We start from the raw sequence: 57,671 nt of genomic DNA, 5'->3' as shown, positions 1-57,671 counted from the left end.
CACCAGGCCGTCCCCGGCCTTCAGCACCCGGCCGTCGATCTCGATGTCGTCGGTGATCCAGCGCACCCCGGCGAAGTCCGTCACCGCGGTGATCCGCAGCAGCTCCTCGATCGCGACGGCGGCCGGCACCTCGCCGTCGCGCAGCGCCGCCAGCTGCTCCGGGTGCTCCAGCAGGGCCAGCACGCTGATCGGGATCATCGAGGAGGTGGTCTCCAGGCCCGCGATCAGCAGCACCATGGCCAGCTGCACCACCTCGTCGTGGCTCAGCTCGCCGCTCTCCACGTGGGCCACCAGCCGGCCCACCAGGTTCTCGTCGGGCTTGCGCTCCTGGGCCGTCACCAGCCGGTCCAGGTAGCGGACCAGCTCGGCGGCGGACGCCTCGGTGTGCGCCGGGTCCCGGCCCTGCATGACGCCGGCGGTGGCGGACTGGAAGAAGGCGTGGTCCTCGTACGGGATGCCCAGCAGCGCCGACATGACCAGGGACGGGATCGGCGCCGCGAAGTGCTCCACCAGGTCGGCGGGGGCGCCGATCTCCTCGATCCGGTCGATCAGCCCGTTGACGATCCGCTCGATGTCGGGGCGCAGCGCCCGGGCGTGCTTGAGGCTGAACTCGGGGTTGAGCAGCCGTCGGTGGTGGTGGTGGATCGGGGGGTCCTCGCCCACCAGGACCAGCTTGCGGGCGGCGGGCGCGCCCAGGTGCGGGGCCATGGTGGGGTAGGCGTCGTAGCTGCGGTCGGAGGACAGCCGCTCGTCGGCGAGGAGCCGGCGGGCCTCCTCGTAGCCGGTGATCAGCCACACCCGGCGGTCGTTCCACAGGGTGACCTGGCTGATCGGGCCCCGGTCGCTGATCTCCCGGTACACGTCCGGCGGCTGGTAGGGGCAGGTGCGGCGCACCGGGAACGACGGTGCTTCGGCGGAACTGGCGGACAACGCGGCCTCCCGGTCGGATGACCCGGAATCATTTCCGGGGGGAATTCCAGTTGCTCCGGCGCATGCTAGTTCCGTTCCCCGGGCGCGGGCCACGGCAGTTCCGGCGGAAATCCGTGGGAATTCAACGGTCGTTTGTCGCGGATTAAGCGGCGCATTCGCGGGGCGGCGGGGGCGGTTCAGCGGACGCGCCGAGCCGGTTTAGCTCCGTTGCCTAGCGTGATCGGAACGCCGTTCCCCGGCGTCCTCCCGTCCCCGTGCCGAAACGGAGTCGCAGCATGGCCTCGATCACCCTCCCCGGTCCGCTGGCCCCCGCCGCGGACGCCCTGCGGGGCTGGCTGCTCGCCAGACTTGCGGTGCCGCCGCTCGCCCCGAAGGGCCCGAACCCGCCGGTCGGCGACCCCGCCAACCTGCTCTACCTGACCGACCTCGCCGAGACCCTGGTCAGCTACGACTCCTCCAACTCCGACTTCAGCGGGGCCACCCCGACGCTGGAGGACATCGCCCACGTCCGCTACGAGCTGCGCGACCAGCAGGGCGCGCTGGTCGGGACGACCAACGGGTACGGGCGGATGCTGCGCAAGGGCCCCGAGGGCAACTTCCTGGGCTACTTCTCGGAGGAGATCCGGCTGCTCGACGGCAACGTCATCCGCACCGGCGGCGTCGTCGACGACGCCCGGCTGACCCTCGGCGAGCAGCAGACCATCAAGGCCGTCGCGGTGGCCGGCCCGCTGCGCGGGGCGGTCGGGTTCCGCCAGTTCCGTCCGGTCGAGACCCACAAGTCCTACGCCTCCGCGATCGTCCTCTACCGCAGCTGAGCACTCGTCAGCCCGAGTGCCTGACAGCTGAACACCCGACAGCCGAGCACCCCGACAGCCGAGAACCCCGACGCGCTGGGAGCAGACCGCAGATGGACCCCGCAGAGATCCGCCTCTTGGCGGCCGGCACCGCGTTGCCGGGCCCGCCCATCGACAACGCCGCCCTGGGCCGCCGCTTCGGCATGGACGCGCTCTGGGAGCAGTGGGTGGACGCCTTCATCGGCACCCGCACCCGCCACCTCGCCCTCGACCTGGAGAGCGGCGAGCAGCGCGACACCCTGGCCGACCTCGGCACCACCGCCGGGGAGCGCGCGCTCGCCGCGGCCGGCACCGACCCCGCCGACATCGACCTCGTGGTGCTCGGCACCGCCACCCCCGACACCCTGATGCCGGCCACCGTCAACGTCATCGCCGACCGGCTCGGCATCGACGACGTGGCCACCTACCAGCTCCAGTCCGGCTGCTCCGGCGCCGTCCAGGCCATCGACGTCGCCCGGCAGCTGCTCTCCACCGGCCGCCACCGCACCGCCCTGGTGCTCGGCGGCGACGTCATCGCCAAGCACTACGACCTGGACGCAGACCTGCGCGCCGTCCCCCCGGCCGAACTGGTCAACTACGTGCTCTTCGGCGACGCCGCCGGGGCCGCCGTGCTCAGCGCCGACCCGGCGGCCGGCCCGACCGCCGTCCGCGCCTCCTTCGTCCAACTGTCCGGCCGGGGAAGGGCCCCGGGCCAGGTGCTGGAGTGGTTCGGCCCCGTCGACCGGCACAGCGACCGGTCCTCGGCGCGGGAGGACTACAAGGCGATCGAGGAGACCGTCCCGCTGTTCGCCGAGCAGATCCTGCACCGGCTTCTCGCCGAAACCGGCTGGCAGGAGGGCGAGGTGACGCACCTGCTGCCGCCGCAGCTGTCCACCCGGATGACCGCCCGGATCGTCGAGCGGCTCGGGCTGGGCGGTGCCGAGGAGATCAGCTGCGTCGGCGAGACCGCCAACACCGGCAACGCCCTGGTCTTCTTCCAGCTCGAGCAGGTCCTGCCCAAGCTCGCCCCGGGCGACCGCGCCGCCGCCATCGCCGTCGAGTCCAGCAAGTGGATCAAGTCCGGGTTCGCCCTCGAACGGGTCTGAGCCCACCGGCCCCGCGCCGCCCCCGCCACCCTCCCCGAGCCATCGAAGGGCAGAGCACGCCATGTCGAACGACGAGAAGCTCCGCGACTACCTCAAGCGGGTCAGCGCCAGCCTCCAGGACACCCGCCTGCGACTGGAGGAGGCCGAGGCCAGGTACACGGAGCCGATCGCCGTCGTCGGCATGGCGTGCCGCTACCCGGGCGGGGTGCGCTCTCCGGAGGAGCTGTGGCGGCTGGTCGCCGAAGGCCGGGACGCGATAGCGGAGTTCCCCGCCGACCGGGGATGGGACCTGGACGCCCTGTACGACCCGGACCCGGACCGCACCGGCACCTCCTACACCCGCCACGGCGGCTTCCTCGCCGCAGCGGCCGGCTTCGACGCGGACTTCTTCGGCATCAGCCCCCGCGAGAGCGGCACCATCGACCCCCAGCAGCGGCTGCTGCTGGAGACCACCTGGGAGGCGCTGGAGAGCGCGGGCCTGGACCCGGCCGCGCTGCGCTCCACCCCGGTCGGCGTCTTCACCGGGATCATGTACAACGACTACGGCTCGCGGCTCAACCCGCTGCCCGCCGCCGTCGAAGGCCAGGTCGGCATCGGCAGCGCGCCCAGCGTCGCCTCCGGCCGGATCGCCTACACGTACGGCTTCGAGGGCCCGGCGGTGACGGTCGACACCGCCTGCTCCTCCTCCCTGGTCGCCCTGCACCTCGCCGCCCAGGCCCTGCGCTCGGGCGAGTGCACGCTGGCCCTCGCGGGCGGGGCCACGGTGATGGCCACCCCCAACACCTTCGTCGAGTTCAGCCGCCAGCGCGGGCTGTCGCCCGACGGCCGCTGCAAGGCGTTTTCCGCCGACGCCGACGGCACCGGCTGGGGCGAGGGGGTCGCCCTGCTGCTCCTCGAACGCCTCTCCGACGCCCGGGCCAACGGCCACCCGGTGCTCGCCGTGGTGCGCGGCTCCGCCGTCAACCAGGACGGCACCAGCAGCCAGCTCTCCGCCCCCCACGGTCCCTCGCAGGAGCGGGTGATCCGGGCGGCGCTGGCGGCGGCCGGGCTGGGCGCGGCGGACGTGGACGCGGTGGAGGCCCACGGCACGGGCACCCGGCTGGGCGACCCGATTGAGGCGCAGGCGCTGCTGGCGACGTACGGGCGGGAGCGTCCGGCGGGGCGGCCGTTGTGGCTGGGGTCGGTGAAGTCCAACATCGGGCACGCGCAGGCGGCGGCCGGGGTGGCGGGCGTGATCAAGATGGTGCAGGCGCTGCGGCACGGCGTGCTGCCGGCGACCCTGCACGTGGACGAGCCGACCGGGGAGGTGGACTGGGCCTCCGGCGGGGTGGAACTGCTGCGCGCGCCCGTCGAGTGGGCGGCGGGGGAACGGCCGCGCCGTGCGGGCGTGTCGGCCTTCGGGATCAGCGGGACGAACGCGCACGTGATCCTGGAGGAGGCCCCGGCCGGTGCGGCCCCCGTGCCGCTCCCGGCTGCCTCCGAGGCGGCCCCCGGTGCCGTGACGGAGCCGACCCCGGCGCGCTCGGAACTGCCCTCGGTGGCGGCCCCCGTGCTGCTCTCGGCGCGTTCCGAGGCGGCGCTCGCCGCCGCTGCCGGGCGGCTCGCGGACTGGCTGGAGGGTCCGGGGGCGCGGACGGCGCTGTCGGAGGTGGCGGCCTGGACGCTGACTCGCGGCGCCCGGCACCGGCTCGGGGCCGCCGTGGTCTCCCCGGACCGGGACGAACTGCTGGCCGGGCTACGGGCGTTGGCGGAGCAGACGGCTCACCCGGCGGTGGTGTCGGGTCGGCTGGCGGATTCGCCCGGTGGGGTGGTGCTGGTGTTCCCGGGGCAGGGGTCGCAGTGGGTGGGGATGGGAGGTGGAGCGGCTGATCGCCCGGTGGGACGGCGAGTTGGAGGTCGCCGCCGTCAACGGCCCGTCCTCGACGGTGGTTTCGGGCACCGCCGCATCGATCGCCGAACTCGTCGCCTGGGGCGAGGAACAGGACGTCCGGGTACGTCGCGTCCCGGTGGACTACGCCTCCCACTCCGCCCACGTCGAGGCCCTCCGCACCACGATCCGGGACGTGCTGGCCCACATCCGTCCCAAGCCCTCCGACATCCCGTTCTACTCGACCGTCACCGCTGCTCCGCTGGACACCGCCACCCTGGACGCCGAGTACTGGTTCCGTAACCTGCGCAGCCGCGTCCGCTTCGAGGAGACCGTCCGCGCGCTCGCCGCCGACGGCTTCACCACCTTCGTCGAGTCCAGCGCCCACCCCGTCCTCACCCTCGCCCTCCAGGACACCCTGGCCGACGCCCCCGACGTCCTCGTCACCGGCACCCTGCGCCGCAACCGCGAGGACGACCACCCCCTCCTCCAAGCCCTCACCGCCGTCGAACTCCACGGCCACCGCCTCACCTGGCCCGTCACCACCCCCACCACCCCACCCGGACTCCCCACCTACCCCTTCCAACACCGCCGCCACTGGCTCGACGCCCCCGCCCACACCGGCGGGCCGGACACCTCCGCGCACCCGCTGCTCGGCGCGACCGTCGAACGCGCCGACGACGGCGGGCTCGTCCTGACCGGCCGCCTGTCCCTGCGCAGCCATCCCTGGTCGGCCGAGCACACCGTCGCGGGGACCGTCCTGTTCCCGGGCACCGGATTCGCCGAACTCGCCCTGGCCACCGCCGAGTCCGCCGGGGCGTCCGGGGTGGAGGAACTCGTCCTGCTGGCGCCGCTGACCCTCGGCGAGGCGGTGCTCGACCTCCAGGTCCTCGTCACGGCCGCCGAGGAGGACGGCCGCCGCACCTTCGACGTCTACTCCCGCCCCGAGCACGGCGGCGCCGGGGACTGGACCCACCACGCGACCGGCACCCTGGCCGCGGGCCCCGCCGACCCGGCCGAACCCACGGACCCCGCCGACTGGCCCCCCGCCGAGGCCGTCCCGCTCGAACTCGCCATCGCCGCCCAGCGGTTCGCCGCCGCCGAGGTCGGCTACGGCCCGACCTACCAGGGCCTGCGCGCCGCCTGGCAGCACGGCGACACCGTCTACGCGACCGTCGAACTCCCCGAGCCCGCACACCCGGACGCCGCCCGCTACGGCCTCCACCCCGCGCTGCTCGACGCCGCCCTTCAGGCCGAGGTCGCGGCCGACGGGCCCGAACGCCCCGCCGCCCTGCGGCTGCCGTTCGCCTGGAACGGCCTCGCGTTGCACGCCGTCGGCGCCACCGTCCTGCGGGTGCGGCTGGACCGCCTGGACCAGGACACCCTGCGGGTCCGGGCCGTCGACCCCGAGGGCGCGCCCGTCCTCACCGTCGACGCCCTGGTGCTGCGCCCGGTGGACGCCGACCGGCTGACCGCCCCCGCCTCCCGGGGCCCGGCCCGCCCCACCCGCACCCCGGCCCGCCGGGCCGCCGGACGCACGGCGGGGGAGAGCGGCTCGGCCGAGCACCTCCGGGGCCTCTCCGCCGCGGACCTGGCGCGGCAGGTGCAGGAGCTGGTGCGCGCGGAGGTCGCCGCCGTCCTCGGTTACGCCACCCCCGCCGAGCTCGACCCCGACCGGGCCTTCCGCGACCTCGGCTTCGAGTCCCTCACCGCCGTCCAGCTGCGCGACCGGATCGCCGCCGCCACCGGTCTCAAGCTGCCGCCGACCCTGGTCTTCAACCACCCCAGCCCGCGCGCCCTCGCCGAGCACCTCGGCGACCTGCTGCGCCGGGGCGGCACCGCACAGGTTTCCGCGCCCGCGCCCGCCCGTCCCCGTGCCGCCGCCGACGAACCCCTGGCGATCATCGGGATGGCGTGCCGCTACCCGGGCGGGGTGGGCTCCCCGGAGGAGCTGTGGCGGCTGGTCGCCGAGGGCAGGGAGGCGATCTCCGGGTTCCCCGTCGACCGGGGCTGGGACCTGGAGGCGCTGTACGACCCGGACCCTGAGCGCACCGGCACCTCCTACACCCGCCACGGCGGCTTCCTCGCCGCAGCGGCCGACTTCGACCCGGCGTTCTTCGGCATCAACCTGCGTGAGGCCATCGCCATGGACCCGCAGCAGCGGCTGCTGCTGGAGGCGTCCTGGGAGGCGCTGGAGAGCGCGGGCCTGGACCCGGCCGCGCTGCGTTCCACCCCGGTCGGCGTCTTCACCGGCCTGATCTACACCGAGTACGGCGGCCGGGTGCGAGGCTCCGCCCCCGAGGCGGAGGGCTACCTCGGCACCGGCAGCGCGGGCAGCGTGGCCTCCGGCCGGATCGCCTACACGTACGGCTTCGAGGGCCCGGCGGTGACGGTCGACACCGCCTGCTCCTCCTCCCTGGTCGCCCTGCACCTCGCGGGGCAGGCCCTGCGCTCCGGCGAGTGCAGCCTCGCCCTGGTCGGCGGCGCCACCGTGATGTCCACCCCGGACACCCTGATCGAGTTCAGCCGACAGCGCGGACTCTCCCCGGACGGCCGCTGCCGCGCCTTCTCGGCCGACGCGGACGGCACCGGCTTCTCCGAGGGCGTCGGGCTGCTCCTGGTCGAACGGCTCTCCGACGCCCGGGCCAACGGCCACCCGGTGCTCGCGGTGGTGCGCGGTACGGCGGTCAACCAGGACGGCGCCTCGAACGGCCTGACCGCGCCGAACGGTCCCTCGCAGGAGCGGGTGATCCGGGCGGCGCTGGCGGCGGCCGGGCTCGGTGTGGCGGACGTGGACGCGGTGGAGGCCCACGGCACGGGCACCCGGCTGGGCGATCCGATCGAGGCGGAAGCCCTGCTGGCGACGTACGGCCAGGAGCGTTCGCCGGGGCGGCCGTTGTGGCTGGGGTCGGTGAAGTCCAACATCGGGCACGCGCAGGCGGCGGCCGGGGTGGCGGGCATCATCAAGATGGTGCAGGCGCTGCGGCACGGCGTGCTGCCGGCGACCCTGCACGCCGACGAGCCGACCGGCGCCGTCGACTGGGGGAGCGGTGCGGTGGAACTGCTGCGCGCGCCCGTCGAGTGGGCCCCGGGCGAGCGGCCGCGCCGTGCGGGCGTGTCGGCCTTCGGGATGAGCGGTACCAACGCGCACGTGATCCTGGAGGAGGCCCCGGCCGTCGCGGCTCCCGTGCCCCTCCCGGCGAGTTCGGAACTGCCCTCGGTGGCGGCCCCCGTGCTGCTCTCGGCGCGCTCCGAGGCGGCGCTCGCCGCCGCTGCCGGGCGGCTGGCGGACTGGCTGGAGGGTCCGGGCGCGCGGACGGCGCTGTCGGAGGTGGCGGCCTGGACGCTGACTCGCGGCGCCCGGCACGGGTTCGGCGCCGCCGTCACCTCGGGCGAGCGCGCCGAGGTGGTGGCCGCGCTGCGGGCCCTGAACGACCACCCGGCGGTGGTGTCGGGTCGGGCGGCGGGGTCGCCCGGTGGGGTGGTGCTGGTGTTCCCGGGGCAGGGGTCGCAGTGGGTGGGGATGGGGGTGGCGCTGGCGCAGTCGTCGCCGGTGTTCGCCTCCCTCCTCGCGGACGCCGGTCGGGCTCTGGAGCCGTACGTGGACTGGCAGTTGGAGGAAGCGCTGACCGATCCCGTAGGTGGAGCGGCTGATCGCCCGGTGGGACGGCGAGTTGGAGGTCGCCGCCGTCAACGGCCCGTCCTCGACGGTGGTTTCGGGCACCGCCGCATCGATCGGCGAACTCGTCGCCTGGGGCGAGGAGCAGGACGTCCGTGTGCGGCAGGTCCCGGTGGACTACGCCTCCCACTCCGCCCACGTCGAATCCCTCCACGCCTCCCTCCTCGACCAGTTGGGAGCCATCACGCCGAGGACGCCCGACATTCCCTTCTACTCGACTGTCACCGCTGCTCCGCTGGACACCGCCACCCTGGACGCCGAGTACTGGTTCCGCAACCTGCGCAGCCGCGTCCGCTTCGAGGAGACCGTCCGCGCGCTCGCCGCCGACGGCTTCACCACCCTCGTCGAGTCCAGCGCCCACCCCGTCCTCACCCTCGCCCTCCAGGACACCCTGGCCGACACGCCCGACGCCCCCGACACCCTCGTCACCGGCACCCTGCGCCGCAACCGCGAGGACGACCAACCCCTCCTCCAAGCCCTCGCCGCCGTCGAGCTCCACGGCCACCGCCTCACCTGGCCCGTCACCACCCCCACCACCCCACCCGGACTCCCCACCTACCCCTTCCAGCACCGCCACTACTGGCTCGACCCCGCCCCGGACGTCAGCGACCCCGGCCACCTGGGCCTGCACAGCGCTGATCACCCGCTGCTGGGCGCCACCACCGACCTGCCGGACGGCACCGCGCTCTACACCAGCCGCCTGTCGAGCGGCACTCATCCCTGGCTGCTCGACCACGCCGTCACCGGCGTCCCGCTGCTGCCCGCGACCGCCCTGGTCGAGCTCGCCCTGCACGCCGGCCATCGCGCCGCCGTCCCCGCCCTGGCCGAACTGACCCTGGAGGCACCGCTGTTGCTGGACGGCGATGCCGTCCACCTGCAGACCGCCGTCCAGCCGCCCGACGCCGACGGCGCCCGCGCTCTGGCCGTCCACTCCCGCCCGGCCGCCGCCGGACCGCAGGAGCCGTGGACCAGGCACGCCACCGCCCTGCTCCTCCCGTCCGGCCCGGAAACAGCCCCGGCGCCGGCCCCTGAGTCGGCCCCGGAGGACTGGCCCACGGCCTGGCCGCCGCCCGGCGCCGTGCCCGTGGAGCCGTCGGCCCTCTACCCGGACCTCGCCGAGCGCGGCTACGACTACGGCCCGGTCTTCCAGGGCGTCCAGGCCCTGTGGCGCGACGGCGACACCGTCTACGCGACCGTCGAACTCCCCGAGCCCGCACACCCGGACGCCGCCCGCTACGGCCTCCACCCCGCCCTGCTCGACGCCGCCCTCCACCCCCTCGCCGTCACCGCCACCGACGCCGCCGCCACCGAGCAGCCGACCGCCCTCCCCTTCGCCTGGACCGGCGTCACCCTCGCCGCCACGGCCGCCACCAGCCTGCGCGTACGCCTGACCCGCCACGGAGCCGACTCCGTCGCGCTGACCGCCACCGACCCGCTCGGCGGCCCGGTGGTCTCCGTCGAGCGCATCGCCCTGCGCCCGCTCGCCCCCGGCGCCCTCGCCACCGCCCGTCCGTCCGGGCGCCCCGAGGGCCAGTACCACCTCGACTGGGCCCCCGTCCCCCCGGCGGAGGCCGCCCCCGGAGCCTGGGCCGCACTGCCCGAGCACCGCCTCGACGCCGAACTTCCGGACCCGGCCGCCCTGTTCGCCACCGACCCGCCCGCCACCGCAGTCCTCCCGCTCACCCTCCCCGACCACCCGGACCCCGTCGCCGCCACCACCTCCCTGCTCGGCTTCCTCCAACGCTGGCTCGCCCAGGACCAGCTGGCCGACACCCGCCTCGCCGTCCTGACCCGCGACGCCCAGCACGCGGATGCTGCGGACCGCCCCGTCGAGCCCGTCGCCGCCGCCCTGTGGGGCCTGCTGCGCAGCGCCCAGACCGAGCACCCCGGCCGCTTCCGCCTGCTGGACACCGACGGCCACCCCGACTCCCGTACGGCCCTGGCCGCCGCCCTCGCCCTGGACGAACCCCAACTGGCCCTGCGCCGGGGCGCGGTGCTCGCCCCGGCCGTCGTGCCGCTGCCCGCCCGTCCGGAGCTCACCGCGCCCGAGGACGGCCCCTGGCGGCTCACCCCCACCGGCGACACCCTGGACGCGCTGGCCCTGCTCCCCGCCCCGGACGCCGACCGCCCCCTCGCCCCCGGCGAGGTGCGGATCGCCGTGCGGGCCGCCGGGCTGAACTTCCGGGACGTGCTGATCACCCTCGGCGTCTACCCCGACCGCGCCCTTCTCGGCACCGAGGCGGCCGGGGTGGTCACCGAGGTCGGGGCGGAGGTGACGGACCTCCGGCCCGGTGACCGGGTCACGGGCCTGGTGTCCGGGGGCATCGGCCCGGTGGCCGTCACCGACCACCGGTTGCTGGCCCGCATCCCGGCCGGCTGGAGCTTCGCCCAGGCCGCCGCCGTCCCCGCCGCCTACCTGACCGCGCACTACGCCCTGGTCGACCTGGCCGGGCTCCGCGCGGGCGAACGGCTGCTGGTGCACTCGGCGGCCGGCGGGGTCGGCATCGCCGCCGTCCAGCTCGCCACCCACCTGGGCGCCGAGGTGTACGGGACGGCCGGGCCCGGCAAGTGGGACACCCTGGCCGCGCTCGGCGTCGACCCGGCCCGCACCGCCTCCTCCCGCACCCTCGACTTCGAGGGGCGCTTCCTGGCCGCCACCGGCGGCGCCGGGGTGGACGTCGTGCTGAACTCCTTCACCGGGGACTTCGTCGACGCCTCCCTACGGCTGCTGCCGCGCGGCGGCCGCTTCGTCGAGATGGGCAAGGCCGACCTGCGCGACCCCGAGCGGATCGCCGACCTGCACCCGGGCGTGCGCTACCGCTCCTTCGACCTGCTGGAGGCCGGTCCGCAGCGGATCGGCGAGCTGCTGGCCGACCTGCTGGAGCTGTTCGAGCGCGGGGCGCTGACCCTGCCGCCGATCACCGCCTGGCCGGTGGCCCGGGCGGGGGAGGCGCTGCGCCACCTCGGGCAGGCCCGGCACACCGGCAAGGTCGTGGTGACCGTCCCCGCGCCGATCGACCCGGCGGGCACCGTCCTGGTCACCGGGGGCACCGGCACCCTGGGCGCGCTGACCGCCCGGCACCTGGTGGCCGAGCACGGCGTCCGGCACCTGCTGCTGGCGGGCCGGCGCGGCCCCGAGGCCGAGGGCGCCGCCGAGCTGGCCGCCGAACTCGCCGGCCTGGGCGCCGAGGTGACGCTCGCCGCCGTGGACGTCGCCGACCGGGCCGCGCTGGCCGCCCTGCTCGACGCCGTCCCCGCCGAGCACCCGCTGACCCTGGTGGTGCACGCCGCGGGCGCCCTGGCCGACGGCGTCCTCGAGGCCCTGGACCGTACGGCCCTGGAGGCCGTGCTCGCCCCCAAAGCCCTGGCCGCCCGCCACCTGGACGAGCTGACCCGGCACGCGGACCTCGCCGACCTGGTGCTGTACTCCTCCGTCTCCGGCGTGCTCGGCGGGGGCGGACAGGCCAACTACGCCGCGGCCAACGCCTACCTGGACGCCCTCGCCCAGCGCCGCGCCGCCGAGGGCCTGCCCGCGACCTCCCTCGCCTGGGGCCTGTGGCAGCGGGCCAGCGGGCTGACCGGGGCGCTCACCGACGGGGACCGGGCCCGGCTGGCCCGCGGCGGCCTGGTGCCGCTGACCGACCGGGAGGGTCTGGCCCTGCTGGACACGGCCCGCGCGAGCGGCAGGGCGGCCCTCGTCACCACCCGCTTCGACCTGAGGGCGGGCCAGGAGGCCGGAACGGTACCCCCGCTGCTGCGCACCCTGCTGCGTACGTTGTCGGGCTCCCGGCCGGGCACCCCCGCCCGGCGCAGCGCCGCCGGCGCGCCCGCCCCCGGGGGCCCGGCCCCGCTGTTGGAGCGTCTGGCCGCCCTCGACCCGGACGGACGGGCCGAAGCCCTGCTCCAGCTGGTGCGGGCCCAGGCGGCCGCCGTCCTCGGCCACGGCACGGCCGACACCGTGGCCGCCGACCAGGCGTTCAAGGAGATCGGCTTCGACTCGCTCACCGCCGTCGAACTGCGCAACCGCCTCGGCGCGGCCACGGGCCTGCGGCTGCCCCCGACCACGGTGTTCGACCACCCGACCCCGTCGGCGCTGGCCGCCCACCTGCACCGGGAGCTGGCCCCCGGGGACGAGGCCGCACCGGACCCGCTGCTGCGCGAACTCGACCGGCTGGAGGCCCTGCTGCCCGCCCTGGGCGCCGCCGAGGGCGTCCGGGGAGCGGTCGGACGGCGGCTGCGCGAGCTGCTCTGGCGCCTGGACGACGGCCCGGACGGCACCGGCGGGAGGGGCACCGGAACGGGCACCGGGGAGGGTGCCGACCGCCTCACCGACCACCTCGCCGAGGACCTCGCGGCGGCCAGCGACGAGGAACTGTTCGCCGCGCTCGACGACGAACTCAACCATCCCGGAACGGAGGTCTGAGATGCCCGGGACGACAGAACCGACCGCAGCACCCGTCGGCACCACCGAGGAGCGGCTGCGCGACTACCTGCGCCGCGCGACCGCCGACCTGCGCCAGGCCAGGCGCCGCATCGAGGTCCTGGAGGAGAGGGCGCACGAGCCGGTCGCGATCGTCGGCATGGCCTGCCGCCTGCCCGGCGGCGTACGCGCCCCCGAGGACCTGTGGCGGCTGCTCGCCGAGGGCCGGGACGCCGTCGGCGACTTCCCCGCCGACCGCGGCTGGGACCTCGACACCCTGTTCGACGAGGACCCGGCCACCCCCGGCACCTCCTACGCCCGCCAGGGCGGATTCCTGGACGGCGCGGGCGAGTTCGACGCCGCCTTCTTCGGCCTGGGCCCGCGCGAGGCGCTCGCCATGGACCCGCAGCAGCGGCTGCTGCTGGAGGCCGCCTGGCGCACCTTCGAGTCCGCCGCCCTCGACCCGGCCGCCCTGCGCGGCAGCCGCACCGGCGTGTACGTCGGCATGATCGGCCAGGACTACGCCCCGCGCCCCCACGAGGTGGCCGGCGAGCTCGACGGCCACTTCATGACCGGCAACGCCGGCTCCGTCGCCTCGGGCCGGCTCGCCTACCACTTCGGCCTGCTCGGCCCGGCCCTGACCGTCGACACCGCCTGCTCCTCCTCCCTGGTCGCCATGCACCTGGCCGCCCGCTCCCTGCGCTCGCGCGAGAGCGACCTTGCCCTGGCCGGAGGCGCCTGCGTGCTCGCCCACCCGAGGGTGTTCCTGGAGTTCAGCCGCCAGCGCGGGCTGGCCCCGGACGGGCGCTGCAAGGCGTTCGCGGCCGGCGCCGACGGCACGGGCCTCGCCGAGGGCGTCGGACTGCTGCTGCTGGAGCGCCTCTCCGACGCCCGCGCCAACGGCCACCGGGTGCTCGCCGTGCTGCGCGGCTCGGCCGTCAACCAGGACGGCCCCAGCAACGGCCTCACCGCCCCCAGCGGCCCGGCCCAGGAGGCGGTGATCCGGGAGGCGCTGGACGACGCCCGGCTCACCCCCGACCAGGTCGACGCCGTCGAGGCGCACGGCACCGGCACCACCCTCGGCGACCCGATCGAGGCCCGCGCCCTGCTCGCCGTGTACGGCCGGGGCGAGCGCGAACGCCCGCTGCGGCTGGGCTCGTTGAAGTCCAACATCGGCCACACCCAGGCCGCCGCCGGGGTGGCCGGGGTGATCAAGCTGATCCTGTCCCTGCGGCACGAGACCCTGCCCGCGAGCCTGCACCTGGACGCGCCCACCCCGCACGTGGACTGGTCCTCGGGCGCGGTCGAGCTGCTCACCGAGGCCGCGCCCTGGCCGCGCGGGGAGCGCCCGCGCCGGGCCGCCGTCTCCTCCTTCGGGATCAGCGGCACCAACGCCCACCTGGTCCTGGAGGAGGCCCCCGACTCGCCGCCCGCCGAACCCGGCGCCGCCCCCGCCGAACCCGGCGCCGCCCCCGCCGACCGGCCCTGGCTGCTCACCGCCCGCACCCCCGAGGCGCTGCGCGAACACGCGCTGGCACTGGCCGCACACGCCGAGGCCGGGGCCGCCGACAGCGCGCAGGAGACCGCCCACTGGCTCGGCCACGGCCGCGCCCGGTTCCCGCACCGGGCCGCCGTGCTGACCGACCGTCCGCGGGAGATCGCCGCCGCCCTGCGCGCCCTGGCGGCGGGCCGCGCCCACCCCGCCCTGGTGCGCGGCCCCGCGGCGGTCACCGCCCCCGCCCGGGCCGCCTGGACCTTCTCCGGCCAGGGCTCCCAGCACCCCGGCATGGGCCGCGAACTCCACGCCGAGCACCAGGAGTTCGCCAAAGCCCTGGACGAGGTGTGCGACGCCCTCGACCCCCACCTCGAGCGCCCGCTGCGGGACGTGATGTTCGCCGAGCCCGGCACCGCCCACGCCGCCCTGCTGGACCGCACCCGCTACACCCAGCCGGCCCTGTTCGCCCACCAGAGCGCGCTGGCCCGGCTGCTCGGCACCCGGCTGCCCCCGCCCGTCGCGGTGCTCGGCCACTCGGTCGGCGAGGTCTCCGCCGCCCACCTGGCCGGGGTGTTCGACCTGGAATCGGCGGCCGCGCTGGTCGCCGCCCGGGCCCGGCTGATGGACGAACTGCCCGCCGGCGCGGGAGCGATGCTCTCTGTCCAGGCCCCCGAGGAGCGGCTCACCGAACTGCTCGCACCGTACGGGCAGGCGTTGGGCCTGGCCGCCGTGAACGGACCCGCCTCCACCGTGGTCTCCGGCGACGCCGCCGCCGTCGCCGAACTCGACCGCGAGCTCACCGGGCTCGGGCTGCGCACCCGCAGGCTGCGCGTCTCGCACGCCTTCCACTCCGCCCACCTGGACCCGGTGCTGGAGCGCTTCCACGCCGAGGCGCAGCGGATCACCTACCGCGCCCCGGGCCTGCCGGTGATCAGCAACCTCACCGGCGAGACCGCCGACCCTCAGCGGATCGCCGGCCCCCGGTACTGGACCGAGCAGATCCGCGCCACCGTCCGCTTCGCCCAGGGCGTGCGCACCCTGCGCGACCGGCACGGCGTCACCGCCTACCTGGAGCTCGGCCCGCACAGCACGCTCAGCGCGCTGACCGCCGCGATCCACCCGGAGGCCGTCCACCTGGCCGCGCAGCTGCGCGAGCGGCCCCAGCCGAGGGCGCTCGCGGCGGCGCTGGCCGGGGCCGAGGTGCACGGGCTCGCCGTCGCCCGGCCCGTCGGCCCGGCGCCCGCCGCCGACCCCGACACCGTGCCCGGCCACCCCTTCGCGACGACGGTCCACTGGCTGGCCACCCCCGGCCCCTCCGGCGCCGCCCCGGCCGGGACGCCCGCGCCGCCCGCTGCCGCCCCGTCGGCCACCGAGGACCCGGCCGTGGACCCGGCCGAGCTGCTGCGGCGATGGACGGACGCGCGGGCCCCGGAGCGCACCGCCCTGCTGCTGGCGCTGGTCCAGGAGCAGGCCGCCGCCGCCCTCGGCTACACCGACCCGGCGCGGATCGGCGCCGCGGAGCGCTTCCAGGACCTCGGCTTCTCCTCGTTCAGCGTCCTGGACCTGCGCAACCGGCTCGGTGCGGCGACGGGCCTCACCCTGTCGCCGATGGTCGCCTTCGACCACCCCGTCCCCGCCGAACTCGCCGCGCACCTGGACCAGTTGCTGGCCGAGTCCGTTCTGCCCACCTCTTGAACCCAGCCCGAAGGAGCGAACCCCGGTCATGCGCGTCGGAATCACCTACCTCAGCATCTCCCCCTCGGTGGACCGCCAGTCCGCCCGCCGCAAGTACCTGGACTTCGCCCGGCAGGTCGAATGGGCCAACGACAAGGGCTTCTCCGGCATCTGGATCACCGAGCACCACTTCTCCGGCTACAGCCTCAGCTCCTCGCCGCTGCTGCTGCTCGGCCAGGCCGCCGCGATCGCCCCCGACCTGAGGGTCGGCACCGGCATCCTGGTGCTGCCCCTGTGGGACCCGGTCCGCCTCGTCGCCGACGTCAACACCCTGGACCAGGTCTCGGGTGGGCGGCTGGACCTCGGCATCGGCCGCGGCTACCAGCCGCACGAGTTCCTGGGCTTCGGCCGCGACCTCGCCACCAGCCGGGCCGCCTTCGAGGAGTCCGCCGACCTGGTGCTGCGGCTGCTCACCGAGGACGCGGTCACCCACAAGGGCGAGTTCCACCGGATCGACGCCCCGGTGACCGTCCTGCCGCCCTCCCACCAGTCCCCGCACCCGCCGGTCTGGGCCGCCGCGATCTCGCCGGAGTCCACCCGCTTCGCCGTCCGCCGCGGCTTCCACCTGCTCGGCCTGGCCCTGTCGACCCCGGCCGAACTCGCCGCCCAGTGGCAGACGGTGAACACCCTGGCCGCCGAGGAGGGGGTCAGGGCCGAGGGCCTGGAGTACGCCGTCAACCGCTTCGTCCACCTCGGCACCGACCCGGCCGGGCGCCGGGCCGCCGCCCGCGAGGTCGCCCGCCAGATCCAGACCTCCCGGGCCCTGGCCGAGGGCGCCCACCCCGCTGGGGGCATGCCGCCCGTCCCCGCCGCCGTCGACCCGGCCGACGAGGAACTCGCCTACGAGCGCCTCCTGGCCGGCTCGCCCGAGCAGATCGTCGACCAGCTGGCCGAACTCGCCGCCGCCGGCGTCACCCGGGTCAACGCCGCCTTCGAGTACGGGCTGCTGCCCGCCGACACGGCCTTCGCCGCGCTGCGCACCTTCGCCGCCGAGGTGCTCCCGGCCCTGCGGGAGCTGCCCGTACCGCTCTGAGCCCGTACCGCTCTGAGCCCGTACGGCGAGGGGTGGGGCAGCTTCCCCCGCTTGCCCCACCCCTCGCCGCGTACGCCTACGCGCCCAGCCCCGCGAGCTCGGCCAGCCGGGTGTAGGACTCCCGTCGGTCCGCCGGGTCGTAGGTGTTCGCGACCACCATCACCTCGTCGGCGCCCGACTCCTCGGTGAAGGACTTCAGCTTCGCCGCCACCGTGTCCGGCCCGCCCACCACCTCCGCGCGCAGGTCGTTCAGCGGCGCGGCGCGCTGCACGGCCCGCTCGGCCGGGGTCGGCCGGTGGGCCAGGGCCTCCTCGACGGACAGCAGCGGCGCGGAGTTGCCCGCCGCGTGCTGGGCCAGCGCCAGCCGCCACGGGGTGGCCAGCTCCTCGGCGTGCCGGTCGTCCCGGCCCACGACCACGGTCAGCGTCAGGACCGCCCACGGCCGCGCGCCCTCGCGGGCCGGCCGGAACTGCTCCCGGTAGCGGCGCAGCGCCGCGAAGGCGTTGGCCGGGTCCTGGTACGCCGCCAGGTACGCGTAGCCCAGCCCCAGCCGGGCCGCGACGCCCGCCGAGGCGGGGCTGCCGCCGAGCAGGAACACCCCGGGCAGCGGCGCGTCCGTCGGCACGGCCCTGACCCCGGCGAGCTCGTGGCCCTGCGGCAGGGCGGCGTGCCCGCCGAAGGCCAGCAGCTGCGCCAGCTGGCCGTTGAACACCTCGGGGGCGAGCGAGGAGCGCTGGAGCAGCGCGGCGGTCGGCCCGTGCCCGGTGCCGCTGGAGCGGCCGATGCCGAGGTCGATCCGGCCGGGGTGCAGGGCCTCCAGCGTGCGGAACTGCTCGGCCACGTGCAGCGGCGAGTGGTTGGGCAGCAGCATCCCGCCGGCGCCGATCCGCAGCCGGGTGGTGCGGGCGGCCAGGTGGGCGATGACGATCTCGGGCGCCGAGATGCCCACCGCCGCCTCGGCGTGGTGCTCGGCCACCCAGTAGCGGCTGAAGCCCAACTCCTCGACGTGCAGTGCAAGTTGAACGGCCTCGGCGAGCAGTTCGGAGGTGCCGGTGCCGGCCCGTCGGGGGCCCTGGTCGAGGACGGAGAACGCGGTCATGCCTGTTTCCTCAGGTGTCGGCCCCCGATGGGAAGGGAGCGGGTGGATCGGGCCGGTGCGGCGGCGCTCACACGGCCGCCGGGGCCGGGTAGGGGTGCGGCAGGCCGTAGTGCTCGCGCAGGGTGGAGCCCCGGTACGAGGAGCGGTAGACGCCGCGCTGCTGCAGGATCGGCACCACCAGCTCGACGAAGGCGGGCAGTCCGTCGGCGAAGACGTCCGGCATCAGGGTGAAGCCGTCCGCGGCGCCGGAGACGAACCACTCCTCGGCCACGTCGGCGACGTGCTCGGGCGTGCCGATCGCCTCGATGTGCGCCCCGCGCCAGGGGGCGTGTCCGGCCAGCTCGTCCAGCCGCCGCAGCCGGGCCGCGGCCTCGCGGCGGCTGTCGGTGACGGTGGTCATCAGCCCGGGCAGGATCTTGACCGACCGGGGGTCGCGGCCGTGCCGCTCGGCCCTGGCCCGTACGTCGGCGGCGTAGGCGTGGGCGACGTCCGGGGTCTTGGCCCCGGAGAACACCACGTCGGCCGTGCGCCCGGCCAGTTCGCGCCCCGGCTCCGAGGCGCCCGCCTGCACCACCAGCGGGTGGCCCTGGGCCGAGGGCGGCAGCGGCAGCGGCCCTCGGACGCTGAAGTGCTCCCCGTGGTGGGATATCGGCCGCAGCCGCCCGGAGTCGGTGAACCGCCCGGTGCGCACGTCCGCGACCAGCGCCTCCGGCTCCCAGCTGCGCCACAGCGCCTTGACGATGTCGACGAACTCCTCGGCGCGCGCGTACCGGTCGGTGCGCGGAGCCAGCCCGCTGCCGCCGAAGTTGGCGGCGACCTGCGGGATGTAGGTGGTGACGGCGTTCCAGCCGGCCCGGCCGCCGCTGAGCACGTCCAGCGACTTGAAGCGGCGGGCGATGTTGTACGGCTCGTTGGAGGTGGTGGAGGCGGTGGCGATCAGGCCGATCCGGGAGGTGGCGGCGGCGATCGCGGTGAGGACGAGGGTCGGCTCGTGGTAGTACGCGCCGTGCGGGCTGGATTCGATGTCGGCGAAGATCCCGGGGGTGTCGGAGAGGAACACCGCGTCCATCAGCCCGCGTTCGGCGAGCTGCGCGGCGGCCACCCAGGTCTCCACCCGGGCGAAGCCGTACGGGTCGGAGCCGGGCTCCCGCCAGGCGGCGGGGTGCACTCCCATGGCGCCGCCGACCATGTGGAGGTTGAGGTGGAGCTCGCGTTCGGTGCTCGGTTCGGTGGTCACAGGGCCTTCCCGGGGTTCGGGCCGTCCAGCCGGGGGACGGCGTCCAGCAGTTGGCGGGTGTAGGGGTGGCGCGGCGCGGTCAGGACCTCGGCGACGTCCCCCGACTCGACGACGGCGCCGTCCTTCATCACCAGCACCTCGTCGGCGAGGTGGCGCACCACGCCGAGGTCGTGCGAGACGAAGACGTAGGCGACGCCGAGTTCGGCCCGCAGCTCGGCCAGCAGGTCGAGGACCTGGGCCTGGACGGAGACGTCCAGCGCCGCCACCGGCTCGTCGAGCACGACGATCCGCGGGCGCGGCGCCAGGGCCCGGGCGATCGCCACCCGCTGGCGCTGCCCGCCGGAGAGTTCGCGCGGACGGCGGTGCAGCAGCTCCGGGCCCAGCCCGACCTGCTCCATCAGCTCGGCGACCCGCCCGGCCCGCGCCGGCCGGGGGACCCCGGTGGCGGCCAGCGGCTCGGCGATGATCCGGGCGACGGGGTAGCGCGGGTCGAAGCTGCTGAGCGGGTCCTGGTGGACGACCTGGATGCGCCGGTGCAGGGCGCGCCGCGCGGCCCCGCGCAGGCCCTGCCAGGACCGCCCGTCCACCTCGACGCTCCCGGCGTCCGGCGCGGCCAGGCCCAGCAGCAGGCGCCCGACGGTGCTCTTGCCGGAGCCGGACTCGCCCACGACGCCGAGGGTGCGGCCCTCCCGCAGGGTCAGCGAGACGTCCCGGACGGCGGCCACCGGGGCGTGGCCGGGCACGGCGAAGGACTTGTGGAGCCCCTCGGCCCGCAGCACCACCCGCTCCCCGGTGCGCGGCCGGGGCAGCTCGGCGCCCGCCCGCGGCCCGGAGAGCCGGGTCCCGCGCGCCTGCGGCCGGGGCACGGCGGCGAGCAGCAGCCGGGTGTACGGGTGCTTCGGTTCGGCCAGCACCTCGGCGGTGGGGCCCTGTTCGACCACCTCGCCGTCCTTCATGACCAGCACCCGGTCGGCCACCCGCGCCACCACCGCCAGGTCGTGGCTGATCAGCAGCAGCGCCCGCCCGGCCCTGCGCCGCTCGGCGAGCAGCTCCAGGATCTGCGCCTGGACGGTGACGTCCAGGGCGGTGGTGGGCTCGTCGGCGATCAGGAGCGCCGGGTCGGCGGCGAGCGCGGAGGCGATCAGGGCCCGCTGGCGCAGGCCCCCGGACAGCTGGTGCGGGTACTGGCGGGCGCGCAGCTGCGGCTCCGGCACCCCCGCCTCGGAGAGCAGCCGCAGCACGTGGGCGGGCACCTCGGCGCGCGGCACGGTGCGGTGGGCGCGCAGCGCCTCGGCGATCTCCTCGCCGACCCGGCGCAGCGGGTCGAGGGAGACCAGCGCGTCCTGGAGGACGAAGCCGATCCGGCGCCCGCGCAGCGGCCGCCACCGGCGCTCCGTCAGCGCGCCCGCCTCGCGGCCGTCGATCAGGAACGCCTCGGCGGTGGTGCGCGCCCCGGGCCCGGCCAGTCCGACCAGGCTGCGCGCGGTGACGCTCTTTCCGGAGCCGGACTCGCCGACCAGGGCGACGCTCTCCCCGGCCCGGACGGTCAGCGACAGGCCGCGCACGGCGGTGACCGGCCCGCGCGGGCCGGGGAAGGCGACGGTGAGGCCCCGCACCTCGACCACCGGAGGGGCGGGCTCGGTGTGCGGGGCGGCGGGCTCGGAGCGGGTCTCGGTGCTCATCACGCCACCCGCCCCTCGGCCCGGTCCTGGAGCCACTGGCCGACGGCGGAGACAGCCAGCACCGTGAGGGTGATCGCCGCGCCCGGAAAGACCGCCGTCCACCAGGCGACCTCCACGTAGTCGCCGCTGCCGGCGAGCATCGCGCCCCACTCGGCGGTCGGCGGCTGCGGGCCCAGCCCGAGGAAGCTGAGCGCGGAGCCGGTGACGATCATGCCGCCCACGCCGACGGTGGCCAGCGCCAGCAGCGGCCCGACGGCGTTCGGCACGACGTGCCGCAGCACCACCTGGAAGCGGGACCAGCCGAGCACGGTGGCCGCCTCGACGTACCCGGTGCCGCGCACCCGCAGCACCTCGGCCCGCACCAGCCGGGCGTACCCGGGCAGGGTGACCAGGGCGAGCCCGGCCACCAGGTTCCCGGTGCCGGTGCCCAGCACCGCGACCACCAGCAGGACCAGCAGCACGCCGGGGATGGACATCAGGACGTCCAGCACCCGTCCGGCGACGCGGTCGACGGCCCGTCCGCCCTGGGCGGCCAGGACGCCGATGACGGTGCCGGCGGCCAGCGCCAGGGCCGAGGCGGACAGGCCGATCACCAGGGAGGGCCGGGCGCCGTGCACCACACGGGAGTAGACGTCGCGTCCGTTCTCGTCGGTGCCCATCCAGTGCGCGGACCCGGGCGGCAACAGGCTGTCGGCGGGGCTGGCCGCGTCCGGCCCCGTCCCGCTGAGCAGGCCCGGGGCGAGCGCGGCCAGCAGGAGGACGGCGCAGACCGCGAGCCCCAGGGCGGCTCCGGGCCGGATGCGGGGGATGACCACGGGCTCCTCCTCAGCTCTCTCGGGTGCGAAGCCGCGGGTCGACCAGCCGGTAGGACAGGTCGACGGCGGTGTTGACGACGGTGTAGACCAGCCCCGCCACCAGCACGATGCCGATCACCAGCGGAAGGTCCTTGTTGCGGACGGCGGTGACGGCCAGCGTGCCCAGCCCCTGCCGGGAGAAGACCGACTCGATCACCACCGCCCCGCCGATCAGCGAGCCGGTCAGCCAGCCGACCAGGGTGGCGACCGGCAGCAGGCCGTGCCGCAGCGCGTGCCGCAGCCGTACGGCCGCCTCGCCGACGCCGCGGGTGCGGGCCGTGGTGACGAAGGGTTCGTCCAGGGTCCGCTCCAGGCCGCGGCGCAGCACCCGGGTGATCACCGCGGCGGGCGCGGCGGCCAGCGCCAGGGCGGGCAGGACGAGCCCGTCCAGGCCCGGCGCGCCGAGTGCGGGGAACCAGCGCAGCCGGAAGGAGAACAGCGCGAGCAGCAGGGTGCCGAGCCAGAACGCGGGCACGGCGACGCCGAGCCCCTCCAGGACGGAGACCGGGGTGCGCACCCAGCGGGAGCGCCCGGCCGTGAGCAGGGCCGCCGGCACCGCCAGGGCCACGGTCACCAGCACGGTGGCGGCCAGCAGTTGGAGCGTCGGGCCGAGCTGCTGGCCGATGGCGGTGCTCACCGGCAGGTGCAGCACGTAGGAGTCGCCGAGGTCGCCGCGCAGCACGTGGCCGAGGAAGGTCAGGTACTGCAGCGGCAGCGGCTGGTCCAGGCCGTGCTCGCGGGTGATCTCGGCGCGCAGCTGGTCGCTGGTGCCCCGCAGGCCCGTGAGCAGGTCGACCGGGTCGCCCGAGGTGAGGTGCAGGGCGAGGAAGGCCACCGTCACCGCGCCCCAGAGGACGAGGACGGCGCCGCCGAGCCGGCGCAGGGCGGACCGCAGGGTGGAGCTCAGGGTGGATCTCAGGGTGGAGCCGATCGGGTCGCCGGTCACGGGGCGAGCCAGGCGTCGGCGAAGTTGGGGAAGCTCTGCTGCTCGAAGACGACGCCGTGCACCTTGACCGAGGTGCCCAGCACGTAGGCGTTGCTGAACACCGGCAGGATCGCCGCGTCGTCGGTGACCTTCTGCTGGACGGAGGCGTACAGGGTCTTCTGCCGCTGCACCTCGGTGGTGGCCAGCGCCTCGGCGAGCTGGGAGTCCACCTGGTCGTCGCGGTAGCGGGCGGCGTTGTTGTCGATCTTGGCCGTGGGGATGTGCGCACTGCCGAAGACCAGCCGCAGCGCGTCCGGGGAGGCGTTGTTGGCGCTGCTGTTGAGCAGGTCGTAGTCACCGGCGAGCACGCGCTTGACGTAGGTGCCGGTGTCCAGGTTCTGGTTGCGGATCTCGACGCCGAGGTCCTTGGCGGCGGCCTGGACCTGGGTGGCCAGGGCGGTGTACTGGCTGAAGTACTCGCCGATGTAGAGGAAGTCCAGGCTCAGCCGCTTGCCGCCCTTGGTGCGGTACCCCTCCGCGTCGCGCGTCGTCCAGCCGGCGTCGTCCAGCAGCTTCCCGGCGGCCGCGGCGTCGTACCTGTACTGGTCGGCGACGCCCGCGGCGTACTGCGGGGTGGAGGGGGAGAGCGGTCCGGTGGCGGCCGGGTAGACCCCGAAGTAGAGCTTCTGGACGATCAGGTGCCAGTCGATGCCGTTGCGCAGGGCCTTGCGCAGCCGGACGTCGGTGAGCGGGCCCTTCTCGGTGTTCGGGTTGAAGCTCCACGGGACGCCGGGGGAGACGGCGCTCTGCACGGTGAACTTGGCGTCGGCCTTGAGCTTGGCCACGTTGACCGGGGCGACGGCCGCGGCGGCGTCGGCCTGACCGCTGGTCAGGGCGCCCTGGCGGGAGGAGTTGTCCGGGACGATCCGGACGGCGAGCTTGTCCAGGTGGGCGGCGCCCCGGTTGGCGGAGCCCTCGGGGGCCCAGGCGTAGTCGGCGCGGCGCTGGTAGGTGATGCCCTGCTGCGGGGTGAAGCCCTCGGTGCTGGTGAAGGGGCCGGTGCCGACGACCTTGGAGCAGAGCGCCTTCGGGTCCCCGGCGAGGGTCGCGGGCGACTCGATGCCCAGGCTGGGGGAGGCCAGGCCCGTCAGGAAGGAGGAGGCGGGCGCGGCGAGGGTGACCTCCACGGTCTGCGGGTCGACCACCCGGGCGGAGCGGTAGTTCTCGATCAGCTGGGCGGCGCCGGCGGACTTGGTGGCGGGGGCGACCACGTGGTCCAGGTTGGCCCTGACCGCGGCCGCGTCGAAGGGCGTGCCGTCGCTGAAGGTGACGCCGCTGCGCAGGGTGAAGGTGTAGGTCTTCTGGTCCGCGGAGATCTTCCAGGACTTCGCCAGCCAGGGCTGGATGGCGCCGCCGTCGTCCTGCCAGACCAGCGAGTCCAGCGCGGCCCGGCTGAACAGGGCGTCGGCCTGGCCCTGGTGCGGGTCGAGGCAGGTCGGGCCGTAGGGGACGGCGAGGGTGAGGGTGCCGCCGTCCACGGGCTTGCCGCCCGCCGCGGCGTCGCCGCTCCCCGGCGTGGTCGCCGAACCGGCGCAGGCGGCGGTCAGCGGGAGCACGGTGAGGGCGGCGACGAGGCCGAGTCTGGAGCGGAACCCCGTGCTGCGGACGGGAGTTCGGCGGCGGCCGGGGTCGGTTGCGAGGGTGTCGGCCGTGAAAGTGTCAGCTGTCGAAGTGTCGGGGTGCGGTCGCATGGCGGGGCTTCTCTCCGAGACGCGCGGACGGCGGCAGGGCCGCCGGGGGACGGGTCGGGGTCGCCGCGAGGGCCGCCGCAGGGCCAGGAGGTCAGGAACCGCCCGGCCGCGCGGAGGCGCAACGCGGCCGGGTACAGAGCGCGCTGTCGGTACGGGAGAGGTCGATCGCCCGGCGCGTGGCGGCGAGCAGCGGGCGCATACCCGGCAGGCCACGCGTGGCGGACACTCCGTACTCCTAGGGCAGACCGGCTCGCAGGGGAACTGGCGAGAAACGACTCATAGTGACCTGGTTAGTTAATCAGACTGAACTGGGCTGTTCAACTATTTCGGAACCGGCCGGATGCAGCGCCCGGCGCAGTGCGTCCACCTGCGTGGCCAGCGAGTGCCGGCTGACACCGGCCCGCGGGTCCTTGATGTCGAAGCCGTGGTACGCGCCGGGGAACACGTGCAGCTCCAGCGGCACCCCGGCCTGGGCCAGTCGCAGGCCGAAGCCGATCACCTCGTCCCGGGCCAACTCCAGGTCCCCGACGCCCAGGTAGACCGGCGGCAGGCCCCCCAGGTGCTCGGCCCGGGCCGGGGCGGCGTACGGCGGCACCTCCGGGTGGCCGGGCCGCAGCGGGTGCAGGTAGGCGCCCCAACCGGCCAGCGAGGCCGGGCGGTTCCAGGTCCGGCGGTCCCGGATCAGCAGGCTGGAGGGCGTCGCGTGCCGGTCGTCCAGCACCGGGGCGTGCAGCAGCAGGAGCCGGGGCAGCTCCTCGCCCGCGTCGCGCAGCGCCAGGGTCAGCCCCGCGGCCACGGCGGCGCCCGAACTGCTGCCCGCCAGCGCCGGGTCGGCGCCGTCCGCGCCCAGCTCGGCGCCGCTCCGGCGCAGCCAGCGCAGCACGGTGCGGCAGTCCTGCTGGGCGGCGGGGTACGGGTGCTGCGGCGCCAGCCGGTAGCCGACCGAGACCACGACGGCGCCCGCGCCCTCGGCGTACAGGTCGCACAGCGGGTCGAACCATTCGAGCCGCTCGCCCGCGGTGAAGCCGCCGCCGTGCACGAACACCACGGCCGGGCGGGTCGGTCGGGTGCCGGGCGTGCCCGGCAGGTAGGCCCGTACCCGTACCGGCGGGGCGGCCGGGTCCTGAGGATCGCGGGCCACCAGGTCCCGGCGCTCGACGGCCGGGGCCGCGCCGTCCGGGCGCAGCGGGGCCATGCCGGGTACGGGCGTGACGTAGCCCGCCAACAGCTCCCGGTCGAGCCGGGGGGAGATGTCGTCCATGGGCGCGCGGCCTCCTCAAACTGAACTCGGTAGTTCAGATCAGTTCTACCAGTCGGCTGTGCGCTACTGTGAAGTTGTGAACGAACGTGAACTCCCGATGACGGGCCGTGGCCGGATCGACAAGCGCGCCGCCATCCTGGACGCCGCCGTCCGGCTGTTCACGCGCGAGGGCTACGCACAGGCGGGCATCGACGCCATCGCGGCCGCCGCCGGAGTGGCGAAGCCGACGCTCTACAACCACTTCGGGGACAAGGAGAACCTCTTCCGGGTGGTGATGCGCGACGGCGCCGAGCGCACCGCCAACCGCATCGTCGCCGCGCTCGTCAGCCTCCCCGACGACGGGGAGGACCTCGCGGGCGAACTCGAACGCGTCGCGCACCGCGTGGTCGAGTGCCAGCTGAGCGACGAGGGCTGGGCGCTGCAGCGGCTGCTCTACGCGGAGGCGTCCCGGCTGCCCGACCTCTACGACCAGGTCGTCTCGCGCGGCTCCCAACCGGTGCTCGACGTCCTCGCCGGCCGCCTCTCCAGCCTCGCCAACCGGGGCCACCTGGACCTCGACGACCCGTCCGTCGCCGCGTCCCAGTTCATCGCCCTCGTCTCCGGCAACCTGCCCGGCCTCTCCGCCCTCGGCACCCGCCCCGTCGCCCCCTCCGACCTCGACGCCGCCGTCCGCACCGGAGTGGACACCTTCCTCCGCGCCTTCGGCACCACCCGCCGCCGCCCCGGCCGCCGCGCCTGACGCCCGCCTCAGGCGCGGGCGGCGGCGACCAGGCGGGAGGGAGTGGTGCCGTACGCCTCGCGGTGGTCCTGGGCGAAGCGGCCGAGATGGGTGAAGCCCCAGCGTAGGGCGACGTCGGTGACGGTCTCGGTGCGCTCGCCGCGGGCGACGGCGAGGAGGTCGTGGTGGGCGTACTCCAGGCGGACGCGGCGCAGGTGGGCGAGGGGGGTGGTGCCCAGCTGGGTGCGGAAGCCGTTGCGCAGGGCGCGGACGCTGACGCGGGCGGCCTGGGCGATGTCCGCGACGGAGACCGGTTCGTGGGCGTGCTCGGCGCAGAAGGTGACGGCCCGGCGGATCGCCGCGGAGGAGAGCGGGGCGGCGTGCCGCAGGGTCCGCTCGACGGTGTGCGGCTGGGCGTCGAGGAGGCCGTGCAGCAGGGCCTGCTCGAGGTGCTCGCGCGCCAGCGGGGACCGGGCGAGGAGGCCGCCGCGGGCGGCGGTGCAGAAGGTGTGGACGGTGGCCGTCCAGGCCCGGATCGGGGCCGCCCTCGGGTCGAGGACGGGGGCGAAGCGGGCGGCCCGGTGGGGCGGGTCGCCGAGGCGGGTGGCCAGGGCCCGGTCGAGGGCGGTGCGGGAGACGGTCAGGATGCGGGTGTTGCTGTCGTGGCTCCACCGCATGGACAGGTGCTCGCCGGGGCTGACGATGCTGAGCGGCGAGGCCAGTTCCCGGCCGCCCACGATCACGGTGCCCGTCCCGGTCAGCGGCAGGTGCACGTTGTAGAAGTCGGGCAGTTCGCCGGGCACCACTTCGACGTCGACGCCGTACCCGAGTTCGTACACGGCCACCGGGCCCCGGCTGATGCGCAGGAAGCTGCCGGGACCGGAGCGCTCCCGGCCGGTGACGTGCAGCCGGTGCGGGGCGAACTCCGCGGTGACGGCCGCGTGCAGCCGCGCCATGTCGTGGCCGTGGAACAGCAGGGCCTCGCCGTCGGGCTCGGCTCCCGCGTGGTGGGTCGGCTGTTCGGTGGCCGTCGACATCGATCTCCCCCGGTGGACTCCCGCATGGGCCGTGGCCGACGGTAGCCGCGCACCCGGCGGCCGGTCTTGGACGGAATGAACCTCGGCCCGGAGCGGGTCAGGTGGCCACGCACCCGCAGGGCAGCCGTCCGGACAGGAACTCCGCGGGCGTGGTGTCCGCGAACTCCCGGAAGTCCCGGTGCAGATGGGACTGGTCGTAGTAGCCGTGCTCGACCGCCACCTCGTCCCAACGCACCGGGTGCCCCTCCAGGGCGCGCAGCAGCCGGCCGAAGCGGATCAGCCGCGCGACGGTCTTGGGCGAGCACCCGGTCTGCTGGCGGAACCGGCGCAGCAGGTACTGGCGGCTCCAGCCGACCTCCGCCGCGAGCCCCCCGACCGGGATCCGCCCGCCGGTGCTGACCAGCCGGTGCCAGGTGCGCGCGACCTCGGGCAGGGGCCTCGGCCCGTCGGCGGCCCGGGCAGCCACGTAGCGGCGGACGGCCTCCAGCCGCTCCGGCCCGGGCGGCGTCTCCCACATGGCGTCCAGCAGCCGCCCGGCCTCCCGCCCGTGCAGCGCGCCCAACTCGACGTCCTGACCGGCGAGTTCGCCGAGCGGCAGGCCCAGGACGGTGAAGGCGCTCAGCGGCGACAGCCGCACCAGGATCCACGGCGCGGCGCTGTCCAACTGCGGCGTGCGGAACGTCCGCCCCGTCCCCGACACCTGCGCCGCCGCCCACCCCGCACGGGCCTCGGTCGGCCCGAGCCGCCACGTCACCCCGGCGATGGCGGGCATCGACCACGGCCCGGGCGGCATCAGGTTCTCCGCACAGTCCCCGGCCAGCCCGCCCCCCAACGCCCGCCGCCCGGCCGGATACGGCAGGGCACCTTCCTCCGCGCTCTCCTCCGCACTTCGATCCGCGCTCCGCACAGGCGCCGGCATCGCAACCCCCCGTCCCCGCGCGCCTGGCGGGGGCGCGGCCGAAACTCGGCATGGTCCGTGCAAATCCCTGCCCGAATTTTACCCGCCGGGCCCGTTCCTTCCGGAGCTACCGGGAGAGGCCCGCCTCCGGGGTGTAGGTGAGGCCCAGGGGGCCGTTGAGGCAGCGGCCGGTCTCGGGGTCGAGGTGGGCGGCGCGGTGGTGGCGGAGGGTGGGCCAGGTGCCGGGGCGGGGGACGGCGTGGGGGGCGGAGAGCCAGGTCAGGGGGATGGAGAGGGTGTTGAGGAGGAAGTCCTGCTGCTGCCTTCGGCGTTGGGGGCCGTCCTCCGGGTGGTAGCGGGTGTCCACGGGCAGGAGGCCCGCGCGGTCGTAGGTGAGGGGGCCGCCGGGCTGCTGGTACAGGGCGATGAACTCGATGGAGGGGGTGCCGAGGCGTGAGAGCGCGGCGATGCCCGGGGCGCCGGTGTCGCGGGCGCCGCCGTGGGCCCTGCCCGAGGCGAGGTCGTACGCGGTGGCGGGGGTGCGGCCGCGTCGGCCGTAGGGGTGGAGGGGGCGGGCGGTGGCCTCGGCGTGTTCGTCGGCGAGTGCGGCGTGCCAGTCGGTGCGGGTGCGGGTGAGGAGGGCGCCGAGCGCGCCGGTGGGCGAGGTGGTGGTGGGGTCGTAGACCTCCTCGAGGAGGGCTGGGTGGTCGCGGGCGTCGAGGGTGAAGCGGCCGCTCCCGTCCGCCCGTTGGTGGAGGGCGTGCCAGGTGGCGGCCAGGGTGTACGGCGCGTAGACGGCGCCGTCGGGGTTTCCGTGGGCGGGGTTTCTGTGGGCGGGGTTTCCGTGCGAGGGGTCGACGGCGGGCAGTCCGGCGGCGTCGGGCTGCCAGAGCACGGTGAAGGCGGGCTCGGAGAACCACGGGGGGCGGGCGGTTCCGGGGTGCCGGTGGAGGCGTCCGTAGCGCTGGACGAGCAGGTCGACCGGGGCGAGGTCGGTGTGGAGCCGGTCGAAGTCGACGTCGAGGGACTGCTCGAGGACCTGGGTGGCGATGACCAGGAGGCGGCGGGGGCGCAGCGGGTTGGGCACGGCGGCGCCGGGGCCAAGGGCGTCGATCAGGCGTGTCTCGATCGGGAGGCGGTCGCGGCCCATCAGCCGGCCGTGGAGCAGGATGATCTCCTCCTTCCGCCATCCGTGTTGCGGTGCCAACTCCACGGCGGTGCGGTGCAGTTCGACGGACGAGGCGACCCGGTTGCGGACCACCGCGGTGATGCCGCCGCCCGCCGCCTCGCGCAGCAACTGGGCGGCGAGGCCCTTCGGCCCTGGCAGCGGCCGCAGGCGCACCTCGGTACCGGCCCGGCCCGCGGGGACCGCGGTACGGCGAACGGTTCCGTGCCGGTCGACGACGGTGACGGGCCCGGTCTCCCCGCTGTCCCGGACGGTGACCCGCTGCCCCGTGCACCACGCCTGGACGAGCGCCTCCCGGACGGGCACGGGCAGCGTCGCGGAGAGGACGACCACGGACGCGCCCGCGTCCGCGAGCCATTCGACGGCCGCGCCGAGCATCCGCTGCTGGAAGAGCTGGTAGGCGTGGGCCTCGTCGATGACGACCGCCTTCCCCGCGAGGCCGAGGAAGCGGAGCATCCAGTGGCGGTTGCGCTGCGGGACCAGGACGACCTGGTCCACCGTCCCGATCCCGAACGTCGAGACCAGGCCGAGGCAGCTTCGCAGGTACCAGGGGTGCAGGACGGCCTCGCCGGGCTCGCCGCTGTCGTGCGAGGCCGCGGCGACCGAGTCGGGCAGGGAGCGCAGGGCGTTGTGCTGCCGGGTGGTGGAGGCGTCGATCAGCCGGTGGACCAGGTCGGTGGCCTCGGCGGCGGCGTGGACGACCGCGAGGTTGGCGGCGCCGTCGGCCGAGCGCCTGACGAACCTCTCCAGCTCGCCCGCCGCCTGGTTGGTGGCGGCCCGCGTCGGCATGGCCATGAACAGGCCCTGGTGGCCGCAAGTCCGGGCGAGGTGGTGGGCGACGGCGAACGCCAGTTTGGTCTTCCCGGAGCCGGTGCCGGACTCGACGACGACCAGGGCCGGGCCGTCCAGGGGCAGCGCGGCGAGGGCGGCGCGCTGGAACGGGCGGGGGGTGGTGCCGGGGAACAGCTCGGGCCAACTCCTGGGCGCCGGGCGCCACTTGTCGAGGGCGAGGACGGTGATCGCCTCCCGGGCCTGACGCCGGGACTCGGCCCACCAGTCGGCCGTCGCCGTTCCGGGGTGCCGGTAGGTGAAGTGGTCCTCGCTGGAGGCGATCCAGTCGGCCAGGATGACGAGTCCGGTGAACATCGGCAGGACGGACGGCCGTTCGGGCCTGACGAGGTTCGGCAGGGCGGCGAGGTCCACGCCGATGAGCCCGGCCGCCTCCGCGGCGAGGCTCCGGTAGACGGGCTCCCACGCCTCGATCGGGGCGGCGCCCGAGGCCCGCTCGACGGTGTCCAGGTCGGGGATGTGCCCGTGGCGGCCGCCGAGCAGCAGCGCGACGGCGTGCAGGCCGGGGAACTCCTCCCCGCCCCCACCGCAGGGCCCGCACCCGCAGCCCAGGACCCGGGCCAGGTGCGCCGCCGTGATGTGCTCGTGCCGGGCGTCGACCTGCCCGTCGGGATGGGTGTCGCCGGGGAGCCGGGCGGCGGAGGCCCGGGCCCGCCAGGCGTCCAACTCGCGTGTCCTGAGCAACAGATCGTCGTTGCGGCCGGTGCCGAAGGTGCGGAGGAAGCAGCCGGAGCCCTTGCCCAGGTCGTGCAGACCCGCGAGCAGCATCACGACCCGGCGCGCGGTCTCCGCGTGGCCGCCCCCGAACGCCTCCGCGAGCCGCAGCCGCATCCCGGGCGTGAGGTACCGCTCCCACAGCTGCCCCACGCACGCGGCCGTGTCGAGGACGTGCGCCGTGAGCGGGTTCCACGCCGGACCGCCGTTGCCACGGGACCGGCGACTGCGGTCGGTCTTGGCCCAAATAGCGTGGTGGGTGGCAATATTGGAGATCTGACGGTCTGTCAAGTCCCTGCTCCCGGAGCTGCTAGGGTCGTGCCGCGACGACGGCCCCGACGGAGCCTGGGAGATCGACGGCTTCGTGCGTGCGCCGGTTCGCGGCCGCGCCGTGACCTCGCGGAAGGGAGGGGCGGACATGCGATTCGATCCACGCCGCCAAGCATGTATCCCGGTACTGACAATCGACGGTCAGCGGGCGGCCGGCGGTGAGCGGGCAACCGACGGCGAGCGGGCGACCGACGGAGGGCCGGACCGGACGGGCCTCGCCAAGGTCTCCGCCGTCCGCGCGCTGCGCGACGCCGACCGGATCGCCGCCGTGCACGGGCGGACCCCGGGGGAGACCGTCGCGGTGATCGAATGGCTGCTCGGCGTGCTCTACGCCGCCGACTGCCACCCGGAGACGTCCGGCGAGTGGCTGGCCCGGGTGGAGGAACGCGAACCGCTCACCCGCGCCGCGGACTGGCTCGCCGAACACGACGGCGTGTGGGACCTGTTCGACCCCGAGCGCCCGCTGGGCCAGAACGCCGCCCTGCGCAGGCACCTGGACGCCTTCGGCGCCGGGCCGGCCCAACTGGTGATCGAACAGGCCGGCGACTACAACCAGCACTTCGACCACCGTCACCTCCACCACGCCGAACCCCTCCCGGCCGACGCCGCCTGGCGCGCCCTGCTCACGCAGCACACCTTCGGCCAGGGCCGCCGCGCCCGTATCCAGGCCAAGGAGATGGGCCTGCCCGCGCCGTTCACCAACCTCTCCACCTGCCGTCTGGGTTCGCGCATCCGGGTCCTCGCTCTCGGCCCCACCCTCGGCGACACCCTGCGGCTCAACCTCGCCCCCTGGGACGGGGAACCGGGCACGCTCAACCTGACCTGGGGAGACCGCGAGCGCCGACCGTTCCGCCGTACCGGCGCCCACGAGACCCGCAGGCCCGACGGCCCCGCCGACCTCCACACCGTCCTCGGCCGCTCGATCGCCCTGCGCCCGGCGGCCATGCCGGACGGCGCACCGGGAGTCGACCGGGTCCTCGTCGGTCCGGGGGAGACGCTCGCCGAACTCCCCGACGTCCACCGCCAGGACGAGGTCCTGGTCATCCGCGCCGGAAAGCCGGTGACGCTCAAGCCCCAGGCGTCCCGGGAGCTGTGGCGCGAGTCGCACGCGCTGTACGCCGCCATCGCCGAACGCGTCAAGGGCAACGACCTGTACGGGCGCCTCGCCCTGCTGCGCCGCGACCGTCCGGAGCTGTGGGCGGTCGGCCTGCTGGCGGACAAGGGCCGGCCGATCGCCTGGGTGGACGACCGCTTCCCGTTCGTCCCCGGGCGTGAGGCGGGCCTGCGGCAGGCGAGCGAACAGGGCTCGGCCGTGGCCGAGTACGCGGCCGGCGCGCTGCGGGCCGCCGCCGTCACCGCCTGCGAGTCCGTCTACGCGAACCCCAAACCGGCCGACAAACCGGCCCAGTTGGCCCGCTTCAACGGCGAGCCCGAGATGTGGGCGGGAGCCGGACCCGAGTTCCACGCCCTGCTCGACGCCGTCGCCGACGGCCACCCGGTCGCGGAGGCGCTGCACCGGTACGGGGCCGAGATCAGGGCGCTCGCCACGGAGGCCCTGAAGGCCAGGCTGGACAGCCTCCGCCTCACCGGCCGGGAGCTGAGGGCGCACACGCTGGCCGTGAAGCGGCTCCGGGACGCCCTGAACCACCGCGACGCGCCCAACCCGCTGAAGGAGACCGCCCCTTGACCGTTCCCGCGTTCACCCCCGTGCCCGCCCCCGTCCCCGCCTCGGTGACCGCCCCCGGTAAGCAGCTCACCGCCTGGCTCTGCGGCCTCGTCCGCGCCCGGGAGTACGGGCAGTTGGCCGACCTGCGCCGCCCGGCCGCCGTGACGCGGGCCCGCTGCGTCGCCGCGAGGTACGCGCCCTCCGAGGAGGCCGAGCCGGTCTTCGAGCACGTCGCCTTCCTCTTCGCCCGCTACCACGCCGGACGGCAGGAGCCGTCCCCGGGCTCGGGGGACGTCGGGGCCGCCCTCGGCCGCATCGGCACGGGGGCGGGGCGCGGGCAGGCCAACCCCGGTGCGGTGCGGCTGCTGGACCGCGTCGTCGCCTCCCGCAGGGTCCCGTGGCGCCACCTCCAGCACGTGGTCGAGCGGGCCAGGTCCTGCGACACCGTCCCCCCGTCCTGGGCGGTGCTCACCGAGGACCTCGCCGGCTGGTCCGGCAGGGGGCGGCCGGTCCAGTACCGGTGGGCCCGCTCCTTCTACACGCCGACCTACGGCCCGACCCACGGCCCGAGCCACGGCCCGGCCCACGCCTCGATCCACGGAGACAGCAAGTGACCAGCACCGCAGAGCCGTCGACCACCCCGGCCGCCACCCTCACCGACGCGCAGTACCTCTCCCTGCACCTCCTGGAGACCATGGTCGCCGTCCTGCCGGTGCGCGACGAGAACGGCATGCCCAAGTCGATCAGCCTCGGCGGCGACCTCCGTACGATGATCACCTCCCAGGCCCGCCGCCGCGCGGAGCGCACCTACTCCCGCAACCGCGCCAACGCGGGCGACGGCCCCCTGGCCGGCTACACCATGGGGCTGCGCACCCGGGAGTGGGCGAAGATCACCGCCACCGCACTGGAGGCCGGGGGCTGGGAGAAGGGGACCGCCCTGGCCACCGCCAAGGCCGTACTGAGCGGCATCGGGCTGAAGTTCGGCGACAAGCCCAACACCGCCGACCTCACCAAGGTGCTGCTGTTCGCCCCCGAGACCGCCGGCGAGGTCCTCGCCGGGAAGCTCCTCGAGCAGCGCGCCGCCGTCGCCGAGTGGAGCGCCGGGTACGTGGCCGCGCAGGAGGCCGCGGCGGAGCGGAAGGCGCTGGCCGCCGCCAAGCGCCGCGCCCAGGCCAAGGACCGCAAGGAGGGGCGGGTGCCCGTGGAGGAGCCCCAGGAGAGCGGCGGCGAGGCCGGGGACGAGAAGCTGCCCGTCCTGCCGAAGGACCTGCGCGCCGCCGTCCTCACGGCCCTGGCCCCCGGCGACGCGATCGACATCGCCCTCTACGGCCGCTTCCTCGCCGAGATCGCCGAGTCCCCGAACGTGGACGGCGCCGTCCAGACCGCCCACGCCTTCACCGTCCAACCCGCCGAGCACATCGACGACTTCTACTCCGCCGCCGACGACGCCAAGCTCGACCGCCGCAACCGCGCCCGCACCAGCGCCCTCGACCACCTGGACGCCGCCGAGGACTCAGGCGCGGGCATGACCGGCTACCAGTCGCTGGTCTCCGGCACCTTCTACCGCCACGCCGTCCTGGACCGCCACAAGCTGCGCGCCAACCTGAGGGCCGCCGGGATGCCGGCCGAGCGGATCGAGGCCGCGGCGGCCGCCGCCGAACTGGAGGTGGTCGACGCCTTCGTCAACTCCCAGCCGAGGGCCAAGACCAACACCACCGCCTCCACCGGCTCCCTCCCGAAGCTCGTCATGGCCTTCGACGGCAAGCGCCCGTTCAACTACGGCCTGGCCTTCGAGAACGCCGTCTTCGAGGAGGAGGACGGCCCGGCCTCCCTGGAGGCCACCCGCCGCCTCCTCGCCCAGCACGCCCTCGTCCTGCGCAAGCGCGAGGACATCAGCCCCGCCCGCCTCCTCACCTACGACCTCGCGGTCGAGCGCCTGCTCGGCGAGGAGGCGCAGGACGGCGGCCTGCCCGGCCGCGAGGTCCACTCCGTCGAGGAGCTGACCCGACCGTGACGGAGTCCGTCCTCCTCGCCCGGCTCGCGGCGCCCCTCCAGTCCTGGGGCACCGCCTCGCACTTCGAGCGGCGCGACACCCAGTTGCGCCCGTCCAAGTCGGGGTGCGTCGGGATGGTCGCCGCCGCCCTCGGCCTCGACCGCGCCGACGACATCGGCCGCCTCGCCGCGCTGCGGTTCGCCGTACGGGCGGACCGCCCCGGCAGCCCCGTCCACGACTACCAGGTCGTCGGCGGCGGCCCGATGCCGCTGCGGCCGCGCGACCTGATCACCGACCACAGGCGCGCCGAGGCGGCAGCCGTCCACCTCGACGGCGAGCGCGGCCCCGTCTTCGGCGCCGCCGCCCGCACCGCCCTCGCCTCCTGGTACGGCTCGCCGAAGGAGATCGCGCCGGACGAGCGAACCGGGGCCCTCGCCGCCGGGAACCTGCGCCGCGACCCGATGCAGACCTACCGCTGGTACCTGGCGGACGCCGCCTTCGTCACGGGCTTCGAGAGCCGGGACCGCGACCTGCTGGAGCGGATCGCCGACGCCCTGGAGCAGCCGAGAAGGCTGCTCTGGCTCGGGCGGAAGTCCTGCCCGCCCTCCGGGACCGTCGCCGCCGGGGTGCACCCCGGCCGGCTGGAGACCGTCCTGCGGTCCACGGCCCTGCTGCCCAACGCCACCGCGAGGGCGCCCTGGTTCTGGTGCGAGGTCCCGCCGGGCACCGCCGGCGCGAGCCGGACCACCGACCAGCCCGTCACCTTCGACCCCGAGCACCGCATGCACGCGGCCCGCTGGGAGACCCGCACCCGCCTCACCCCCGACCCGGACCCCGCCATCGGCTGGGAGGACCTGATCCCATGACGGCCCGACTGATCACCTGCCACAGCATCCTCGCCCTGGACGCCCGGCACCCCCTCGCGGCCCGGAGCCTGCTCGACGCCCAGGACATGCACCGCCTGGTGATGGGCGGCTTCCGCGGCTGGGTGGAGGACGGCGAGCGGGACCCTCGCGCGCAGATGGGCATCCTGTCGACGTGGAGCGTGGACCTCAGGTCCGACACCCTGCTCCTGGTCGTGCAGTCCAAGGTCACCCCGGACTGGTCCTTCATCCCCCGGGAGGCGTTCACCCGCAGGATCGAGACCATCGGCGTCGACCAACCCCTGTGCAAGGGTGACGGGTTCACCTTCCGTACGGTCCTGAGCGCACTGACCTCCCGCCCCGACGGCCGGCCCGGGGCGAGGCGCTCCCCGAAGCACCCGGCCGTCCGGCCCGACCAGGTCCGCGACTGGCTGATGAAGCGCTCCCAGCCGACCGTCGACGCACCGGGCCCGACGGCCGACAGCGGGGTGCGCCTCCTCGGGGCCGAGATCGACCCCCGCTCGCTCGCCGTCCGCATGCTGCCGCCGGTGACGAGCCGCCACCACGCGGGCCTGAAGATCACCCGCTCCGAGGTGCGGGGCCACCTGGCGGTGACAGACCCCGAGGCGCTCCACCGCACCCTGACCGACGGCCTCGGCTCCGCCCGCGCGTACGGCTGCGGCCTGCTGCTCGTCCGGCCGGGCGGCCCGGGGCAGGGGTAGCGGGGCCAGCGGGCGGCGCCACCCCTGCCCCGTCACCCCTGCCCGATACCCCTGCCCCGCGCCTGGCGGTCTACGGCAGCGGGTCGACCGGGACCGGTACCTCGACGAGGGCGAAGCCCTCCCGGTCGGGGCCCGCGTCGGCGATCCGCTCGCCGTCCGGGCCCCACCCGCCGCTGCGGCCGACGCACGGGCCCGCCTCGCTGAGGCCGACGAGGTCGGCCAGGACCACGTACAGCCCGAACTCCCGGGCCCGCACCGGGTACACCTCCTCGAACGAGTCGTTGTCGGCGTCCAGCGCCGAGCTCGCCAGATAGACGGTGCAGCCGTCCGCGGCGGCCCGTTCGGCGATGTCGGGGAAGCGGTTGTCGTAGCAGGTGGCGAGCGCGAACCGGACGCCGTCGACGGTGAACCGCCCGTCGGCACTGCCGGGTTCGAAGACCTCGGCCTCGACGCCGTACAGGTGCGTCTTGTCGTAGCGGGCGAGCAGTTCGCCGTCCGCTCCGATCACCAGCGAGGTGACGCCCGGCCTGCCCTCCGTCCTGAGCACCGGCCCGTTGACGACGGCCACCGCCCCCGTCTCGCGGCACGCCTCCCGTATGGGCTCGAGCCGGGCGTCCGCCTCGCCGAGCCAGGAGTCCGGCGTCGCGCCGACGAGGGTCGGCTCGTAGCCGGTGAGGGCCAGCTCGGGAAAGACGACGACGCGCGCGCCCTCGGCCCCGGCCTGGCGAATCAGCCCGGACACCGTACGGACGTTGGTCTTTATCTCCCCGGCCAGCGGGGCGAACTGCGCAGCTGCAATGATCACGCCCGCCATCATCCCGCCCGTCCACCATAGGGTCCAGGGCGTGAGCCGAAAGACACAGCCTGGCCCAGGGCAGTGTCCAGGAAGTCCCGCCAGGCGGCGTGGACGCGCCGGGCGCTCGGCTCGTCGTCGGTGGCGAGGAGGTCCAGCAGGAGGCCCCGGAGGACGGCGAGGACGACGGTGGGGTTGGCGGGGGTGCCGGCGAGGACGCGGGTGAGGGGTGGGAGCCACTCGTTCAGGGAGGCGGTGCCGAAGTCCAGCCAGGGTTCGGCGTGGGCGAAGGCGCGGACGTAGCCCTCGAAGAAGAGGCGCAGGGCGCCGCGGTGTTCGGGGGCGGTCAGCCAGTGCCAGAGGAGTTCGAGGGTTTCGCGGGGGGTGCCGCCCTCGGCCTCGGAGCGTTCCAGGAGGGCGAGCTGTTCGGTGCGGCCGACGGCGAGCACCTCGCGGACCAGGTCCTCCTTGGAGCCGAAGAGGTAGAGGAGTACGCGCGGGCTGGTGCCGATGGAGGCCGCCAGGGGGCGAAGGGAGAGGTCGGAGACGTTGTGCTCGGCGACGTAGCGGACGGTTGCGGCGAGGAGGTCCTCGCGGCGTGCGGACGGGCGGGACGGCGCGTTGGCTGGGGTGGGCACGTGGTCTATCGTGGCACTGAAACGAGTGTTTCAGTAACGAGGGGATCGCTGCCATGGCCACCACCGCACCCGGAGTCGCGACCGTCCGCGAGGCCGACCGGCCCGGCGATCTGGGGGCCGTGGCCGCTCTGCACGGTGTCCTCTACACCCGGGAGTACGGCATGGACGCCACCATGGAGGCGTATGTCGCGGCCGGAGTGGCCGAGTTGGTCCTGGCCCGGGCCGCCGAGGGCAGTGCGGCGCCCGGGCAGCTGTGGGTCGCCGAGCTCGACGGCCGGGTGGTGGGCGCCACCGGGCTGGTCCGGGCGCAGGAGCGGCCGGGGTGGGGGCAGTTGCGGTGGGTGCTGCTGGATCCGGCGGCCCGGGGGCGGGGGTTGGGGCGGCGGATGCTGGAGGTGGCCCTGGACGAGGCCCGCGCACGGGCGTACGAGGGGGTGCTGCTCTGGACGATCGCGGGCCTCGAGGCCGCCCACCACCTCTACGCCAAGGCGGGTTTCGCGCTCACCGTCTCCCGTCCGGTGCACAAGTTCGGGCTGGACACCCTCGAGCAGCGGATGGACCTGCGGTTCTGAGCCCGTCCTGCTACCCGGCCAGGGCGCGGGACCAGCGTTCGCAGCGGCGGCCCACCGGGCGGGGCGGGTCGCCGATGGCGAGGAGGACGTCCAGAAGGTCGTCCGGGGCCTCGGACACGACGTCGTGCCCGGCGGACAGCTCGTGCACCGTCCACCCCGGGTCCCGGGAGAGCCGGTCGCGCAGGGGGAGGTTCGGGGACGCGGCCAGGTGGATGTAGTCCCGCCGCCGCACCCCGCCGAGGCCGCCGCCGGTGAGGCGGAGCCGCTGGAGGTGGGAGGCCAGCGGGTGCGGGGTGATCCGGGGGTCGGCCCGCAGTTCGGGCGGCGGGGTGAGGGTGTGGCCGTCGGCTCCGACACGGGCGAGGAGCTGCCGCGTCTCGGGGCCGAGGCTCCACGCCGAGTCCCCGTCGCCGGGGACGAGGGCGTCCAGGTAGACCAGGGTGTCGACCCGCTCCGGCGCCCGGTCGGCCGCGCCGGTGATGGGCATCCCGCCGTAGCCGTGGCCCACCAGCACCGCGTCCCGGAGGTCCTCCGCCTCCAGGAGCGACAGCACGTCCTGGACGTGGGTGTCCAGGTTGACGGGCGCGGCCGCCAGGTGGCGCCGGGAGCCGAGCCCGGTGAGGGTCAGCGTGTGCACCTGATGGCCGTGCAGGCGCAGCTCACCGGCGAGCGGTTCGTACCACCAGCCGCCGCGGAACGAGCCGGGGACGAGAACGAACGTGGTCATGGCACTTCCTCCGAGGGTCCTGGGCGGCGCCGTTGCGGCCACGCTAGGCCCGGCCCGGAGGCGGGGCGATGGCCCGAGGCGTCAACAGGGGGACCTCTCGCGCCACCCGGGGTGCCCAGGGCGGTCAGAGCACCGCCGACTTCCGGTACGTGTCCGGGGTGTGGCCCGTCCAACGCTGGAAGGCGCGGCGCAGGGCCCGGGGGTCGGCGTAGCCGAGGCGGGCGGCGATGGACTGGACGGGGAGGCGGGTGTCGCGCAGCAGGTGGGCGGCCTGTTCGTGGCGGACGGCGTCGATCTCCTCGCGCCAGGTGGTGCCGTGGTCGCTGAGCCGGCGCTGCAGGGTGCGGGGGCTGACGGCGAGGCGGCCGGCGACGCGTTCGAGGGAGAGCAGGTCGTCGGCCAGGGCTTCGGCGAGGACGGCGCGGAAGGTGTCGCGCCAGCCGGGGGCGGGCCGGGCGGCGGCCAGGCCCATCTCGACGTAGCGCCGCATGATGCGGGCCAGTTCCGGGTCCGCGGACGGGGCTTCCCGCCCGGCGTCGAGCAGGACGACGGAGTTGGTGGGCTGGTCGAAGTCGATGCGGGCGGTGCCGAAGCCGTCGATCAGGTGGCGGTGGCGCGGCGGTGCCGGGTGGGCGAACGCGACCCTGACCGGGCCGGCCGCGGCGCCGCCGACGCCCCGCATCCGCTGCAGGAGGGTGGCCAGGGCGAACACGCTGATCTCGCGGTCGACGCCCTCCTGGAAGGAGAGCCCGTTGTAGTTGAGGGTGAGCTGCCGGCCGTCCTCCACCACGTCGAGGGAGACGGCCGGGTCGGTCAGCGCGCTGATCAGCCGCGCCCCCTCCCGCAGGCCCTCGGCCACCGTCGGCGCGGTGGTGACCAGGTAGTCCCAGGCGTGCAGGCGGCCCAGCGGGACGTTCCCGGCGACCAGGAGGCCCACGCCCTCCCCGCCCTGAACGAAGATCAGCTCCCAGATCCGGTTGATCGCGGCGGTGGGGACCCGTGCCAGGTCGTCGGTGAGAGCGCCCGGTTCCAGCCCGGTGACCAGCGCGATCTCCTGCGGGGTGATCCCCAGCCGGAGCGCGCTGTCGCGGACGAGCCGCACCAGGTGGGCGGGAACGGTGTCTCTGTGCACAGCGCGCGAGTCTAATCGAACGTCGGAAATCAAGGCCCTGGCGCCCGTCGGTCGCGAACGGCCCCCTTTCCGGCGCGAACGGTCCCCCCTGGCGCCGATCGTCCCCCCGCTGACGCGTACGGCCTCCCGCCGCCCCTGCCCGGCGCCCCTACGGTCGAGGCCGGGGGCCGGTGGGTGCCCCACCGATCCTGGGAAAGGGACCAGCCATGACCGATATGAAGATCCTCGCCATCTCCGGCAGCCTGCGCGCGAACTCGCACAACACCGCGCTGCTGCACGCCGCCCGCAAGCTCAACCCGGGCGGCCTGGAGATCGAGGTCTACGAGGGCCTGCGGGAGATCCCGCCGTACGACTTCGACCTGGACACCCCCGAGGCCCGGCCGGCCGTGGTGCAGGACCTGCGCGACCGCATCACCGCGGCCGACGGCCTGCTGATCGCCACGCCGGAGTTCAACTACTCCGTCCCCGGCGTCCTGAAGAACGCGATCGACTGGGTCAGCACCGACTGGACCAAGGCCGAGGGCCTGCCGCTGCAGCGCAAGCCCACCGCCATCCTGGGCGCCGCCCCGACCAACATGGGCTCCGTCCGGGCGCAGCTCGCGCTGCGGCAGGTGTTCGTCTGGACGCACACCGACGTCGTGGTCAAGCCCGAGGTCATCGTCTTCCGCTCGCACGAGCGCTTCGACGCCGAGGGCAACCTGACCGACGAGATCACCGCCGGGCTCCTCCAGGACCTCCTCGTGGCCCTGAAGGACAAGATCACGGCCGCCCGCACCCAGGGCTGACCGGCACGAGTCCGACGGGGCGGGGGCGGGCCGTCACCCGCCTCCGCCCCGTCTACCATGGCCGTTTCGTCTCGAAACGGGGGTGGATCGCATGGGTCCGGGTGACCAGTTGGAGCGGTCGGAGCGGTCGGAGCGGTCGGAGCGTTCGGAGCGGCTGGGCCGTCTGGTCGGGACGGCCGCGCAGTGGGGCGTGGCCGGGCGTCAGGCGGTGGTCCGGGGCGGCCGGGCGGTCGCCGACGGGCAGTGGGCGCGTACGGCGCTGACCTCCGTGGCGCCGCCGCCGGTGCCGGCCGTCGAGCCGTGGAAGCTGTCGACGGGCACGCTGATCGGCCGCCACCCGCGCACGCCCGCCGTGGTGCACAGGCTCCTCGGGCTGCTGGACGGCCTCGGGGCCGTGCACCTGGGGCCGGAGAAGGTCGGCTTCGACGGCGAGGAGATCGAGTGGGCCAAGGTCCTCGAGATCCGCACTCGCAACGCCTTCGAGGTGCTGACCACCACCGCGCTGGAGCAGGAGGTGGACCGCATACGCGAGTTCCTCCCTCCTGTGCCGGGCCGCAAGTGGGCCGTCACCAAGGCCGCCGAAGCCCTGGCCACCGTGGTCCTCGCCGCCCTCGAACGCGGCTCCGTCGACCAGCGGCTCGACACCCTGACCGTCCCCGCCCAGATCGTCCACCGCGGCATGCTCGGCCGCCAACGCACCCTGGACGCGGGCACGTTCGCCGCCGCGACCCTGGTCGTCGTCGGCCAGGTCGGCGACAGCCTCATCGCCACCGCCGAACAGCACGGCATCCCCGTACGACCGGCCGACCCGCCGGCCGAGCCCGCCCGCGCCGCGCACGTCGAGAGCCTGCGCGAGCGCACCGACACCGTCGCCCGCCTCCTGGACCGCCTCCGCAAGGACGCCGGCCCGGATCCGGACCCGGATCCGGACCAGTTGGAGAGCGGCCCGGCCCCGGAGCGGGTCAGCCTGGACAAGGGCCCGGCGACTCCCTGAACCCGGTCGCCGTCGGCCGTCACCCGCCGCCGCGGGCGTCGGCGAGGTCCCGGGCGAGGTACTCGGCCGTGTAGGAACCGGGGGCCTTCAGGAGATCGGCGGGGGTGCCCTGGAACAGGACGCGGCCGCCGCCGCTGCCGCCCTCGGGTCCGAGGTCGATGATCCAGTCGGCGGAGCGGATGACGTCGAGGTTGTGCTCGATGACGATCACCGTGTTGCCCTGGTCGACGAGCCGCTCGACGATGCCGAGCAGCCGGTGGGTGTCGGACATGTGCAGGCCCGTGGTGGGCTCGTCCATCACGTAGACGCTGCCCACCCGGTGCAGGTCGGAGGCGAGCTTGAGCCGCTGGCACTCCCCGCCGGACAGGGAGCTGAGCGGCTGGCCGAGACGGACGTAGTCCAGGCCGACCTCGTTCAGCGCCCGCAGGATCCGACGCGGTTTCGGCTCGCCGAAGAACTCCACCGCCTCGGCCGCGGTCATGTCCAGCACGTCACTGATCGACCGGCCGCGCAGCCGGTGTCCGAGGACGTCCTGGGAGTACCGCCGGCCCTGGCAGACCTCGCAGACCGACTTCAGCTCGGCCATGAACGCGAGGTCGGTGTAGAGCACGCCGAGCCCCTGGCAGTTCTGGCAGGCGCCTTTGGAGTTGGCGCTGAAGAGTGAGGCGCTGACGCCGTTGGCCGTGGCGAACAGCTTGCGGACGGCGTCCAGCAGCCCGGTGTAGGTGGCGGTGTTGGAACGGCGGCCGCCCGCGACGGGGGACTGGTCGATCACGATCGCGTCCGGATGGCGGCTCAGGAACTCGTCGTTGACCAGCGAGCTCTTTCCGGAGCCGGCCACGCCGGTGACCACCGTCAGCACACCGGTCGGGAAGTCGACGGTGACGTCCTTGAGGTTGTGGCTGCGGGCGCCGCCGACGGTGAGCGTTCCGGTGGGCCGACGCGGCTCGGTGCGCAGCGGCAGGCGGCGGCGCAGGTACGTGCCGGTGAGGGTGTCCGCCCGGGCGAGGTCGGCGAAGGAGCCCTCGAAGACGATCTCGCCGCCGAGGGCACCGGCCTTGGGGCCCATGTCCACCACGTGGTCGGCGACGGCCATCACGTCCGGGTCGTGCTCGACCACCAGCACGGTGTTGCCCTTGTCCCGCAGGGCGACCAGCAGGTCCTTGAGCCGGTGGACGTCCCGCGGGTGGAGGCCGACGCTGGGCTCGTCGAAGACGTACATCATCTCGGTGAGGCTGCTGGAGAGGTGACGGACCATCTTGATCCGCTGGGACTCCCCGCCGGAGAGGGTGCGGGTCTCCCGGTCCAGGCTCAGGTAGCCGAGGCCGATGTCGACCAGGTGCCCGAGCCGGGCCAGCAGGTCGTCCAGGACGGGTTTGACCTGCGGCACGTCCAGGCCCGCCAGGACGGCCGCCAGCCGGTCGGCCTCCATCGCGGACAGGTCGGCGATGTGGTGCCCGGCGATGCGGCAGGCCCGGGCGGCGGGCGCGAGACGGGTGCCCTCGCAGTCCCGGCAGGGCTCGGAGCGCACGTACCGCAGGAAGACCCGACGGCTGCGCTCCGACATGTCCTCCTTCTTGATGTAGACCCGGGTGAACCTGTCCGCCAGGCCCTCGTACGTGACGTTCAGCGTGTTGCCCTGCCACACCAGCCGGAGCTTGTGCGGCAGTTCGCCGTGCAGCAGCCGCTGCCACTCCTCCGGGGTGAACTCGGCGAGCGGCTTGTCCGGGTCGACGAGTCCGGATTCGACGTAACTCAGCCAGTACCAGCTGTCGGTGGAGAAGTCGGGGTGCAGCAGCGCACCCTGACGGAGCGAGCGGGAGCGGTCGAGGAAGGCGTCCAGGTCGAGCCTGACCACGGTGCCCAGGCCCTCGCAGGTCGGGCACATGCCCCGGGGGTCGTTGGAGGAGAAGGCGCCCGGCGGCAGGCCGGACGGGTCCCCCGCGCGGGAGAACAGCAGCCGCAACAGGGGGTTGATGTCGGTCACCGTGCCGACGGTCGACCGCGGGTTGCCGCCCAGGCGCTTCTGGTCGATGACGACGGCGGCGGAGATGTTCTCGATCGAGTCCATCTCCGGACGGCCGTGGTCGGGGAGGAAGGTGCGGACGAAGGCGGTGAAGGTCTCGTTCAGCTGGCGCTGCGCCTCGGCGGCGACGGTGTCGAACACCAGGGAGGACTTCCCGGAGCCGGAGACACCGGTGAAGACCGTGAGGCACCGCTTCGGGATGCGCACCGAGACGTTCTTGAGGTTGTTCTCCCGCGCACCGGTCACCTCGATGTGCTCGGTACTCACGTGTGCTCCTTGCTGGGTGTTCGGTCGTCCGGTCGGTGCGGGTCGCCGGGATCGGGTCGCTGGGATCCGGGCGCTGGGATCGGGGAGGGGTTCAGGCGTTCTCCTTCCGGAACGTCCGGGTGCCCCAGAGCAGCGCCAGCGCGGCCATGGCGAGCAGGGCGAGCGAGCCGGCCAGCAGGTCGGAGGAGCCCAGGTCCCCGCGGAAGGCGGCGCGTTCGCCGTCGACCACGTAGGTCAGCGGGTTGATCCGGGCCAGGTTGTAGAGCCAGCCGGGCGCGAGCTGTTCGGTGACCGGCAGCAGGACGCCGGACAGCAGTAGCAGCGGCAGCAGCACGGCGTTCAGCAGGGGCGGGAAGGCCGCCTCGCTCTTGAGCAGCAGGGCCAGCGCGTACGAGGCCGAGGAGAGCGTGACGGCCAGGACGGCGGCGAGCAGCAGGCTCAGCAGGACGCCGCCGGCGGGCGCGTTCAGATCGAAGACGAGCATGGTCACCAGCACGATCAGCACGGCCTGGGCCGCGGCCTGGACGGCCTGGGCGAGGACCTTGCCGAAGAGCAGGGAGGCCCGGCCGGCCGGGGTGCCGCGGAAGCGGTCGACCACACCGGTGCGGTACTCGCTGAGCAGCCCGACCCCGGCGAACGCCCCGCTGAACAGCGCGGTCTGCACGATCAGCGCCGGGGTGAGGACCACCCAGGCGTCCCCGGGCGGGAAGCCGGGGGTGTGCTCGACGGTCGTCACCATCAGCGGCCCGAAGAGGAAGAGGTAGAGCAGCGGCTGCATGATCCCGATGATCAGCCAGGTGGGGTTGCGCAGCGACAGCGTCATGTCGCGGTGGAAGATGAGCCAGGTGTCACGCAGCACGGACGGCCTCCACAGCCGGGGGGAGGGCCTCGTCGTCGCGCAGGGAGCGGCCGGTGAGGCTGAGGAACACGTCGTCGAGGGTGGGGCGGTGGACCTTCACCGAGGTCATGGCGATCCCCCGGTGGTCGAGGGCGCGCAGCAGTTCCGGCAGGACGGCGTCGCCGCGCGGGATGCGGAACCGTACGGTGTCGACGACGACGGTCACCTCCTCGGCGCCGGGCAGCCGTCGGGCGATCTCGGCGGCCTCGTCCGGCCGTTCGGCGACCCCGAGGGTGACGGTGTCCCCGGCGATCCGGGCCTTGAGCTCGTCGGGGGTGCCGGAGGCCACGATGGTGCCGTGGTCGGTGACCAGGATCCGGTCGCAGAGCGCGTCCGCCTCGTCGAGGTAGTGGGTGGTCAGGAAGACCGTCACGCCCTGCTCGGCGCGCAGCCGGCGGACGTGGTCCCAGAGGTTGGCCCGGCTCTGCGGGTCCAGCCCGGTGGTGGGCTCGTCGAAGAAGACCAGGGCGGGTTCGTGCACCAGGCCGAGGGCGATGTCGAGCCGGCGCCGCTGGCCGCCGGAGAGCGTCTTGGTGGGGCGCTGGCTCAGGCCCGCCAGGTCGAGCTCGTCGGCGAGCAGGGCGCCGCGCCGGCGGGCCTCGGCCTGTGACAACCCGTGGAGCCGGGCCTGGAGTTCGATCTCCTCGCCGACCCTGGACTCCGGCCAGGTGGAGCCGCCCTGGGCGACGTAGCCGATCCTGCGGCGGACGCCCTCGGGGGCGGTCAGCAGGTCGCAGCCGGCGATGGTGGCGCTGCCCCCGGTGGGGCGCAGCAGGGTGGTGAGCATGCGCAGGGTGGTGGTCTTGCCGGCTCCGTTCGGGCCGAGGAACCCGACCAGTTCCCCGGCCGCCACGTCGAAGTCGATGCCCTTCACCGCGTCGACGGTCTGCCCCCGGACGGTGAACTGCCGGGACAGGCCCCGGACTGTGATCATGAGGTCCTTCTCTCGTGCGTACCTGTTCGGCCCCGGGCGCGCCGCGCGCGCCCGGGGCCGACGGCGACCGGCGTAGGTGCCGGGCGCCGTCGGCGGGCGCTCAGCCCCAGCCGCCGCCGCCGTCGGCCTGGGCCTCGGCCAGTCGTTCCTGGGCCTCGGCCATGTCCTCGGTGGTGGGGGCGTCGTCCTGGGTGAGCTTGAAGCGCCAGTAGCCGCTGAAGTCGATGGACTTCTTGTCCAGCCCCCGGTCGTCGACCAGGTGACGGCGCAGGGCCCGGACGGCGCCCGACTCGCCGGCCAGCCAGGCGAAGGGGCGGCCGGCCGGGAACTCGGCCTTGCGGACGGTGTCGACCAGGATGTCGCTGCGGCCGGCCGGGACGCCGTCGCGGTACAGCCAGTTGACGGTGACGTCGCCGCGGGTGTCGAAGTCCTGCCGCTCGGCGGCGTCGGCGACCTCGATGTAGGCGATCGCCCGGGCCCCGGCGGGCAGGGCCTCGATCAGGGTGCCGATGGCGGGCAGTGCGGTCTCGTCGCCGGCGACCAGGAACCAGTCGGAGGTCTCGACCGAGGTGCCGAGCGAGACCGGCCGGGCGTAGATCGCGGAGGGGCCGACCATGCCCAGCTGGTCGCCGGGCCGGGCGGTGCCGGCCCAGCTGGTGGCGGGGCCGGTGTCGCCGTGCAGGACGAAGTCGATCGTCAGCGAGGTGCTGCCCGGGCGGCGGTCGCGGATGGTGAAGCTGCGCATCCAGGGCCGCTCGTCCTCGGGGACGGCGAGGAACGCCTGGTACCAGCTGGTCGCGTCGTCCTCCTGCTCGGGCAGGACGGGGGTGCGCTGACCGGCTCGGGGGAAGCAGAGCTTGACCTGCTGGTCGGGGGTGGTGCCGACGGTGTCGTCCAGGTGGTCGGCGTCGAAGGTCACCCGGGCCATGTGGGGCGTGAGGCGGGTGATCTCGGTGACCTGGATGAAGGAGACGGGGAGGTCTGCCATCGAGTGTCTTTCCGATCGCTTCCGGATATCCGGTGCGGCTGGGCGCCGACTGGTATCCTTACGGTGTAAAGAGTTGACTCGCAGAGGTTACTTTATGAGGTAAGGAGTTACAAGGTGGTGGTCTTTGCCGGACAGGGTGACGGCCGTCGCTCGATGGCTCTGCTCTGGCGCGCCGTCGGCGCCGGGGTCGCCCGCGCCGTCCCCGGGCCGAAGCCCGGACTGAGCGTCGACGCGATCGTGGCCGCGGGTGTCGAGATCGCCGACGCGGAGGGCATGTCCCTGCTCTCCATGCGGGCGGTCGGCTCCCGGCTCGGGTGCACGGCCATGGCGCTGTACACGTACGTGCCCGGCAAGAGCGAGCTGGTCGACCTGATGCACGACCGGGTGCTGGCCGAGCTTCCCACCGAGTACGCCGTCACCGTCGGCTGGCGCCCGGCGATCACTGCCTGGGCCGACGACACCTGGGCCTTCTACCTGCGCCACCCCTGGGTGCTGCGCGTCTCCCAGGCCCGGCCGATCCTCGGGCCGGGCGAGTACGCGCAGTTGGAGACCGTGGTGCGGATCCTCGGCACGACCGGCCTGGAGCCGTCCGTGCTGCTCCGGGTGATCGGCTCGCTGTTCCAGTTCGTCCGCGGCACCGCCGGGGTCGCGGCGGAGGCCCGCGAGGCGGCGCCGGTGACCGGGGTGTCCGACGAGGAGTGGTGGATCAACCGCTCGGCGCTGCTGGCGGAGGTGGCGCCGGACTTCGCCCGGCGCTTCCCGGGGCTGGCGGCACTGGAGGCGGGTGCGGCGGGGGTGGCGGGCGCGGCGGGGATGGCGCGGGAGTCGTGCGGAGCCGAGGCCGCGACCCCCTACCTGGCGACCGAGGCGCGGGAGACCTTCGCGGTCGGACTTTCGCTGATTCTCGACGGAATCGACACAGCGGTGCGGCGGGCCGCGGAGGGGCGGATGTCCGACGAAATCATTCGTTGACGTGCTCGCAACGAATGACCTATTGTTCGTGCCATGTGCGATTTGTCTTGCGCCTATTCGAACGAATGACTGGATGAGAACTGTCTGACACATTGGCTCATCGGCACGAGGAGATGATCAGTGCAGCAAGCCCGTGAAGACGACCAACACGACCGCCTCATGCGTCGCCTGGTGGCCCGTTCGGCGGTCTGCCGCCCCACCGGTCAGGAACGGATCCTCACCACCCGTGTCGGCCTGCGGATGCCCGGCACCCTGACGTACGACCGGTGGGAGAAGGCCGGCGCCCAGATCTTCCAGATCGTCGACTCCTCCGCCTGGTGCCTCGGCGACTGGCTGGTGTACGGCCAGGAGCGCTACACCGACCGCTACCAGGCCGGCGTCCAGGCCGCCGGGCTCGACTACCAGACCCTGCGCAACTACGCCTGGGTGGCCCGGCGTTTCGAACTCCGGCGCCGGCGCGAGGCGCTCAGTTTCGGCCACCACGCCGAAGTGGCCTCGCTGGCCCCCGCCGAGGCGGACGCCTGGCTCGACCGCGCCGAGCAGCACGGCTGGTCCCGCAACCAGCTCAGGCTCCAACTGCGGGAGAGCCGCCGGGGATCCCGGGAGCCCCGGCCGGGATCCGCCAGCCTGCCCCGGATCAGTGTGAACCGCGACCGGGTGGAGCACTGGCGCCATGCGGCGTCCAGGGTCGACCTGGACTTCGAGGACTGGGTCCTCGCCGCCCTCGACCGCGCCGCCGCGCACGAGTTCGGCTGAGCCGGCCGATGGACCGCGCCACACCGTCACCCCGAGGGGCGGCTGAGCGGATCCGGATCCGGACGGGCTCCCCGGCACTGCCGGGGAGCCCGTCCGCCGTTCACGGCCGTAGCGGGTCCGGGCCCCGGTGAGGCGTCACTTGACCGCGCTGATCACGCCGTGCGGGGTCCACCGGCCACCGGGCAGCCGCCGGAAGCCGGTGAACCCGGCCGCGGTGAACCACTCCTCGTACTGGCCCCAGGGGTAGATGGTGCTGCTCGCGGCGGGCAGGGTGGCGAAGTAGACGTTGTCCAGCGCCGCGTACAGCGGGCCGTCGCCGGAGTCGTCGGACATGGCGTTGAAGACCAGCACCCGGCCGCCGTCGGGCAGCGCCCGGTGGGCCTTGCGGAGCAGCGTCAGGTTCTCCTCCGGCGACCAGATCACCAACTGGTTGGCGAACAGCACGCAGTCGTGCCCGGACGGGTAGGTGTCGGTGAAGATGTCGGCCGCCTGCACGGTGATCCGGTCGGTGAGGCCGTGCTCGGCGATCTTCTTGCGGGCGATCCCCACCGTGCCGGGCAGGTCGAGCACGGTGAACTCGACCCCGGGGTTGGCCCGGGCGAGGGCGATCGCGTTCACGCCGTCGCCGCCGCCGACGTCCAGCACCCGGCGCACACCGGTCAGGTCGGCCTGCTCGACCAGGATCGGGTTCGAGAGCCGCGACCACGAGCGCATGCAGCGGTAGAAGAGCTGCTCCAGCTCGGGGTTGGCGCACAGCCGGTGGTACAGGTCGGTGCCGGTGCCCTCGATCCGGCGCAGGCCGACGTTGGTGTTGGCGCGCAGCGACTCGGTGAAGTCCACCTCGGCCGGTCGGACGATCTGCTCCTCGTACGCGACCAGGTCCTCCATGATCTCCCACGTCCCGTCGGCGATCATGCCGCCCAGCAGGGCCGCGTTGCGGTAGCGCCCGTCCTGGCGCACCGTCAGGCCGAGGGCGGTGGTGCCGAGCAGGAGGATCTGCACCGGGCGGGCCTCCAGGCCCAGTTCCCGTCCGATCTCCTCGGGGCCGAGGTCGGGCCGGGCGTCGAGCAGCGCGAACAGGCCGAGGTTGCAGCCGGCGTTGAGCATCTGGAAGGCCGAGGATCCGAAGAGGATCCGGACCAGGTCCTCGGTGCCGAACGGGCGGACGTCTGCCATGGGTACTCCGTATCGGGTCAGTGGTGGGGCCGTGGTGGGGCTGTCATGGGGCGCTCTGGTGGGGCGGGTGGGAGGGCCGGGCGGCGGCCGGGGGTCAGGTCACGCGGGCCAGTTCGGCCGGCCGGGACAGGTGGGCGCCGCGCGCCACGACCTCGCGCAGGCGGTGCATGGCGTCCCAGACCTCGGCGAAGCCGGTGTACAGCGGGGACGGGCCGATCCGCAGCCGGTCCGGGACGCGGTAGTCGCAGACCACCCGGGCGTCCGAGGCGAGCGTCTGGCAGATCCGCCAGGCGTCGCGGTGGTACAGGGACACGTGCGAGCCGCGCTGCTCGGGCCGCTCCGGCGAGGCCGGCCGGAAGCCGAGCGGCGACAGCCACTCCTCGGCGAGGTCGGTCGCCAACCGGCCCAGGAGCAGCCCCTTGGCGCGGATCCGCTCGATCCCGGCCTCCTCGACCAACGTCAGCGCCGGGTCGATCGCCGCCAGCGACAGCAGCGGCGGGGTGCTCACCAGGAAGCGCTCGATCGAGGGCACCGGGTCGTAGTCGGGGCCCATGCGGAACATGTCGCGCTGCCCGTACCAGCCCCAGATGGGCTGGCGCAGTTCGGCCTGCAGGTCCCGGCGCACGTACAGGAAGGCGGGCGAACCCGGGCCGCCGTTGAGGTACTTGTAGGTGCAGCCGACCGCGAGGTCCGCGCCGGTCGCGGCCAGCTCGACGGGGACGGCGCCGGCCGCGTGGGAGAGGTCCCACAGCACCCGCGCACCGGCCGCGCGGGCCAGTTCGTTCACCGCCGCCATGTCCAGCAGGGCGCCGCTGCGGTAGGACACCAGCGACAGCACCACCAGGGCGACGTCCCCGTCGTCGAGGGCCGAGCGCAACCGGTCCGGGGACAGGCCGCCGTCGAGGTCGGAGCGCAGCCGGCGCAGCCGCAGCCCGCGCTGCTCGGCCAGGCCCTGCAGGACGTAGCGGTTGGTGGGGAAGTCCTCGGCGTCCATCAGGACGGTGCCCCGGCCGGGGGCGGCGTCCAGGGCGGCGGCGGCCAGCTTGTACAGGTTGACCGAGGTGGAATCGGAGATCACCACCTCGCCGGGGCGCGCGCCGAGCACGTGCTCGGCGAGCCGGTCGCCCAGCCGCGAGCCCCAGTCGATCCAGCTCTGCCAGGACCTCACCAGGCCCTCGCCCCAGCCCTGTTCGACCACGCCGCGGAGCAGCTCCGGGGTGGCCGTGGGCAGTCGGCCCAGCGAGTTGCCGTCCAGGTAGATCAGCTCGGGATCGGTGGCCACGAACCGGTCCCGGAACGCGGCCAGCGGATCGTCCGCGTCCAGCCGTTCGGCCGCCTCGCGCGTTGTCCCGCCCTTCATCGGTCTCCTCGTCTCTCTCGTGCTGTGCTGTGATCGGATTCTCGGGTCGTGGGGGGATCAGATCTCCGAGCGCACCGACCACAGCTCCGGGAAGAACCGGTGCTCGCTGATCCCGGACAGCCAGGACACCCCGGAGGTGCCGCCGGTGCCCGGTTTGGCGCCCAGCATCCGCTGGACGGTGACCAGATGGGTGTAGCGCCAGCGGGCGAACTGGTCCGCGAGGTCCATCAGCGCCTCGGCGAGGAGGTGGAGGTCGCGGTGACCGGTCGGATCCCGGTAGACCGCCAGCCAGGCCGCCTCGACCTCGGCGCCGGAGCGGTACGGCTCGGCCGGATCGCCGTCCGCCCCCGCCGCCAGCAGGCCGCGGCGGGTCAGCAGGGCGAGCGCCTCGTCGTACAGGCTCGGCTCGTGGAGCTGGGCCAGCACCTCCTGGTACGCGGGGGAGCCGCGGTGCGGCTCCACCATCGCCGGGTTCTTGTTGCCGAGCAGGAACTCCAGCCGCCGGTAGCCCACCGACTGGAAGCCGGAGGCCGTCCCGAGGACGTCCCGGAACTCGGCGAACTCCACCGGCGACAGCACGGCGAAGGTCTCCCAGCTCACCAGCAGCACCTGCTGCACCCGGCCGGCCCGGCGCAGCGTCCACAGTGCGTCGTCCAGTCCGTCCTTGCGCAACCGGTCGCGGGCGGTGGTGAGTTCGGTGTGCAGCAGTTTGAACAGCAGCTCCTTCACCTGGCTCATGATGATGAAGCCGGGTTCGGTGTCCGCCGTGCTGAGCGGGTGCTGGAGGGACAGCAGGGAGTTCATCCGCGCGTACTGGACGTACGGCGCGAAGGCGTCGTCCGGTTCGGCGCCGGAGAACGGACATCCGGTGGTCCCCTGTTCGACGGTCATGCGGTCGCCTCCTCCGGTTCCAACTGCTCTTCCGTTCCCGGCCGTTCTGCCAGGCCCAGCTGCGCGAGCACGGCGTCGCCGAGCCCCGTCCCCGGGACGCCCAGGTCGTACGGGAGGTCGAAGTGGTCGCGCCGCTCGGCCACGACCTCCGTCACCGCCGCCCGCGGACCGACAGCCGCCACCATCCGCCGGTGCTGGCGGACGTACTCCTCGGTCTCGTTGTCGCCACGGGCCACCACCAGCGGGGGCAGCCGGGGCGGCAGCCGCAGCAGCGGGCTGTTGCGCCGGGCCCGGGTCCCGTCCAGCCGCAGCGCGTCGTTGACGTACGACAGCCGGACCGGCTCCAGGTCGTACACCCCGCTCAGCAGGACGGCTCCGGCGATCCGGCCGGACGTGTCCGGGCCCTCGTCCGGGTGGGGCAGCAGCGCCATCGCGGCCAGGTGGGCGCCGGCCGAGGTGCCGCACAGGTGCAGCCGGTCCGGGGCGAAGCCCAGCGCGCCCGCGTGCCGCAGCAGCCAGTCGACGCTGCGCCGCACCATGCCGGCCATCGCCTCCAGCGGGGTGTCCGGCGCCAGCCCGTACTCGACCACGGCGACGGCCGCGCCGGCGGCGAGCAGGGCCGGCACCGCGAAGGCGGACTCGGCCCGGCCCAGCGCCTGCCAGTTGCCGCCGTGGACGAAGACCAGCAGTGGCGCCTCCGCCCGGCCCGTCGCGGGGAAGTAGTCGAGCAGTTCCGCCGGGTGCGGGCCGTAGGCCAGCCCGGTCCGTACCGGGTGGCGGCGGCGGGCGGCGGCGCTCATCCGCACGTAGGCGTCCAGGTACGCCCGGAGGCTGGTCACCGTGGTGCTCGGCGAGTACTGCCGGTCCAGGGCGGCCCGGTCCATTCCGCGGTACACGGCGGCGCCGGTCATCGGGCACCCCCGCGCGGTTTCTGGCGCATCCCGTCAGCCCCTCACGCCGTGGCGGGCGCAGGCCCGCTCGTACATCTCGGCCAGCAGCGGGTCGACGCCGTTGGCGGAGGTGCGGTAGCGGGGCCCGAAGCGGCGGGCGTACTCCTCGAACCAGTCCCGCCGGTTCGACAGGAACAGCACGTCGTGGATGGCCATGGAGCGCACCGCGACCGTCGGCACCGGGGCCCAGCTGACCTCGAAGAGCGGGTTGCGGGCGGCCTTTTCGGTGCAGCGCTCATGGAACTGTCCGATCATCAGCCCGCGTCGGACGCTCTCGTGCTTCAGCGCCGCGTGCGCCTCGTCCAACAGGTGCAGGTGCTCGGGCGGCAGGTCGGGCAGCACCAGCAGCAGCGAGCGCAGGTTCGGGTTGCCGGACTTCCAGTCCACCTCGCTGAACTCGTCCAGGCCGCAGCGGACGATCTCGTTGAGCAGCGTCTGGCTCGGGGTCGGCCCGACCAGCCGGACCCGGACCTCCAGCGCGCCGGCGCGCTGGGCCGGCTCGACGAACGGGCACACCGGCCCGGGGCGTCCGAGCTCCTCGTGGGGTCGGCAGATGTAGTCGCTCAACCAACCGTCGACAGCCTCCAAAGCCTTCTCCAGGTCGGCGGAGAGCACATCGGTCAGCATCGTTGTCAGTCCTCGCTGGTCAGTCCTGGTGGGACGCGGATGAGAGGTGCCTCGCGCTGCCGGCCGGCGGGGTCACGCGCCGTCACCGAGTTCGCGGAGCTTGGCCGACAGGATCCGGCCGATCTCGGCCAGGGTGCCGGGCCGGGTCAGCATGGAGCCGTGCTCGCCGGGCACCACATGGGCCTCGACCGTGCCGCGGACGTACGGCCGCCAGGCATCGGCGCTGACCGGTGGGTCCTGCTGCTCCGAGGCGGCGATCAGCAGCAGGTCGCCGTCGATCGGGCCGGGCTGGTAGTCGACGGTCAGATGGGTGTTGTTGGCCGAGATCTCGGTGATCGTGGTGAGCCGGTCCTCCTCCAGGTTGGCGAGCACGCTGCCCTGGCGGCGCAGGATCTCGCGGGCCCTGGCGAAGGTCAGCTCCTCGCGGTCGTGCCGGTGGCTGCCGTCGTCGACCAGGCCGACGTGGTACAGCAGCATCACCCGGTCGTCGGGGGCCGGGACGTCGTCGTGGGTGAGCCCCTGCCAGTTCGGGATCACGTCGAGCACCGCGACCAGCGCCACCGGCTCGCCGCGCCGCTGGAACTCCGCGGCCAGGGCGTGGGCGCACAGCCCGCCGAAGGACCAGCCGGCCAGGTGGTACGGGCCGTGCGGCTGCACGCTCTGGATGTGGTCGGCGTAGTCCACCGCCATCTCCTCGATGCTCTCCGGTCGCGGCTCCGGGCGGGCCAGGCTGCGCGCCTGGATGCCGTACAGCGGGTACTCCGGGCCGAGGTGCTTGATCAGCGCGCTGTACGACCAGCTGATGCCGCCACCGGGGTGGATGCAGAACAGCGGCGGCCTGCTCCCCTGGGCGCGCAGCGGCAGCACCACCTCGTAGGAGCCGTCCGGGTCGTCGAGGTCCAGCCGGGCGGCGATCCCGCCCGGCGTCGGCGCCTCGAAGAGGCTGCGCAGGCCCAGTTCGACGCCGAAGGTGGCGCGCAGCCGGGCGATCAGCCGGGTGGCGAGCAGCGAGTGCCCGCCGAGGTCGAAGAAGTCCTGGTCCACGCCGACCAGCGGCCGGCCGAGCACCTCCGCGAACAGCTCGCAGACCACCTGTTCCTGCGGCGTCCTGGGGGCGCGGCCGGTGTCCGCGTGCTCCGGGTCCAGGGCCGGCAGGGCGGCCCGGTCGAGCTTGCCGTTGGCGGTGAGCGGCAGTCGGTCGAGCGGGACGATCGCGGCGGGCCGCATGTAGTCGGGCAGCTGGGCGACGGCGTGTTCGCGCAGCGCGGTGAGCAGGGCGGCGGTGCCCCGGCTGCCGGCGGGGTTGGTGGTGAAGGCGGTGAGCGGGGTGGCCGGGTCTCCGGCGGCCGTCGGGGTGTACGTGCCGACGGGGACGGCGCCGTCGAGCAGGCCGCGCCGGACGAAGGCGACGTCGAGGGTCTCGGGCCGATGGGCGGACCAGGTGACGGCCGTCCAGTACCCGTGGTCCTCGCCGAGGCGGTGGAGGGCCTCGAGGTCCGGCTGCTCCGCGGCCGGGGGCCCGGCCGGGGCGGTGCCGGACTCCAGGGCGTGCTGGGCCGCGAGGTCGGCGGCGATCCGGGAGTTGGGCGCGCCGGTGACGCGCAGCCGCTCGGGCCGGGCCTCGACCAGGTGCCGGGCGAGTGCCTCGGTGTCCTGCGGCCAGGCCAGGACGGCGGCGTCGGACAGCGGGAGCGGGGTGATGCCGGACTTGTGGAGCGTGGTGTCGTAGCGGTAGCGGGTCAGCTCGTTGTGGGCGGCGCCGCGCTTGAGGCGCAGGTCGACGCCGGCGAGGTCCGGGAGGCGGTGGGTGAGGGCGGTGAAGTACTCCGGGTCGACCAGGAGTTCCTTCTCCAGCACCAGGCTCTGCTCGACGGCGCGCCGCACCGCGGCCGTGTCGGCCGGGTCCTCGGCCCGGGCGGTCTGGACGGCGGTGGTGAATGTGCGCAGCAGCCGGGGGTTGCGGATGTCGCCGATGAACACGGCGCCGCCGGGCGCCAGCAGCCGCAGCGCCTGCTCGACGACCTGGGCGAGGTACTCGGCGTTCGGGAAGTACTGGACCACGGAGTTGAGCACGACGGTGTCGAAGTGGCCGACGGGCAGCCCCTCGTGCTCGTGCGCGGCACCGGCCCGCAGGGTGACCTTCCGGGCCAGCTCCGGGTCGGCGTCGACGTGCCGGGCGAGCGCCTCGACCACGGTGGGCGACAGGTCCGTGCCCCAGTACTCCTCGCACTCGGGGGCCAGCTCGGCGAGCAGCAGGCCCGTGCCGACGCCGATCTCCAGCACCCGGCGGGGGTTGAGGTCGCGGATGCGTTCCACGGTGGCGTCGCGCCACTCCCGCATCTGGTCGAGCGGGATCGGCAGGCCGTCGTAACTGCTGTTCCAGCCGGAGAAGTCCTCGCCGAACTCGGCCGTGGGGGCCGCGTAGAGGGAGTCGTAGAGGTCCTGCCACTCGCCGATCTGGTCCTGCTGGTCCACGGCGCTGCTCGGCGCCGAGGTGTCCGCGACGACGTAGGCGACGAGGCGGGGGTTGCCGGGCTGGTCCCGGTTGAGGTGGACGGCGGCCTGGGCGACGGCGGGGTGGTCGGTGAGGACGTTCTCGATCTCGCCGGGTTCGATGCGGAAGCCGCGGACCTTGACCTGCTGGTCGGCGCGGCCGGCGTACTCGAGGTGGCCGTCGGGGTTCCAGCGCGCCAGGTCGCCGGTGCGGTACATGCGTTCGCCCGGTGCGGCGTACGGGTTGGCGACGAAGCGTTCGGCGGTGAGGGCGGGGCGGTCGAGGTAGCCGCGTGCCAGGCCGGCGCCGGCGAGGTAGAGCTCGCCGGTGACGCCGGGGGCGACCGGTCGGAGGGCGTCGTCGAGGACGTAGGCGTGCATGGTGGCCATGGGGCGGCCGATGGGGACGACGGCGGAGCCGGTGTACGGCGTGGGGACGGGGTGGTGGGTGGCGAAGGTGGTGGTCTCGGTCGGGCCGTAGCCGTCGACCACGGTGGTGTCGGGGCAGGTCTGTTGCAGCCGGGTGACGGTGGCGCCGGAGACGGCCTCGCCACCGGTCCAGATCTGCCGGACCCGGGTGAAGGTCTCCGGGCTCTGCTCGGTGAGCAGGTTGAAGAGGGAGCTGGTGAGCCAGAGGGCCGTGATCTGCTGGTCGGTGATGACGCGGTGGTAGGTGTGGACGTCGAGGTCGCCGGCGGGGGCGAGGACGATGGTGTTGCCGTTGAGGAGGGGGACCCAGATTTCGTAGGTGGAGGCGTCGAAGGCGGTGGGGGAGTGGAGGAGGACGCGGTGGTGGGCGGTGGGGTGGAA

At 74.7% G+C, this 57,671-nt stretch carries 42 protein-coding genes and 3 pseudogenes (1 of these 45 running past the window's edge); 19 read left to right on the top strand and 26 right to left on the bottom strand.

The annotated features are described in order from the left end of the window. On the bottom strand, positions 1-930 hold the 5' portion of the coding sequence (locus tag IH61_RS0128815) for a cytochrome P450 (RefSeq protein ID WP_031075102.1). It extends 270 nt beyond the left edge of the window; 930 of the gene's 1,200 nt are visible here — the first part of the coding sequence; it begins with the start codon at positions 928-930; its stop codon lies beyond the left edge, outside the window. A gap of 275 nt (positions 931-1,205) precedes the next feature. Here IH61_RS0128815 and IH61_RS0128810 point away from each other — a divergent pair, with 275 nt between their 5' ends. The 8 genes and pseudogenes from IH61_RS0128810 to IH61_RS0128785 all read left to right on the top strand — a co-directional run bounded on the left by IH61_RS0128810 (position 1,206) and on the right by IH61_RS0128785 (position 17,097). Continuing rightward, positions 1,206-1,745 (top strand): allene oxide cyclase barrel-like domain-containing protein, encoded by a 540-nt coding sequence (locus IH61_RS0128810; protein ID WP_234327376.1) that lies wholly within the window; start codon positions 1,206-1,208, stop codon positions 1,743-1,745. A gap of 92 nt (positions 1,746-1,837) precedes the next feature. After that, complete coding sequence (locus tag IH61_RS0128805) at positions 1,838-2,869, top strand: 3-oxoacyl-ACP synthase III family protein (protein ID WP_031075097.1); 1,032 nt, start codon at positions 1,838-1,840, stop codon at positions 2,867-2,869. 67 nt (positions 2,870-2,936) lie between these two features. Then, positions 2,937-4,724, top strand: a pseudogene (locus IH61_RS50055) (type I polyketide synthase); the annotation flags it as partial. Then, a pseudogene (locus IH61_RS50390) lies at positions 4,672-6,147 on the top strand (acyltransferase domain-containing protein); the annotation flags it as partial. The pseudogenes IH61_RS50055 and IH61_RS50390, both read left to right, overlap by 53 nt. Before the next feature lie 180 nt (positions 6,148-6,327). Further along, positions 6,328-9,051: pseudogene (locus tag IH61_RS50385) on the top strand (type I polyketide synthase); the annotation flags it as partial. 10 nt (positions 9,052-9,061) lie between these two features. Continuing rightward, a complete protein-coding gene (locus IH61_RS50045; protein WP_420714005.1) occupies positions 9,062-12,838 on the top strand; it encodes an SDR family NAD(P)-dependent oxidoreductase in 3,777 nt (1,258 codons plus the stop codon). Then, positions 12,819-16,025 (top strand): type I polyketide synthase, encoded by a 3,207-nt coding sequence (locus IH61_RS0128790; RefSeq protein WP_420714004.1) that lies wholly within the window; start codon positions 12,819-12,821, stop codon positions 16,023-16,025. The genes IH61_RS50045 and IH61_RS0128790 overlap by 20 nt, the downstream gene beginning before the upstream one ends. A 28-nt stretch (positions 16,026-16,053) precedes the next feature. Beyond that, positions 16,054-17,097, top strand: coding sequence for an LLM class flavin-dependent oxidoreductase (locus IH61_RS0128785; RefSeq protein WP_031075094.1), 1,044 nt, complete (start codon positions 16,054-16,056; stop codon positions 17,095-17,097). Positions 17,098-17,173: 76 nt separating this feature from the next. On the opposite strand, the gene IH61_RS0128780 is transcribed toward IH61_RS0128785, so the two are convergent. From IH61_RS0128780 to IH61_RS0128750, 8 genes are all read right to left on the bottom strand, one after another. Continuing rightward, positions 17,174-18,196, bottom strand: a complete 1,023-nt coding sequence (locus tag IH61_RS0128780) for an LLM class flavin-dependent oxidoreductase (protein ID WP_031075092.1) — start codon at positions 18,194-18,196, stop codon at positions 17,174-17,176. A 67-nt stretch (positions 18,197-18,263) separates the two neighbouring features. Further along, a complete protein-coding gene (locus IH61_RS0128775; RefSeq protein ID WP_031075090.1) occupies positions 18,264-19,433 on the bottom strand; it encodes an NtaA/DmoA family FMN-dependent monooxygenase in 1,170 nt (389 codons plus the stop codon). Continuing rightward, positions 19,430-21,115 carry a dipeptide ABC transporter ATP-binding protein gene (locus IH61_RS0128770; protein WP_051838222.1) on the bottom strand — a complete coding sequence of 562 codons (1,686 nt, stop codon included), beginning with the start codon at positions 21,113-21,115 and terminating at the stop codon, positions 19,430-19,432. The genes IH61_RS0128775 and IH61_RS0128770 overlap by 4 nt, the downstream gene beginning before the upstream one ends. Next, positions 21,115-21,930 carry an ABC transporter permease gene (locus IH61_RS0128765; RefSeq protein ID WP_234327375.1) on the bottom strand — a complete coding sequence of 272 codons (816 nt, stop codon included), beginning with the start codon at positions 21,928-21,930 and terminating at the stop codon, positions 21,115-21,117. The genes IH61_RS0128770 and IH61_RS0128765 overlap by 1 nt, the downstream gene beginning before the upstream one ends. A 10-nt stretch (positions 21,931-21,940) precedes the next feature. Next, complete coding sequence (locus IH61_RS0128760; protein WP_234327374.1) at positions 21,941-22,915, bottom strand: ABC transporter permease; 975 nt, start codon at positions 22,913-22,915, stop codon at positions 21,941-21,943. After that, positions 22,912-24,645: an ABC transporter substrate-binding protein gene (locus IH61_RS0128755; protein ID WP_078911466.1), complete on the bottom strand. Its 1,734-nt coding sequence runs from the start codon at positions 24,643-24,645 to the stop codon at positions 22,912-22,914. Before IH61_RS0128755 ends, IH61_RS0128760 begins: the two co-directional genes overlap by 4 nt. Before the next feature lie 91 nt (positions 24,646-24,736). Then, positions 24,737-24,871: a hypothetical protein gene (locus IH61_RS49715; protein ID WP_267884071.1), complete on the bottom strand. Its 135-nt coding sequence runs from the start codon at positions 24,869-24,871 to the stop codon at positions 24,737-24,739. Between the two features lie 72 nt (positions 24,872-24,943). After that, complete coding sequence (locus tag IH61_RS0128750) at positions 24,944-25,906, bottom strand: alpha/beta hydrolase (RefSeq protein ID WP_051838220.1); 963 nt, start codon at positions 25,904-25,906, stop codon at positions 24,944-24,946. 76 nt (positions 25,907-25,982) lie between these two features. On the opposite strand from IH61_RS0128750, the gene IH61_RS0128745 reads away from it, so the two are divergent. Beyond that, a complete protein-coding gene (locus IH61_RS0128745; protein ID WP_031075077.1) occupies positions 25,983-26,645 on the top strand; it encodes a TetR/AcrR family transcriptional regulator in 663 nt (220 codons plus the stop codon). Positions 26,646-26,653: 8 nt separating this feature from the next. On the opposite strand, the gene IH61_RS0128740 is transcribed toward IH61_RS0128745, so the two are convergent. The 3 genes from IH61_RS0128740 to cas3 all read right to left on the bottom strand — a co-directional run bounded on the left by IH61_RS0128740 (position 26,654) and on the right by cas3 (position 31,599). After that, a complete protein-coding gene (locus IH61_RS0128740; protein WP_051838217.1) occupies positions 26,654-27,661 on the bottom strand; it encodes an AraC family transcriptional regulator in 1,008 nt (335 codons plus the stop codon). A 97-nt stretch (positions 27,662-27,758) separates the two neighbouring features. Further along, entirely contained in the window at positions 27,759-28,454 is a 696-nt protein-coding gene (locus tag IH61_RS0128735) for a helix-turn-helix domain-containing protein (protein WP_158845375.1), read from the bottom strand. A 232-nt stretch (positions 28,455-28,686) separates the two neighbouring features. Further along, on the bottom strand, positions 28,687-31,599 hold the full coding sequence (gene cas3, locus IH61_RS0128730; RefSeq protein WP_158845372.1) for a CRISPR-associated helicase Cas3': 2,913 nt from the start codon (positions 31,597-31,599) through the stop codon (positions 28,687-28,689). A gap of 127 nt (positions 31,600-31,726) precedes the next feature. Here cas3 and IH61_RS0128725 point away from each other — a divergent pair, with 127 nt between their 5' ends. From IH61_RS0128725 to IH61_RS0128705, 5 genes are read left to right on the top strand one after another with little or no spacing between them, the layout of a single operon-like run. Next, on the top strand, positions 31,727-33,325 hold the full coding sequence (locus IH61_RS0128725; protein WP_078911464.1) for a type I-E CRISPR-associated protein Cse1/CasA: 1,599 nt from the start codon (positions 31,727-31,729) through the stop codon (positions 33,323-33,325). Beyond that, complete coding sequence (gene casB, locus IH61_RS0128720) at positions 33,322-33,918, top strand: type I-E CRISPR-associated protein Cse2/CasB (protein ID WP_063763290.1); 597 nt, start codon at positions 33,322-33,324, stop codon at positions 33,916-33,918. The genes IH61_RS0128725 and casB overlap by 4 nt, the downstream gene beginning before the upstream one ends. Then, the gene (locus IH61_RS0128715) at positions 33,915-35,318 is read left to right on the top strand and encodes a type I-E CRISPR-associated protein Cas7/Cse4/CasC (RefSeq protein ID WP_037973486.1); all 1,404 of its coding nucleotides are present in this window, start codon (positions 33,915-33,917) and stop codon (positions 35,316-35,318) included. Before casB ends, IH61_RS0128715 begins: the two co-directional genes overlap by 4 nt. Then, on the top strand, positions 35,315-36,163 hold the full coding sequence (cas5e, locus tag IH61_RS0128710; RefSeq protein ID WP_031075065.1) for a type I-E CRISPR-associated protein Cas5/CasD: 849 nt from the start codon (positions 35,315-35,317) through the stop codon (positions 36,161-36,163). Before IH61_RS0128715 ends, cas5e begins: the two co-directional genes overlap by 4 nt. Continuing rightward, the gene (locus IH61_RS0128705) at positions 36,160-36,882 is read left to right on the top strand and encodes a type I-E CRISPR-associated protein Cas6/Cse3/CasE (protein ID WP_031075063.1); all 723 of its coding nucleotides are present in this window, start codon (positions 36,160-36,162) and stop codon (positions 36,880-36,882) included. Before cas5e ends, IH61_RS0128705 begins: the two co-directional genes overlap by 4 nt. 70 nt (positions 36,883-36,952) lie before the next feature. Here IH61_RS0128705 and IH61_RS0128700 read toward each other — a convergent pair whose 3' ends face one another. Together IH61_RS0128700 and IH61_RS0128695 are read right to left on the bottom strand one after the other, a co-directional pair. Next, entirely contained in the window at positions 36,953-37,696 is a 744-nt protein-coding gene (locus IH61_RS0128700) for a carbon-nitrogen hydrolase family protein (protein WP_324607630.1), read from the bottom strand. After that, positions 37,696-38,313 carry a TetR/AcrR family transcriptional regulator gene (locus IH61_RS0128695; RefSeq protein WP_051838213.1) on the bottom strand — a complete coding sequence of 206 codons (618 nt, stop codon included), beginning with the start codon at positions 38,311-38,313 and terminating at the stop codon, positions 37,696-37,698. The genes IH61_RS0128700 and IH61_RS0128695 overlap by 1 nt, the downstream gene beginning before the upstream one ends. A 53-nt stretch (positions 38,314-38,366) precedes the next feature. On the opposite strand from IH61_RS0128695, the gene IH61_RS0128690 reads away from it, so the two are divergent. Next, complete coding sequence (locus tag IH61_RS0128690; protein ID WP_031075057.1) at positions 38,367-38,885, top strand: GNAT family N-acetyltransferase; 519 nt, start codon at positions 38,367-38,369, stop codon at positions 38,883-38,885. A gap of 10 nt (positions 38,886-38,895) precedes the next feature. On the opposite strand, the gene IH61_RS0128685 is transcribed toward IH61_RS0128690, so the two are convergent. Both IH61_RS0128685 and IH61_RS0128680 read right to left on the bottom strand, forming a co-directional pair. Continuing rightward, positions 38,896-39,612 carry an alpha/beta fold hydrolase gene (locus tag IH61_RS0128685; RefSeq protein WP_051838210.1) on the bottom strand — a complete coding sequence of 239 codons (717 nt, stop codon included), beginning with the start codon at positions 39,610-39,612 and terminating at the stop codon, positions 38,896-38,898. 124 nt (positions 39,613-39,736) lie between these two features. Next, a complete protein-coding gene (locus IH61_RS0128680) occupies positions 39,737-40,744 on the bottom strand; it encodes an AraC family transcriptional regulator (RefSeq protein WP_051838207.1) in 1,008 nt (335 codons plus the stop codon). A 206-nt stretch (positions 40,745-40,950) separates the two neighbouring features. On the opposite strand from IH61_RS0128680, the gene IH61_RS0128675 reads away from it, so the two are divergent. After that, positions 40,951-41,529 carry an NADPH-dependent FMN reductase gene (locus IH61_RS0128675; RefSeq protein WP_031075050.1) on the top strand — a complete coding sequence of 193 codons (579 nt, stop codon included), beginning with the start codon at positions 40,951-40,953 and terminating at the stop codon, positions 41,527-41,529. A gap of 91 nt (positions 41,530-41,620) precedes the next feature. After that, positions 41,621-42,523 carry a hypothetical protein gene (locus IH61_RS0128670; protein ID WP_031075048.1) on the top strand — a complete coding sequence of 301 codons (903 nt, stop codon included), beginning with the start codon at positions 41,621-41,623 and terminating at the stop codon, positions 42,521-42,523. A 19-nt stretch (positions 42,524-42,542) separates the two neighbouring features. Here the strand turns inward: IH61_RS0128670 and IH61_RS0128665 are convergent, their stop codons facing one another. From IH61_RS0128665 to IH61_RS0128650, 4 genes are all read right to left on the bottom strand, one after another. After that, complete coding sequence (locus IH61_RS0128665) at positions 42,543-44,816, bottom strand: ATP-binding cassette domain-containing protein (RefSeq protein WP_031075046.1); 2,274 nt, start codon at positions 44,814-44,816, stop codon at positions 42,543-42,545. A 91-nt stretch (positions 44,817-44,907) separates the two neighbouring features. Beyond that, positions 44,908-45,675, bottom strand: coding sequence for an ABC transporter permease (locus tag IH61_RS0128660; RefSeq protein WP_031075044.1), 768 nt, complete (start codon positions 45,673-45,675; stop codon positions 44,908-44,910). Next, positions 45,665-46,648: a daunorubicin resistance protein DrrA family ABC transporter ATP-binding protein gene (locus IH61_RS0128655; protein WP_031075042.1), complete on the bottom strand. Its 984-nt coding sequence runs from the start codon at positions 46,646-46,648 to the stop codon at positions 45,665-45,667. Before IH61_RS0128655 ends, IH61_RS0128660 begins: the two co-directional genes overlap by 11 nt. Positions 46,649-46,748: 100 nt before the next feature. Continuing rightward, positions 46,749-47,636, bottom strand: coding sequence for a siderophore-interacting protein (locus tag IH61_RS0128650; RefSeq protein ID WP_031075040.1), 888 nt, complete (start codon positions 47,634-47,636; stop codon positions 46,749-46,751). 114 nt (positions 47,637-47,750) lie between these two features. Between IH61_RS0128650 and IH61_RS0128645 the strand changes: the two genes are divergently transcribed. Both IH61_RS0128645 and IH61_RS0128640 read left to right on the top strand, forming a co-directional pair. Continuing rightward, on the top strand, positions 47,751-48,608 hold the full coding sequence (locus IH61_RS0128645; RefSeq protein ID WP_031075038.1) for a TetR/AcrR family transcriptional regulator: 858 nt from the start codon (positions 47,751-47,753) through the stop codon (positions 48,606-48,608). A 159-nt stretch (positions 48,609-48,767) separates the two neighbouring features. Continuing rightward, a complete protein-coding gene (locus tag IH61_RS0128640; protein WP_078911475.1) occupies positions 48,768-49,364 on the top strand; it encodes an LmbU family transcriptional regulator in 597 nt (198 codons plus the stop codon). 135 nt (positions 49,365-49,499) lie between these two features. Here the strand turns inward: IH61_RS0128640 and acmI are convergent, their stop codons facing one another. The 6 genes from acmI to IH61_RS41550 all read right to left on the bottom strand — a co-directional run. Then, positions 49,500-50,540, bottom strand: coding sequence for a 3-hydroxy-D-kynurenine methyltransferase AcmI (gene acmI / locus IH61_RS0128635; RefSeq protein ID WP_031075033.1), 1,041 nt, complete (start codon positions 50,538-50,540; stop codon positions 49,500-49,502). A 94-nt stretch (positions 50,541-50,634) separates the two neighbouring features. Beyond that, the gene (gene kynU / locus IH61_RS0128630; protein WP_031075031.1) at positions 50,635-51,900 is read right to left on the bottom strand and encodes a kynureninase; all 1,266 of its coding nucleotides are present in this window, start codon (positions 51,898-51,900) and stop codon (positions 50,635-50,637) included. Between the two features lie 57 nt (positions 51,901-51,957). After that, positions 51,958-52,791 (bottom strand): tryptophan 2,3-dioxygenase, encoded by an 834-nt coding sequence (locus IH61_RS0128625; RefSeq protein ID WP_031075029.1) that lies wholly within the window; start codon positions 52,789-52,791, stop codon positions 51,958-51,960. Next, entirely contained in the window at positions 52,788-53,702 is a 915-nt protein-coding gene (locus tag IH61_RS0128620; RefSeq protein ID WP_031075027.1) for an alpha/beta hydrolase, read from the bottom strand. Before IH61_RS0128620 ends, IH61_RS0128625 begins: the two co-directional genes overlap by 4 nt. 33 nt (positions 53,703-53,735) lie before the next feature. Next, entirely contained in the window at positions 53,736-54,368 is a 633-nt protein-coding gene (locus IH61_RS0128615) for a DUF6875 domain-containing protein (protein ID WP_051838204.1), read from the bottom strand. A 72-nt stretch (positions 54,369-54,440) separates the two neighbouring features. After that, on the bottom strand, positions 54,441-57,671 hold a 3,231-nt coding region (locus IH61_RS41550; protein WP_037973485.1), incomplete at its 5' end, for an AMP-binding protein.

Origin of the sequence: Streptomyces sp. NRRL WC-3742, assembly GCF_000720635.1 — a bacterium.
Lineage (GTDB): Bacteria > Actinomycetota > Actinomycetes > Streptomycetales > Streptomycetaceae > Kitasatospora.
Note: the sequence above shows the minus strand (reverse complement) of the source record. Positions and strands in the feature narration are given on the sequence as shown.

Coding starts and splice junctions, on each gene's coding strand:
- IH61_RS0128810 (WP_234327376.1), top strand. CDS start 1,206: ATGGCCTCGATCACCCTCCCCGGTCCGCTGGCCCCCGCCGCGGACGCC.
- IH61_RS0128805 (WP_031075097.1), top strand. CDS start 1,838: ATGGACCCCGCAGAGATCCGCCTCTTGGCGGCCGGCACCGCGTTGCCG.
- IH61_RS0128785 (WP_031075094.1), top strand. CDS start 16,054: ATGCGCGTCGGAATCACCTACCTCAGCATCTCCCCCTCGGTGGACCGC.
- IH61_RS0128780 (WP_031075092.1), bottom strand. CDS start 18,196: ATGACCGCGTTCTCCGTCCTCGACCAGGGCCCCCGACGGGCCGGCACC.
- IH61_RS0128770 (WP_051838222.1), bottom strand. CDS start 21,115: ATGAGCACCGAGACCCGCTCCGAGCCCGCCGCCCCGCACACCGAGCCC.
- IH61_RS0128755 (WP_078911466.1), bottom strand. CDS start 24,645: ATGCGACCGCACCCCGACACTTCGACAGCTGACACTTTCACGGCCGAC.
- IH61_RS0128750 (WP_051838220.1), bottom strand. CDS start 25,906: ATGGACGACATCTCCCCCCGGCTCGACCGGGAGCTGTTGGCGGGCTAC.
- IH61_RS0128740 (WP_051838217.1), bottom strand. CDS start 27,661: ATGTCGACGGCCACCGAACAGCCGACCCACCACGCGGGAGCCGAGCCC.
- IH61_RS0128735 (WP_158845375.1), bottom strand. CDS start 28,454: ATGCCGCCCGGGCCGTGGTCGATGCCCGCCATCGCCGGGGTGACGTGG.
- IH61_RS0128725 (WP_078911464.1), top strand. CDS start 31,727: ATGCGATTCGATCCACGCCGCCAAGCATGTATCCCGGTACTGACAATC.
- IH61_RS0128705 (WP_031075063.1), top strand. CDS start 36,160: ATGACGGCCCGACTGATCACCTGCCACAGCATCCTCGCCCTGGACGCC.
- IH61_RS0128700 (WP_324607630.1), bottom strand. CDS start 37,696: ATGGCGGGCGTGATCATTGCAGCTGCGCAGTTCGCCCCGCTGGCCGGG.
- IH61_RS0128690 (WP_031075057.1), top strand. CDS start 38,367: ATGGCCACCACCGCACCCGGAGTCGCGACCGTCCGCGAGGCCGACCGG.
- IH61_RS0128685 (WP_051838210.1), bottom strand. CDS start 39,612: ATGACCACGTTCGTTCTCGTCCCCGGCTCGTTCCGCGGCGGCTGGTGG.
- IH61_RS0128675 (WP_031075050.1), top strand. CDS start 40,951: ATGACCGATATGAAGATCCTCGCCATCTCCGGCAGCCTGCGCGCGAAC.
- IH61_RS0128670 (WP_031075048.1), top strand. CDS start 41,621: ATGGGTCCGGGTGACCAGTTGGAGCGGTCGGAGCGGTCGGAGCGGTCG.
- IH61_RS0128655 (WP_031075042.1), bottom strand. CDS start 46,648: ATGATCACAGTCCGGGGCCTGTCCCGGCAGTTCACCGTCCGGGGGCAG.
- IH61_RS0128650 (WP_031075040.1), bottom strand. CDS start 47,636: ATGGCAGACCTCCCCGTCTCCTTCATCCAGGTCACCGAGATCACCCGC.
- IH61_RS0128640 (WP_078911475.1), top strand. CDS start 48,768: ATGCGTCGCCTGGTGGCCCGTTCGGCGGTCTGCCGCCCCACCGGTCAG.
- acmI (WP_031075033.1), bottom strand. CDS start 50,540: ATGGCAGACGTCCGCCCGTTCGGCACCGAGGACCTGGTCCGGATCCTC.
- kynU (WP_031075031.1), bottom strand. CDS start 51,900: ATGAAGGGCGGGACAACGCGCGAGGCGGCCGAACGGCTGGACGCGGAC.
- IH61_RS0128625 (WP_031075029.1), bottom strand. CDS start 52,791: ATGACCGTCGAACAGGGGACCACCGGATGTCCGTTCTCCGGCGCCGAA.
- IH61_RS0128620 (WP_031075027.1), bottom strand. CDS start 53,702: ATGACCGGCGCCGCCGTGTACCGCGGAATGGACCGGGCCGCCCTGGAC.
- IH61_RS0128615 (WP_051838204.1), bottom strand. CDS start 54,368: ATGCTGACCGATGTGCTCTCCGCCGACCTGGAGAAGGCTTTGGAGGCT.